Source organism: Halalkalibacterium halodurans, assembly GCF_004376175.1.
Lineage (GTDB): Bacteria > Bacillota > Bacilli > Bacillales > Bacillaceae_D > Halalkalibacterium > Halalkalibacterium halodurans.
In genome coordinates, this window is sequence record NZ_SNUY01000009.1 from 1 (window position 1) to 57,671 (window position 57,671).

The window sequence follows — 57,671 nt, forward strand, 5'->3', positions numbered from 1 at the left end:
CTGTTTTAACCTTATCAGAAATGGATTCTTTTTTCATTTATTTGATGCATGGACCATTTAGCTCAATACCTTGATAGATAAGCATTATTTGGTTATCAAAGATTTTTTATGAATAATTCAGGTTTATCTTCCTGTCATAAACTTCACACGATCATCATTCTCTGTTCATCGTTCATTAAAACTCATTTGATAGATTATCCATGACGGCTTCAATGTTTTCACTTCACTAAAAACGAAGGAGGAATATTGATGGGTAAAGGTGCAATGAATAGACGAGACTTTTTAAAAGTAGGCGGAATGAGTACACTCGCATTAACATTAGGCTCGACAGGACTTTTTTCTTTAGAAGGACAAGCAAAAAACTCTTCCAATCCAACGAGTGGGTTTGGGGGGTTCGGGCCTCTCGTAAAAGACCCGAACGGAATTCTCGATCTACCAAAGGGATTCAAATACAAAATCCTCTCAAGAACAGGAGACCGAATGACCAACGGTGACCTTGTCCCTTCCATGCACGATGGAATGGCGGCGTTCCAAGGGCCGAGAAACACGACGATTCTCGTTCGTAATCATGAAAATGGGACAAACGCCGACTATCCGGTCAACGGAAAAAATCCGTGGAGCAAGGGCGCCGCGGGAGGAACGACAGCACTCGTAGTCGGTCCAAATCGGGAAGTTATTCGTGAATATGTGACGAACTCTGGGAACATTCGAAATTGTGCCGGCGGTCCATCCACTTGGGGAACTTGGTTAACCTGTGAAGAAACACGGGACATGGGTCACGGCTTCGTGTTCGAAGTAAACCCTCATGAACCTGAAAATGAAATGTCGAAAACACCGATTCGGGACATGGGTTACTTTTCCCATGAAGCCTGTAATGTGGACCCCTCGACAGGAATCTGGTACTTAACTGAAGATAACAGCCCGAGCTTCTTTTATCGATTTACCCCTCACGATCGTAGCCAAACACTCGGTTCCTTACAAAAAGGTGGAATCTTAGAAGCGGCAGCAATTGATGAATTGCCCCATAACCAAGCAAGCAACTTTACGAGTGGCCAAAAAATCGGCATCGTTTGGAAAAAAGTGAACCCTGAGCGCGCAAAGGAAGATGCTCGTGATCTAGGCTGCATTCGATTTAGCCGTTTAGAGGGATCTTGGTTCGCAGGCGGTGCCTTCTGGTTCGATGATACTAATGCAGGTGAAAAAAATTTAGGGCGCATTTATCGCTATTTTCCAGCAACGAATACGTTAGAGCTATTCTATGAATCTTCTGATCATAACGATTTAGAAATGCCGGATAATATTACGATTACGCCATGGGGCGATCTTTGGATTGCAGAGGACGGCAACATTGGCCGTGATCGGATGATTGGTTTAACGCCTGAAGGAAATGTGTATACGTTTGCTGAGAACAGGCTGAACAACTCAGAGTTTGCCGGACCTGCATTCTCACCTGATGGAAAAACGTTCTACCTCAACATGCAAACACCTGGCATTACCTTTGCGATTTGGGGGCCGTTCGCACGAAGAAATGCAGCGCGTCAAGTGGCCATGAGCCATGCTGCCCCACCACCTGGATATGGACCACAAGTATCCGATAAGTTGGCGGACTATGCAGAAAGGCATGGAATGTCTCCGTTAGCCGCAGCGGCATTGGAGCGCCACGGCTTCATCGTGTAATCGGTTTTCAATCTGAATTGGAGGGATCTATATTGTTTCAGAACATCGGTATCCCAGGATTAATTCTTATTTTGGTCATCGCTCTCATCATTTTCGGGCCATCCAAACTTCCGGAAATCGGACGAGCGTTCGGAACAACCCTTAAAGAATTTAAGCGGGCCACATCCGACCTCGTGAGCGAAGATAGCTCTTCCCGCGAAGGAACAAAGGAATCAAAAGAGACAAAGCTAGAACCATAACTTTTTGCACACACATTCGATCACGATGGGAAGATGTAGACATCTGTCTGCATCTTTTCCCTTAAGAGGAGCTGATTCGATGGATAAACAAGAACGACCATTTATCGATCATTTAGCCGAACTGCGGAAACGAATCATTGTCACCATGCTAACCTTTATAGTCGCTCTGATTAGCACCCTTATCTTTGTTAAAGACGTTTATCTTTATCTAGTGAAGGATCTAGACGGCAAATTAGCCCTCCTTGGTCCTGGCGACATCTTGTGGGTCTATATGACAATTGCGGCGGTATTGGCTACCGCGGCGACGATTCCCATTGCGGCCTATCAAGTGTGGAAGTTTGTCCAACCTGGATTAACAAAGGGAGAACGGCAAGCGACATTAATCTTCATCCCAGGGCTATTCTTCTTTTTTATTGCCGGCATTGCGTTTGGCTATTTTGTTCTTTTCCCTCTCGTTCTTACGTTTTTATCAAATTTAGCCGGCGACCAATTCGAAACTATGTTTACGGCAGAGAAGTATTTTCAATTCATGCTCCATCTCACGTTGCCATTTGGCTTTTTGTTTGAAATGCCAGCAGTGATTATGTTCCTTACAAAGCTAGGCGTACTCACCCCTGAAAAACTATCGAAAGGAAGAAAGTATGCCTATTTTCTTTTAATCATCCTCTCCGTCGTCATCACACCACCTGACTTTTTATCTGATGTGCTCGTCATCGTTCCTTTGTTTATCCTCTATGAAATTAGTGTCTCTCTTAGTAAATTGATCTACCGAAAAAAAGAGTCGAGCGAATTATCGGTGGCTTGACGATGAAAGATCCCTTATAACAGGGGTCTTTTCTTTCACATGAAGAAGCTCTTAAATTGACCACTTGATTTGCTAGACGATCCGCTATTATGTTAACCTTTAATTAAAAATAGTTAACAATAGAGACTTCCCCACGGATTGGAGGAACATAAGTTGAATACGGATTGGTTACATACGTTAGAGGAAAAGCTCACGAGATTAAAAGAGCGGGGCTCGTTTCGCCAACTTGTGCCAACATCCGAGGCAGCACTCCCTTGGTTAACACGAGAGAACAGCAGGCTCCTTAATTTGGCGTCCAATAATTATTTAGGAATTGCCGGTTCAAACGAATTCATCGAAAGAACCGAACAACTCGCTTCAGCTTGTGCTATCGGCTCGACTGCTTCCCGTTTCATTATCGGCAACCACCCTCTTTATGAGGAAGCCGAATACGAATTGTCAAAGTGGAAAAAAACTGAAGCTGCTCTGATTTTTGGTAGTGGTTATATGGCGAATGTCGGTATTATTTCCTCGATTGTAGGGCGCGGGGATGCCGTATTTAGTGATAAGTTAAACCATGCCTCCATTGTTGATGGCTGTCAGCTGAGCAGGGCCGACCATCTTCGCTTCCGGCATAACGATATGGATCACCTTGAAACCCTGCTACAAAAGTCACCCCATAAACAGAAGCTTATCGTTGTAGACGCCCTCTTTAGCATGGACGGCGACCACGCAAACCTTCATGATCTTGTCACACTAAAAGAGCGATACGGAGCCATTTTAATGGTTGATGAAGCTCACAGTGGCGGTGTGTACGGGGCAACAGGCGGCGGACTTGTGGAGGAGCTGGGCTTAAACGATCGCGTGGACATTCAAATGGGAACGTTTAGTAAGGCTCTAGGTAGCTATGGTGGATACGTTGCTGGGGCTAAACCGTTCATCGAGTATCTTCTCAACCATGCACGCAGCCTTATTTTTACGACGGCCCTCCCCCCTTACATCGTCGCATCCCATCTAGCAGCTTTGCAAATCGTTCAGGAGCAGCCGTGGAGGCGGGAAAAAGTTCAGGTGCTGGGAGAGCGCCTACGCAACGGACTTGAGCAGCTTGGATTCTCGTTATGCGGTAGTGAATCCTATATCGTGCCTGTCCTCATTGGCGACAACCATGACCTCCTCCTTGTGAGTGAATCGTTACAAGCAGCAGGAATAGCAGCGATTCCGGTGCGGCCCCCTACCGTTCCTCGCGGTGAAGGTCGCATTCGCTTAACAGTGACCGCCTCCCACACGGAGGAAGATATTGACTGGGCGATTGAACAGTTTCAGAGATTGCCACTCGTAGGACGAAGGGAGTTAACACCATGAATGTATTATGGATACCGGGTTGGAGCATTCCGTTCGATCGTTGGAAGGAGCTTTGTCGTCCTTTTCAAAAAGCTGAGCTTGAGGAAATGTTCATCGATTTTCGTGCATGCCAGAGGCGCGAAGACTTTCTGCAGCTCGTTCTCGATACAATCGATGGTCACCAAGGAGAGTGGATTTTAGCTGGTTGGTCGATGGGGAGCATGATGGCCGTCGAAGCGGCTACCCTGAGAAAAGCGCGGGTAAAAGGATTGTTTCTCCTTTCAAGTGCATTGCAGTTTTCTCAATCAGATCATCACCCCGGCGGAATCCCGTTAGCGGTTATTCGCCACATGTCGCGTCAACTTAAACGGAATCGGACCGAGACGTTGACGTCCTTTTACGAGCAAATGTTTTCGGATTCGGAAAAATCGCTAGGGCTCGATCAGGCTTTTTTACAAACACTAGAGGCTGGCGACCCTTTCTATCATTGGCAGAATGAAAGTTTAATAGCTGGACTCGACTACTTAGCAAATGTCCAATTGCTTCAGGGTTGGCCTACCGTTTCAGTGCCGATCACATGGATTCATGGGAGTGATGATACGATCTGTCCTTCTCCTGCTTCCGGGTTATTTTCGCCATCGAAGCGGCTCATCATCGTTGAGGGGGCAGGACATGTTCCCTTCTATACTCAAGATTCCGTTGTCATCAGCGCATGGGAGGAGTTGCTAGGTAATGTTTATTGATAAACAAACGGTCGAGCGTCATTTTAGTAAAAGCGCTCACCTCTATGATGGCGTGAATCACGTTCAGCGCAAAATGGCTCATCGGCTCGTACAGCTTTTAGACGAAAAGCGACGCGATGCAAAAGACGAGCCCCGTGCAATTCTTGACATCGGCTGTGGCACCGGCTGGTTAACACGTGAATGCTTAAAATCCTTTCCTCAGGCAACGATCGATGCTGTCGACCTTTCGAAGCAAATGCTCGAGGTAGCAGAGAAAAACGTCTCCTTTCATCCAAACGTCCAGTTCATCCAAGGGGACATTGAGAAGATGGTACGAGAAAAGCCTTCAGCTAAGACGTATGATGTTATCGTCGCTAACGCCGTTTTCCAATGGTTAGATAAACCGACCGAGACGGTGGCGCAACTTCGTTCTTGGCTAAAACCAACTGGCCTCCTCCTATTTTCTACCTTCGGACCTGATACGTTTTATGAACTCCACGATTCGTTCCTGCTTGCAGCTAAACAGCTCGGAATCATCGACGAACGACGGGGGCTCGATTATCTCTCAAAAAGCGAATGGAAACGCACATTGGAGAGACTTTTTGCCGAGTTGACCATCCACGAGGAAAAAGCAATTGAATCCTATTCAACGGTTGAACAATTTTTGCACACGGTTAAGAAAATGGGCGCGACCTATTCCCAATCCTCCCGCCCTTTATCGAAACGGTACTATCAACTCATGAAGGAGATCTACGAACAGCGCTATCGAACAGAGGACAGTATCCCTGCCACGTACGATTGCCTTTATGTGTTGTGCCAAGCCTAAGTGCAAAGGAGTCCTCCTCAGTCAAACGAGGAAGACTCCTTTTTTAATAGTTATCAAGCGGATCGTACGAGACGATGACGGGAAAAAAGCTTGGCGTCACAAGAAAGCCTTGATGACTCCCTTCCCGATCCTTAAGCACGACGGAATAATCCCCAAATCCTTTCGCATATTCTACGGAAACATACGTTAAATCATGATCATGATAGTTCAATGTCGTATAGATTTTAACCGTCGTAATGGCTAACGATTTTGGCGAAATTATGGCCCATCCTGCGCAAACGATGACGAGAGCCACTCCTATCATCAAAACCATTTTTCTCTTCATGCAGCACTTTCCTCTCTCTATTCAACCCGTTAAACATGATTCCTTGTTTAATTATAAGGTGGATTTCAGGAGTCGAACATCATTTTTTCCAAAGTCGCTTCCTATATAGCTAATCCCCATTTTTTACTATACAATGAAAAAAGAATGAGCGCGTAAGTGTGGTGAACGAAAATGTTTAAAATTATGGTAATTGAAGATGACCATACATTGTTTAGTGAAATAAAGGAACGCCTTTCCCAATGGTCTTACGATGTCCATGGAGTGAGTAACTTTGAAAAGGTGATCGAGGAGTTTACGAGCCATAAGCCAGATTTGGTGATCATCGACATTCAGTTGCCGAAGTTTGACGGCTTTCATTGGTGTCGCATAATTCGCCAACACTCCAATGTCCCGATCATCTTTTTATCTTCACGCGATCACCCAACTGATATGGTCATGTCGATGCAGCTTGGCGCCGATGACTTTATTCAAAAACCGTTCCACTTTGATGTCCTCGTTGCAAAAATCCAAGCGATCCTTCGCCGAGTCCATAATTACACGAGCGAACAAACACAGCTAAAAACATGGTGCGGCGCGACCGTTGATTACGAAAGCAATACAGTTAGCAACCATGTCGGATCGATCGAACTATCAAAAAACGAGTTTTTTATTTTAAAGCGGCTCATTGAACGTAAAAACAAAATTGTCACCCGTGATGATTTGATTCGTAGCTTATGGGAGGATGAGCGTTTTATTAGTGATAATACCCTTACCGTTAATGTCAATCGATTGAGAAAGCGATTGGACGAGCTCGGATTAGGTGCTTACATTGAAACAAAGGTCGGTCAAGGATATATGGCAAAGGAAGATGGGAACATCAATGATTAAAACCTTTTTAAAAGAACGAGGAAGCTGGATTCTGATCATTATCTTCCTCCAATGCTTCACTGTTTTTATAGCATATCTCGATTCAGCGATCCCGTTAGCACCTGTCTTCTATAGTGTGTTTTTATCATCGATGATCTTCTTCTTTTTTCTAGCCGTGCGATATAAAAAAGAAACAACATTTTATCGAAAGCTTGAGGAATGGGACAAAGATTTGGACGTAACCAATTTAGTTGCCGCCGAAAGCCCGTTTGAACGTATCATTGAGCAGACGATTGTTAAACAAACCGGCTACTTGCAAGAGAAAGCCCATCGACATGAGACCGCGTTGGAACAGGAAAAGGATGACTTACTCGCATGGATTCATGAAATCAAAACACCGCTCACGGCGATGCATTTAATTATCGACCGTCTCGAAGACAGAACCATTAAAGGCCAGCTCACGTATGAATGGATGCGAATCCACCTACTGCTCGATCAGCAGCTCCATCAAAAACGAATTCCCTTTATGGAAAACGACCTTTACGTGGAAAAGGTAAACCTTGAGAGTGTACTCCATCAAGAAATCAAGACACTGCAATCGTGGTGCATCCAAAAAGGGATCGGCTTCGACTTACAGTTAGAAGTGACAGACGTGTTGACAGACGCTAAATGGCTATCGTTCATTTTACGGCAGCTTCTCTCCAATGCGGTCAAGTATAGTGAAGCGTCTGACATTATCATTAAAAGCGATGTGGTTTCTGGGAAAACCGTCGTTGAAGTGACAGACTTCGGTCGAGGGATCGAGCCGAAAGACCTTCCTCGTATTTTTGAGAAAGGTTTTACTTCAACGAAAACCGATCAAACGAATGGGGCAACGGGGATGGGGCTATACTTAGCCAAAAGAGTCGCCGAACCATTATTGATTGACCTAGCCGTAAGCTCAACAGTAGGTGAAGGCACAACATTCACCTTGACCTTCCCGAAAGAAAATGAGTTTGTCCGGACGCTCGGCATGTGACAAAAGTGTCACATGCTTTTATCTGTTTGTTCGTTTAATCGAAGGAAAAAAACATGGAACCCTTTTACGATAAAGATGGCTTCACCATTTCTAGACATGACAAGGAGTGAAAATACATGGCAATACTTGAAGCGACAAACATTCATAAAAGCTATGGTACTAAGCTAAATAAACAAGAGGTCTTAAAAGGAATCGATATCCGTGTGGAAAAAGGGGAATTCGTCAGCATTATGGGGGCCTCAGGTTCAGGAAAAACAACGCTCCTGAATGTCCTGTCTTCCATCGACAAGCTAAGTAACGGCTCAATAAAAATTGAAGGCAGCGAAATGACACGGTTGAAAGAAAAGGAGCTTGCCCAATTTCGTAAAAAGCACTTAGGCTTTATTTTTCAGGAGTACAACCTGCTCGACACGTTGACCGTAAATGAAAACATTTTGCTTCCGTTATCGATTACAAAAATTCCGAGAAAAGCAGCAGATGAAAAGTTCAAACAGGTTGCAACAGAATTGGGAATTTATGAGATTAAAGATAAATATCCAAACGAGATTTCCGGTGGACAAAAGCAGCGGGCTTCAGCAGCACGAGCGTTCATTCATGAACCGAGTATTATATTTGCCGATGAACCAACAGGTGCGCTTGATTCTAAGTCCGCCTCCGATCTATTAGGTAAGTTACAGCAATTAAACGAGAAGCTGAGAGCGACGATTGTGATGGTCACACATGATCCTGTCGCTGCAAGCTATTGCAGCCGGGTGATCTTTATTAAAGACGGGCAAATTTATACGCAGCTTCATAAAGGGGACGAATCGCGACAAACCTTCTTTAAAGACATCATGAAAACACAAGGTGTGTTAGGTGGGGTGCAAAATGACCATTAATCACCTCATTCTTCAAAACTTGAAGAAAAATTTGAAGAACTATTACCTGTACGTATTTGCCCTTATGTTTAGCGTCGCCCTTTACTTTGCGTTCGTCACCTTGCAATATGACCCAGCGATGGATGACGTTCAGGAAGGCATTAAAGGGGCTGCCGCCATGAAAGCCGCATCCGTACTACTTGTCGTGATCGTGACCACGTTCTTGCTTTATGCAAACAACATTTTTATTAAGCGTCGTAGCAAGGAAATCGGCTTGTTTCAAATGATCGGCATGACGAAAGGGAAAGTATTTCGGATTTTAAGCGTAGAAAACTTGATCCTTTATTTTGCCTCACTGACAGGCGGGGTGTTTATCGGATTTGTCATCTCCAAATTTGTGACGATGATCCTGTTTAAGCTGACCGGATTGGACCGAATCGCAACCCTTTCTTTTTCGGTACCTGCACTTGTTCAGACAGTGATTGTATTTACTTTGATCTATGGGCTCATCTTGCTCGCAAATTATCTTTTTGTAAAACAACAAACGATATTGTCCCTCTTTCACGTCACTTCATCATCAGAGGATCGGGTGAAAAAAGTATCGCTCTTCGACATCATTATCGGTAGCCTCGGAATTGTGTCCATCCTTGTCGGCTACTTTGTATCATCGAAATTGTTCGGGGGTACCTTTACCTCAATGGAGACACTCTTTATAGCAATGATCTTCATTCTCGGATCGGTCATTATTGGGACGTACTTTTTCTATAAAGGCTCCGTTACGTTTCTTTTTAATTTGATCCGAAAAAAGAAAAACGGCCATTTAGCTGTGCGAGATGTCCTATCGTTATCGTCGATTATGTTTCGCATGAAATCGAATGCACTCATACTGACGATCATTACAACCATCTCAGGACTCGCTATTGGCTTATTATCGCTAAGCTACATTTCTTATTATTCAGCGGAAAAAACGGCGGAACATTATGTCCCCTCTGACTTTACTTTAACGGATATGGAAGATGCGGCATATTTTAAGGAGGCACTAGATGCTCATGGCATCGCCTATAACGAAACGGTGATCGATGTTCTTATAGCGGAAGTTTATGTTAAAGACATTTTGGAAGAGCCTCTAGACGGTGTTGATTTTGATTCAGATATTATGATCCTCCCCGTCATACGTGATACTGCGGTCGAAAGTGTGAACGTGGCGCCAGAAGAAGCCGCCTTTACCGGTTATAACGATATGATGCAACAATTTATGTCGTTAAAAGATTCCGGATTCATTGAACTAAGGGGAAAACAAAAGGTTATCCCGCAAAACTATATCGGGTTACACAGTGAATATCTCGTATCTACTTATTTCTCAAGTGGTGGCTTGCCTTTAGCTATTGTGAATGAAACGACGTTTTCCCAATTACAAGATGACATTGACCCTGAGATTCAGCTCAATTCGTCGGTTCATATCGGCATTGATATTAAAGATGCAGGACAGCTAGAAGAAGCGATTACTCTATTTCATGAAACACCTTTTACGAGTGAAACACCTCAATATGCTCAATTTGAAATGAGCCAAAGTCAGAAGCAAATCTTTGGACTGGCCATGTTCATCGTTGGCTTTTTAGGACTCACCTTTCTTATCACGTCAGGATGCATCCTCTATTTTAAACAAATGGATGAAAGTGAAGAGGAAAAAGGGAGCTACACAATATTACGAAAGCTCGGCTTTACCCAAGGAGATTTGCTGAAAGGAATACGAGTAAAGCAAGTATTTAACTTCGGAATCCCGCTTTTGCTCGGTCTCAGTCATAGCTATTTTGCAGTCAAATCAGGTTGGTTTTTCTTTGGCACCGAATTGTGGACACCGATGATCATGGTCATGTTACTCTATACAGCTCTCTATTCCATCTTCGCCATTCTATCGGTTCTCTATTATAAGAAAGTGATTAAAGACGCCCTGTAATCAACGAACCAAAGCTCCCTTCTCTCTGGGGCTTTGGTTTCTTTTACTAGACTTGAAATTTCTGAAATATCTTTTTTGCTATATGTGAAGTTATGTACAATATTCAAACATAGTAAATTTCTTCAAAAATGAATGATTCAATTTTTAAACATTTTAACACCGTCGATATATAGATATAACAATATTATTAGTCCTCCATAGGCTATAAATACTATCTATTTGAAGACACGAGCAACCCCATTAGCTTTTATTACTTGACCTCTTAAAATAAGATAGATTTTTCGCCATAATATTTAAGGTGAATATATCCACAAACTACAAAAATATTCCGTTTTTCTCTGAAATTATTCATGATATGATAGTTTTGCACTCCATATGAACTAGGTAGAAAGGATTGATCAAGTGATTAGCAAGCTCTCATTTTTCAGAAAATCCATCAATTTGAAGTTTATTGTTTATTTTTTACTCGTTGGATTGATCCCTCTCATCATTATGTCCTACATGATGTATCAATCGAGCGCAAACGAGATTGTCGCCAAAGAGCGTGAAGCAACGGAGAGCCAGACCGTTAGTACCGTTGACGGAATGGAACAATGGCTTGAAAAGCGTCTAGACGAAATTAAAATTGTCGCCAGCTCTGAAGCGCTTCAATCTGACCGATTAGAAAGCAAGCTACAATTAATGAATGTAATCAAAAACCAAGACGATAGTTATGAAACTGTCGTTTTTACAAGGGCAGATGGAATTGTTCAAGCCCATACAAATGAGGAGCATATTGGCGTCCTTGATCTATCCGATCGGGAATATTTTCAAAATGGGATGGCCGGACAGGACACCATTTCTAGTGTCCTTATTTCAAATGCAACCGGGAATCGTTGCCACCCCTGTTCTCTCTTCTTCTGGAGAGACACTAGGGGTTATGTCCGCATCGATCAATTTTGAGCAACTGATTGAGCAATATTTACATGGAGACCAATTTAACCAGCATGAAGTGATCTTTATCGATGATCAAAATACCATCCAAGCTCATCCGAACGATGAACTCATCGGGATTACCGTGGAGGAGTCTGGAATTGAAAGTGATTTAGTCTCTTTATTTGCAACAGGAAAAGAAGAGTCCGGTACGTCCATCACTCGTGTGGATGGCGAGGAGATGGTGATTAGTTACGCGCCGATTGAAAAAGCAGGATACGGCATTTATCTCCTTACTCCCCTTTCTTCCGTTTTAGCCGTAACAGACCATATTCAAATGATTACGATCATGATTATGGCTGTTTTTACTGTCATCATTGTTCTCTTTGCCATTTGGATTGCGAGAAGTATGAGCCGGCCCATTCGCCTCATTACAAGTCACGTCCAAACGATCGCCAGTGGAGACTTAACAAGTTCTGATTTACAGATTAAAAGACAGGACGAAATCGGGATTTTGGCTCACAATGTGAATCAAATGGCTACCAATTTAAAGGAAGTGATTCATCAAGTAGGAGATAGTGCTGATCGCGTAGCCGCTTCTTCGCAACAGCTTTCGGCAAGCTCTGAGGAAGTAAGTCGTTCCAGTGAGCAAATTTCTGAATCAATCCAACAAGTAGCCAGTGGCTCAGAGAAACAATCAAGCGGGGTAAATGAAAGCACTCTTTCCCTTGAAGAAGTCTCGTCCAGTGTTCAACAAATTGCTGAAGCGTCGGTACAAATTACTAAATCGGCCAATTCAACGATTGAAAAAGCAAAAGAAGGCGGACAGTCGGTTGAAAACAACGTCGAAACGATGAACAAAATCCATGAGTCTGTCACCGATTCTGTTCAAATTACGAAGATGCTCGCTGAACGCTCTAAAGAGATTAACAACATCTTAGATGTCATCACATCGATTGCTGAGCAAACGAACTTACTCGCTTTAAATGCAGCGATTGAAGCGGCTCGCGCAGGTGAGCACGGAAAAGGCTTTGCCGTCGTGGCAGACGAAGTGAGAAAGCTAGCGGAAAGCTCTCAACATTCATCACAGCAAATTTCTGAAATTGTCGTAGAAATTCAGAAGGAGATGGATCGGACAAGTACGGCAATGAATGGGGTCATGGAAGAAGTGAAAGATGGCCTAACCGTTGCCAACGAGACGAAAACCCATTTCCAAGAAATTATTCAATCAACTAACCAAGTGGCGGAGCAAATTGAGTCAATGGCTGCTACTTCTGAGGAAATTTCCGCAGAGGTCGAGCAAGTTTCTGCTTCCTTCAATGAAATTGCCGTCATCGCGGAAAATACATCTGATAGCGCCCAAGATGTAGCTGCCGCATCTGAAGAACAGCTGGCAACCATGGAAGAGGTAACCTCTTCTGCTCAATATTTAAGCCAAATGGCTACCGATTTGCGTGAACTCCTTAGCAAATTTAAAGTGTAACTAGTGATAAAGCAAGCCCCTCGACGTGCATTTTAGCACAACCGAAGGGGCTTTTTTGTTTAGACTTGCGTATATGGGCAACGACAGCTCTGCTGCCCTTTAAGGATGGGAAACGATCAATTGACATTGGCCTTCAATGTTAAAATCATTAAACCCTACTGGGATTAGGAGGTGGACCCCTTTTTCAAAAGAGTATCTCTCCCCTTGATACGTAAGCCTACCTGTTCCTTCAATGATACTTACTAGTAAATAACGATCGTCACTAGAGAACGAAGCCTGTCCGTGAATGTCCCATTTATGGACGGAAAAGAACTCCGTTTCTACAAACGTCGTCACAACGGCTTGGTCTTTTATCGTCACTTTTGGACAGACGTCTGGATCTTGATGGGGCACTGTCGTTACGTCAATCGCCTTCTCTAAATGAAGCTCCCGTAAATTTCCCGCTTCATCTCGGCGGTCGTAGTCATACACGCGATACGTCGTATCCGAGCTTTGCTGAGTTTCTAAGACGAGCGTTCCCTCGCATAGTGCGTGGATCGTCCCACTCGGCACATAGAAAAAATCTCCCGGCTTGATCTTTACCTTTCGCAATAAATCATCCCATGCCCCATCTTCAATACATTTCTCTAATTCTTCTCTCGTTTTTGCATGGTGACCTAATATCATCTCTGCATCTTTCTTACAATCAAGGATGTACCAGCATTCCGTCTTTCCTAATTCCCCATTTTCATGGCTGTTGGCATATGAGTCATCGGGGTGAACCTGCACGGATAAATCCATATTGGCGTCTAAAATTTTCGTTAATAACGGAAACACGTCTGATGAAGGATTTCCAAATAGTTGCGGCTGTTCCTTCCAAAGCTCTGCTAATGATTTTCCAATAAATTCGCCATTAGCAACAATAGAGGAGCCGTTCGGATGAGCAGAAATGGCCCAGCACTCTCCCGTTTTATCGGATGGAATATTGTAGCCAAACTCCTGCTTAAGCAGAGTCCCTCCCCAAATACGCTCCTTAAACACAGGTGTTAAAAAAATCGGTTGCAACATACAGTCTCCCCCATTCGGTTCATGTTTTTTCTTCCTGTAATGTATGGTTTGCAAATAGTAACGTGCCTGTAATGCCCGTCGAACCCATCAGCTTGAGCTGACAATAGACGATAAAAACTCAGGTAACACACATTATCGTTTAACTTTTCTGACAAATGATTATACACTATGGACCAAAGGGCAGATTCTATGGTGTCAAGTTCATACGCTAAGAATAACCGAATCATTTCGCCAACTGTTTCACGTGGAACAGTGGTAGGAATTTGAATTGCATCCGAAATTTATCCTTTCTCCACCCTATTTGCACTACAAATTTCGTCCACAAGCTTCAATTCTAGCTAACATGTCCACGCCTTCACTAGGACCGTTTCATATTGATGGTCGTCACCTCAAATTTATCGTACCGATGACGAGAAAAGGAATATTCGAACGGCACACCATTATTTAAGAAACCTACATGTTCCACTTCCAAAATCGGATCATCCGCTTCACAATGCAAATGTTCTATCTCTAACGCCTCTGCTTTACAGGCACGAATTTTCCGGTGAGATCCGGCTATCGTTAACCCTAACGTGTCAATCAGATAAGAATAGATCGAGCCGTGCAACACCTCATCATTAATCCCTGGAATGAGTGGGGTCGGCATGTACGTTTTCTCTATCACATAAGGCTCACCGTCGACGAGCCGTAAGCGGATAATATGATAGACTGGCGTTTTTTGGTCAATGGCTAAATGGGCTGCCACTTCTTCCGCTGGAAACTCCACATTAAATTGGATGACTTTACTCGTTACCTGTTTATCCTTTAACAAATTGGACAACCCTTTAACTTCATTGGTCAGTACATTGACACGGCTCGTATGGATGGCCGATTGAACAATAAACGTCCCATGCCCTCGCTTTCGATAAAGAAGCCCTTCCATAACCAAAATGTCCAGCGCTCTTTTCATCGTCATCCGGCTACAGCCAAACTCTTTTGAAAGGGAGATTTCATCTGGTATCGGTTGATCTACAGGATAGTCGTTTTCTTTTATTCTCTTTTTTATTTCCATTGAAATGGCCTCGTACTTTTTCATCGCATCCCCCACCCACCTTTTGCAAAAGACTTTGATTGATCGGTAAAAAAAGATGGTCAGGGTCGACCATCTTTTAAAATCCATTATTCTCCGAAAGGGTCTTATACCATTTTCCGCTCTTTTTAATTGTCCGTTCACCATTCTTGTCTAAATTGACAGACACCAACCCATAGCGGTTTTTATAGGCATTCGCCCAGGACCAGTTATCCATAAACGTCCATAGGTGATACCCCTTAACGTTAGAGCCTTCCTGAATCGCCCGATGCACCCATTTTAAATGATCTTGGATGAATTCGATTCGGTAGTCATCATGGATCACACCATTTTCATCACGAAACTTCTCTTCTCCTTCAACCCCCATTCCATTTTCGGAAATAAAGCATTCAATGTTTCCGTAATGTTCCTTCAGATTGATGAGAATATCATAAATTCCTTTTTCGTAGATTTCCCATCCACGGTGAACGTTCATTTTCCGACCAGGCATCGCGTAGTGATCAAAATAGCGCTCTGGCATAAAAGGTGCATCCGGATTTGGGAGGGCCTCTTTTGCCTTCACACGTCTCGGTTGATAATAATTCACACCTAAAAGATCCACCGTATGTTGGCGAATAATCTCTAAGTCTTCTTCTTCTATAATAGGCATAAAGCCTTCTTCTTTCAAGATTTGAACGAGCTCTTCTGGGAACTCCCCTTTAACCGACGGGTCTAAAAAGGAGCGGTTAAAAAAAGCATCTGCGATCTTTGCTGCTTTTAAGTCCGCAGGGTGATTACTTCGCGGATAGGAAGGAGTCAAATTTAAAATGATCCCGATTTTGCCACCCTGATTCAATTGTTTGTAAGCCCTAATCGCTTTTGCACTTGATAACACCGTATGATAACCTACCTGAATCGCCTTTTGAAAGTCTACTTCGTTCGGGTAATGGAAGTCGTACAAGTATCCTCCCTCTACCGGAACGATCGGCTCGTTATGCGTAAACCATTTTTTTACGCGATCCCCAAATCGTTCAAAGCATGTTTTCGCATAAGCTTCATATGCATCGACAACTTCGCGATTTGCCCAGCCGCCAATCTTTTGAAGTTCCATCGGCATGTCAAAATGAAAGAGGTTAACAAAAGGTTCAATCCCTTGACCTAGCAGTTCGTCAATGACATTGTTATAAAACTCTACTCCTTTAGGGTTCACTTCCCCTCGTCCATCGGGAATAAGCCTTGACCATGAGATGGAAAAACGAAATGAGTTGTGCCCGACCTCTTTCATTAATTGAATATCTTCTTTATACCGCTCGTAAAATTGAGACGTGTCTTGTGGGCCGACACCTTGAAAAAAGCGACTCGGCTCAACTTCGTACCAATGATCCCAAATATTTTTTCCTTTCCCATCACGATGAGCCGCTCCTTCTGTTTGCGTTGCGGAGGTAGCAGACCCCCACCAAAACCCTTCTGGAAAGCGATAAGTAACAGTATCTTTTGTCATACAAGGCATCTCCCCTTTAAGCAGCGTTTTTTTCTTTTTGTTCTTTCTTTAGATTAAATCGGTCCATCGATTTTAAGAACGGATACCAAATCATAAACACAATCATTAGATTAACAAGTTGCAGTAGACCCCCCGCAATCGAATTGGTTGCCATAATCCCATTTATGAAAAACGGGACGGTCCAAGGAACAGCAACACCTGTCGGTGGAGGAACAAGCCCTGAGGCCATTGAAAAGTAAGTAACTAACGTCACGATCATGGGCGACAAAATCCACGGAACGATGATGAGCGGATTCATCACAATCGGGAGTCCGAAAATAATTGGTTCGTTTACGTTAAATAATCCCGGTCCGATCCCAAGCTTTCCGACCTGCTTCAACTGCTGGCTTTTCATGAACAGAAGGATGGCAAACACAACGGCTAGTGTCATCCCTGTTCCACCCATTCCAACCGTAAAAATCTCGATAAATGGCTTGGAAATTATATTCGGGACGGGTTCCCCGTTCGTATACGCTTCCAAATTTTCAATCATGAGTGTGTTCCAGATAGGGTCCATGACCGAGTTTATAATGACCTGGCCATGCAAGCCGAAAAACCAAAGAATCTGAATAAAGAATATGGCGATTAACGTCGGGATAATTCCGCTTCCGAGCCCTACTAACGGCGCTTGTACCGCTTGATAGATCACATCGTGCATGTTCGTATGGAACAGCTGGGAAACGAAAACATTAATCGCTAGAAAAACGGTTAAGGTCAATACAGCAGGGATCAACGCAGCAAAGGACTTCGCAACAGCTGGCGGAACCCCCGGAGGCATTTTAATGGTAATGTTCCGTTGAACGATGCGCCGGTAAATTTCCGCCGAAAGAAAAGCGGTCATCATCGCAAGAAACATCCCCTTAGCTCCCAACCGATCTAACGGAATAACACCTTGAACCACTTCGCCAGCTTCCGTTTCCACCATAAAAGGAGTTAAAATGAAAAACGAGACAAGGGCGATGGCCCCACCGAAGATCGCTTCCACATTGTAACTCTTCGATAAATAATACCCGATTCCGAAAGCCACAAACACAGACATCATTCCCATCGTGGCAGAAGAAGCAATGCTAAAACTTTCTCGAAATGTAGCAAGAGCTCCTTCATTCATGAGCTGGTCAAGGAATGGTAAATTCGTTAAAACGACAAAAATAGAACCAAAAATCGTCAATGGGAATGCTAACATAAATGCGTCTCGCAACACGGTTAAATACCGATTGTTGTTCAATTTACCGGCGAGGGGTACCAAATAACGGCTTAGTTTTTCAAACATGGGACGTTCGCTCCAATTCAAATGATTACTTTTTCATTTTGAAAATCTCTAACAACTCTTTCACTAAATCTTTCATTGTTAACGTAGACATTAGATGATCCTCTGCATGCATGAGCAACAAGGACAGCTCCGTTTTTTCTCCAGTAGCCTCTTGTTGTACGAGCTTAAAGTGAATTTCGTGAGCTACATTCAAATCCTTTTCCGCCTCCACGAGAAGGTCGTTTGCTTCCGCTTCCTTCCCTTCACGATACTCCCGCAATGCTTGCAGTATTTTGCTTCTCCCGTTTCCGCTATGGAGAATAATCATAAACGGAATTTGATCACTCGATAATTGGTCAAAATCAATCGCTTCCATTAACGTCCTCCTATGAGGGACAAGGCTTGCTCATATGCTTTTTTGCCATCTGCCATCCCGTATGCCATCATGTCAATGACATCCACTTGAATGCCATATTGCTCCGCTTCTTTTTGAAATTCCCCTTTTAAAAAGCTCATTTGTGGCCCGATCAGTACTACATCGGCGTTCGCCATTTCCCGCTTCGCCTGATCCTGTCCAACTGCCCAAATCTTAACCTCATCTCCGATGGATGCTGCGTACTCTTCCATTTTTGTCACTAAAAGACTTGTTGACATTCCCGAACTGCAAGCCAATAAAATCTTTTTCATTACAATCAGCTCCTTTTTTATGATAAGCGCTTTCACTCTCCTATAATTATAATCAATTAATTTTAAATGTCTATACTTTTATTTAATAATGTTTGTATCTTTTGCATCTTAACATCATGAGAATAGGAGTTGTTTGACGATATAAAATGAACTAGTTTATCAATCGAAGAGACATCAGCTGATGCCCACTCCAAGGTTTTCAATTCATGTGGAGAACGCCATTTATTTCATCGTGCTCGGTAAGTCTCGGTGTTCCGCTAACTAATTTGCATAAAAAGGTTGTTAAATGCCCCAGCGACCGCCAAAAGCCCAATAGACGTGAATCATGCTAACAATGAATAATACGATGACAAACTATACGCGAAGAGAGCCATAAGCAAAAATCTCCTGCCAAAGTTGTCTTGTTAAACTTGAACCTTAATTTTATGTTGAGGCTCCTGGTGGTTTTACAGTAGAAGTAATGTGTTGATTTTAGAGTAAATACTCAAAATTAAACAAGCGGCCATTTTGAACAAAGTGGCCGCTTGTTTCCTGAACTTTATTGAAAAGAAAGATACGGAGACAAAAGGAAGGAGAGAAGCTTCAGCAATATGGTTTGTCGATACTTTTCTAGCACCTAACTCGTTGAACAGCTCAATTGCTTTATACAATATACGCGTCTTTGTGTTCACAATATCAACCCCTGTTCGACTTCCCTTCCGTCTACAGAGACTCTCTAATTGACTGTCAATGCAGATACATTATATCGTTAAAAAAGACTACACAAGAGAGCCTCCTCTTCTCCGTGTAGTCCTAAAATTTTATTCTCCTAATACTGTTTTGGCGATGTTTTTGTCCAGTGCTTCAAAATCATCATACGAAATCGTTTCATACAGTTCTTTTCTTGTTTGCATATCTTCTATACCGGCTTCCTGAGTTCCTTCATCTTTTATTAACTGAAAGATTCGTTCATAGGCTTTGGCAGCCACTCGCAATGACGTAACTGGATAGATCACCATTTGAAAGCCTGCATTTTGTAATCCTCCTGCGGTCATCAAAGGAGTTTTCCCGAATTCCGTCATATTTGCAAGCAATGGCGCAGATACATTTTCCGCCACGAGGCGAAATTCTTCGGCCGATTGTAATGCTTCTGGGAAAATAGCATCCGCTCCAGCCTCAATATAGGCGTTTGCCCGTTCTATCGCCCCATTTAGCCCTTCATTTGCGCGAGCATCGGTTCTAGCCACAATCACTAATGTGGGTGCCACCTTTTTAATCGCTTGAATTTTTTGCTCCATTTCTTCTTTGGAAACGAGCTGCTTCCCATTTAAATGGCCACATTTCTTCGGTAGCTGTTGATCTTCTATTTGAACAGCGGCCACATTTGCTTCTAACATCTCCTGTGCAGTACGAGCTACGTTTAAAACACCGCCAAATCCAGTATCAATATCTACAAGGACCGGTAAATTGGTTGCCCGCACAAGATCTTTTGCCCGATCAGCAACCTCCGTAGACGTCACAATCCCTAAGTCCGGTAAGCCCCTACTCGCGGTATAGGCGCCACCCGATAAATAGAGGGCCGAGAAGCCAGCCTTTTTAGCAACGAGTGCGGCCATCGCATCATGGGCACCAGGGATTTGTAAAATGGCTTCTTCTTTCATTAGCTGCCTAAACCGGTCAGCTAATTCCTTCTGTGATTTCGGTTGCTCGACGATCCACGCCATTTTCGTGTCCTCCTTATTTACTTCACAAATAACTCTATAAATTCATTGACATTCATTGCTGCTAACCGATCATAATCATAGCTAACCGCTTCAATTTGCTCTAGTTGTTTTTTTGCATAGTGCGTTCCTAAATTCGCTGCATATTTTTCCACTATTTTTGGAACAGCTTCTTCTCTCCGAAAGCGGTGGCCTAACGGATACTGGCGTTCAATGTTAGCTGTTGAAGTTCCATCTTTAAAATGAACTTGGACTGCATTGGCAATAGATCGTTTTTTCGGGTCTAAGTAATCTTTCGTATAGTCTTTGTTTTCTGTAACGACCATTTTATCCCGAAGTCGATCGATCCGAGGATCTGCTGCGGCCTCATCCTCATAATCCTCCGCCACAATTGCTCCTTTTAATAACCCCACTGCTGTTATATATTGCAGACAATGATCCCGATCAGCAGGGTTATATAATGGACCCCTCTTATCAATAATCCGAATGGCAGACTCATGAGTTGAAATCGTAATATGGTCAATCTCATCGAGACGGCCTTTAACTTCAGGATGAAGCTCTATTGCAGCCTCTGCTGCCGTTTGCGCATGAAACTCAGCTGGAAACGACACTTTAAATAACACATTTTCCATCACATAGCTATCAAGCGGCTGATTCAATACGAGTTTTTGTTTATTAAATAACACATCTTGAAAGCCCCAGCCCGGTGCACTTAAAGCTGTTTGATAGCCCATCTCTCCTTTTATCGCCATAATCGCTAAACGAACGGCACGGCTTGTGGCATCACCAGCAGCCCATGATTTACGTGAGCCCGTGTTAGGCGCTTGACGATACGTACGTAAGCTCGAGTTATCGATCCATGCGTTCGATAATGCATTGATGATTTCTTGCCTATCTCCTCCAAGCATTTTCGTTACGACGGCTGTCGTGGCAATTTTTACAAACAATACATGATCCAGCCCTACACGATTTAAACTGTTTTCTAAAGCTAGTACTCCTTGAATCTCGTGGGCCTTAATCATCATTTCCAAGACGTCTTTGACCTTTAATGGTTCCTTGCCTTTTGAAAGGTTCTCTTGACTGATAAAATCGGCAACGGCTAATATCCCGCCCAAATTGTCCGATGGGTGGCCCCACTCAGCAGCAAGCCACGTATCGTTATAATCTAACCAGCGAATCATTGTGCCAATGTTAAACGCTCCTTGGACAGGGTCCAACACGTAAGAAGTCCCTGGCACCCTTGTTCCTCTTGGGACGATCGTTCCTGGAACAATTGGTCCGAGATGCTTCGTGCACTCGGGATAGTTTAATGCTAGAATTCCGCACCCAATCGTGTCGATTAATACGTAATGAGCAGTCGAAAAAGCCTCCTCACTTGTAATCTCATGATGAAGGACGTAATCTGCGATCTGCTCTAACAAAATATCTGTCGTTCTCTCATCTTTTACTTGTACCATGTTGATCCCCCTTTGCTTAGTAGCTTTCCCCGATATAACTTACTCGCGGACGGAAAATACGATTATTCTGATGCTGTTCCATGACATGTGCGGCCAAACCAGCTGTTCGGGCTGTAAAGAATATGGGTGTATATAATTCAATTGGAATCCCTAACATCCAATAGACAGGTGCTGCATAGTAATCTAGGTTCGGATACAATCCTTTTTCCTCAAGCATCGTTTTTTCTCCAGCCTCACATCTATCTAACAGAGAATAATCTCCTTTTTTCTCACACAGCTGCTTTAAGGATTCCTTCATTTCTAGTGCACGCGGGTCCATTTTCTTCATATAAACTCTGTGACCAAAGCCCATTACTTTTTCTTTATTGACTAGCTTCTTCTGGATTAATTGCTGGAACTCAGCAGCTGAATCAACCGACTGTAACATATACATCACGGCTTCATTGGCACCACCATGAAGATTCCCTTTCAATGAAGCGACTCCCCCTGTTAATGCTCCATAAAGATCAGAATGGGTTGAAGCAATGACCCTAGCCGTAAACGTTGAGTTAGGCATTTCATGTTCACTATATAAAAGTAAAGACCGGTCAAAAATCTTCACTTCAAATGGCTTTGGCTCTTTCCCGGTGATCATGTAAAGAAAATTGGCGCTATATGAAAGAGTCGGATCAGGCTGTACCGTTTTTAGACCGTTTATAAGCCGGTAGCTATTTACCGTAATAGCTGGCAATTTCCCTAACAGTTTATAAGCCCGTGCTTTGTTTGCTTCAGTGGAGCGACTCTCGATCTCTTTGTCAACCGAAGAAAGCGCTGACAATCCTGTGCGTAAGCCGTCCATTGGATGTGTTGTCTCCGGTAACAAACTCAATATTTCCATGACATATGAAGGGATGTCGTAATGTTTCTTCAGCGTGTCTTCCAATGCGGATTTTTCTGAGGCATTTGGCAATGTTCCGTCTAATAATAAATGAACGACGTCTAGATAATCGTTGCTTACGGATAAATCAATTAAGTCATGACCTCTAATAATAATCTTTTCTCGTTCTGTATCAAGAAAAGATATCGCGGTCTCTGCTGCAATCACGCGATCTAAACCAGGAACGAACGGCTGTTTTATGCTCATGAACACCCTCCTTATTTCATCCAATCATTTCTATATACCTATTATAAAATTGAAACCAAGATTGGAAAAATATATAATTTTAATGAATAACCATAAATTTTTCCAATAACAAAGGGGTGTGTTCCATGAGAATGCAAGATTGGGAAATGTTATCGACCTTGTATGACACCACAAATATTACGAAAGCGGCTCAGCGCCTTTTCTTATCGCAGCCCACCATAACGTCTCGATTGCAAAAATTAGAAAGCTACTACGGTGTGCAGCTTATTATTCGTAAGCAAAGGGGAGTAACGTTTACACCTGAAGGCGAAAAGTTAGCGTTACACGCAAAAAAAATGCTACTTGAACAACGAAAGATAGAAGAACAATTGCATAATATGAGCGAAGAAGTATCTGGATCGATTCGGGTGGGCGTGTCCAATTTTTTCGCTCTTAATAAAATGCCAAAATTGCTTCGCCTTTTTAAACAAACGTATCCGAATGTCGAATTTCAAGTGGTCACTGGTTGGAGCAGCGAAATGCACCGGCTTATTCTCAACCATGATGTGCACATTGCCTTTATAAAAGGGGATTACCTTTGGAATGAAACGAAGCATTTGCTTTACGAGGAAGAAATCTGCATTGCAGCGCCGTGGGAATTCACTTGGGAAGATCTCCCCACACTCCCTCGGATTGATTATCATACAGATGAAAAAATGAAGAGCATCGTCGATCAGTGGTGGTACAACCAGTATAAACAAAAGCCAAACGTTACGATCCAAGTAAATCAAGTCGAAACGTGCAAAGAAATGGTCATTCATGGCTTGGGCTACGCCATTATCGCTAACCTTGTTGTCCGTCCGTACCCTGAGCTTATCATTAAACCGCTACACCACCCTTCAGGAAAGCCAATTACTCGCAAAACATGGATGTATTATCATAACGACATGTTGCAGTTAAACATCGTGAAAGCATTTGTACAGTTTATTCAATCAATCGATGTAAAAGCACTATAGCGGAATTGAATGGCAATGAATAACCACTTGTGAAGTGATGGCTAAGTTCATGTGACTTATCACAATCGTCCTTATTTATTTCTTTTTTTAGTACCTATAGCCATCATCAGGACACCTCCTTCGTTCAATAATAGGCGTGGTGGTGCCTTTAAATTACAAGAAGCCCGGCCTTAGGCAGAGCTTCTCTATCGGGTATATTATTTATTGATTGATTGGTTTTCCTGCCGATCGTGCCAGCTCCGCCTCTCGGTAAAAGTTCGTAAAATAATCATTCGTCTCGTTTACAATCACTTTCCAGAGAAGCAATAGGCCGATTAAGTTTGGAATCATCATAAGAGCATTTGCCATATCCGCGAATGCCCAAACAGTGCTAAGATTAGCAACCGTTCCAATTCCGCAAGCCGCAATGTACACAAGGCGGTAACTTGCAATCCCTTTTGAGCCCACTAAGTATTCAAAGCACTTTTCTCCGTACACATACCAACCGACAATCGTCGAGAAGCCAAAGAAAATGACAGAGAACGACACAATGTATTCACCGACAATACCGAGAACCGATCCAAAGGCCGCACTCGTAAGGGCTCCGCCTTCCAGTGTGGCATCATGAGCAACCCCGGAAAGTAGCCCGCCCGACGGATCCCAAAAACCTGTGATCAGAAGGGTTAAGCCTGTCATCGTACAAACGATGATCGTCACGATGAACGTACCGGTCATTGCGACAAGCGCCTGTTTCACAGGGTGGTCGGCCCTAGCATTGCCAGCAATTAAAGCCGCAGTTCCTAAACCAGCCTCATTTGAAAAAATGCCGCGCGCCACTCCATTACGGATGGCCTCTGAGACGACGATTCCGAGGAATCCACCGGCTGCGGCAACCGGGTTAAACGCATAGTAAAAAATAAGCCCAAACGCTGGAAGGATCATGTCGTAATTTAAAATTAATATGAGCGTAGCTCCTCCCATGTAAAGAAACGCCATAATCGGAACAAAGAAGCTGGCTACCGTACTAATTCGTTGAATTCCACCGAACACGATTACACTGACTAAGGCCACCAATAGAACCCCTGTCAGCCAATGGGGCATCGAAAAGCTATTTTTCGTTACATCCGCAATCGTATTTGATTGGACGCTGTTCCCAATCCCTAACGCGGCAAATGCACCAAAGAACGCAAAGGCAATTGCCAGCCATTTAAACTTCTGACCGAGCCCTCGTTCAATATAATACATCGGACCACTTGAATACTCACCTTTTGCGTTCTTTACCCGGTACTTGACAGCTAAAAGAGCCTCTGCGTACTTTGTCGCCATTCCGAGTAAGCCGACAATCCACATCCAAAAGATCGCTCCAGGTCCACCGAGTGTAATAGCGGTAGCCACTCCAGCGATGTTCCCGTTTCCGATCGTAGCCGCAAGCGCTGTCATTAATGCTTTAAAATGACTGACATCTCCTTCAGCTGCAGCATCCTTGCTATCTTCTTTACCAAATCCGATCTTAAAAGCATAGAGAAGTCGGCGAAATTGCAATCCTCTTAAGACAATCGTTAAAAATAAGCCTGTCCCAAACAACAATATTAAGCTAGGTGGTCCCCATAACACACCATTGATTTGCTCTAACATCTTCAAAACATCCATCGTTGTTCACTCCCGCTGAAATAACACCTGATCATGAAGTACACGAGTGTTATTTTACCACAATCACGATGTTGTTGATTTGTAGTTAACAACAAAAATGAAAGCGCTTTATTTGTAGGTTGTAAACAAATCACTAGAATGACTCGGACCAATTGGATTAAAAAAATGAAGCGAAAAGAAGGAATCTTCTTGTTTTCTAGCGAATATTAACAAACTCTGCAAACAAACACTCACCACTTTTCGCCGGGTCTCCGTTTTGAAAGCGCTTCGTTTAACGGGATGTCATCTACAATTAGAAATTTGAAGGAGGCTTTTGATTCAATCATGAGAACGATTAAACTAGGAAGCAGTTCATTAGAAGTACCTGTTGTCGCAGTCGGTTGCATGCGGATAAACGCCATCAGCAAAAAAGAGGCTGAACGCTTTGTCCAAACGGCGCTCGAACAAGGAGCAAATTTTTTTGATCATGCCGATATATACGGTGGCGGGGAATGTGAGGAAATTTTCGCAGATGCGATTCAAATGAACGAGGCCGTTAGGGAAAAGATCATTCTTCAATCCAAGTGCGGCATTCGTGAAGGACGATTCGATTTTTCAAAAGATTACATTTTACAATCAGTGGATGGAATCCTTCAACGGTTAAAGACCGATTATTTAGATGTTTTATTGCTACACCGACCAGATGCTTTAGTCGAGCCGGAAGAGGTAGCAGAAGCGTTCGATCTTCTAGAAAGCTCAGGTAAAGTGCGGCACTTCGGGGTCTCGAACCAAAACCCGATGCAAATCGAATTGCTAAAAAAGTTTGTGAGGCAACCGATAGTAGCTAACCAGCTTCAATTAAGTATCACTAACGCGACCATGATCTCTAGCGGAATCAATGTAAACATGGAAAACGAGTCTGCGATTAACCGAGATGGTAGTGTGCTTGATTATTGTCGTCTACACGACGTGACGATACAGCCTTGGTCCCCGTTCCAATACGGCTTTTTTGAAGGAGTCTTCCTCGGGAATGATTCGTTCCCAGAGCTGAACAAAAAGATTGATGAACTAGCAGAAAAGTATGAGGTGAGCAATACAACCATTGCGATTGCCTGGCTGCTTCGTCACCCAGCCAACATGCAGCCAGTGATCGGCACGATGAACCTTAAGCGCTTAAAGGATTGCTGCAAGGCTAGCGAGATCCGACTCACACGCGAAGAATGGTACGAAATTTATCGCGCAGCTGGTAATATTCTTCCATAGGATCAGTTCAGCCGAGCACAGAGCCCCTGAACGAGCAAGCTTCAAACCGATGATAACGGATGCAGAACGCTCTCGGAAAGTCTTCTAATTTCATTCTGATGGGCTTCTATCCTTCGAAAAATGAGAAAAAGATAGTGTACTCACGGATGTCGGTAGACTATCTTTTTCTATGTTTAATTGGGCATAAAGAAAATCAGCGTCATTGGCTCCCCATTTACCGGACCATTTCAGACAATTGATTATGTCTATTACCCGCACAAAGACAATGACGTAGATTCGTCCCCTGTTACAACTCTTCAGGTCCATTCGACCATCCAGCAGCCGCTCCATATGGATATCCTCGATACTGGCACTCACACTATTAGGGGAATTGCATGGACTGGCGCAGGTTCGATCACCTCCGTTAAAGTCAGCACAGATCAAGGTCACACGTGGAGGGAAGCCTCGATGGAAAGCCACGATCCGAAAGGCTATGCTTGGATTCCGTGGTCAATCGAATGGAACGTATCAAGTAAAAGGGGAATACACCATCATGTCGAAGGCGACCGACTCGGCGGGACGCACGCAGCCGGCAGCACCCTTCTGGAACCGAAAAGGCTATGGCTACCACGCAATCGATCAAGTGAAAGGAAAGGTGGAGTAGAAGAACGTCATAAATAAAGGAAGGACAGACGCCCGTTCGTCTGTCCTTTGAGATGAGCTGCTGCTAGCCTTGTTCTTTAAACTTCGTTGGACTTAATTTTTTAAATTCCGTTTTATGAAATAATTCTTCTAACGTTTGTTGAGTTGCCATCCCATTAACAGAGACCAATCCATCTTCAAGTATACGAATTTCAATCTTGTTGCTGATGGACGCTATTTGCTGTTCTAGATGTTTATACTTATCCGTTAAAAAATGATAGCGCTGGTTTGATGATCCAGTCCAAGGCCTGCTTAAATCCAGCTTCTCTTTTACAAAGGGGCCATCAATTAGTAGATCGATAGCTGAAAGGAACAGCTGACAGTCCTCCCTTTGTTTAAGATCCTCATACATGTAACCTGAGAAAGACATAACCGTCAGCCCTAAGCTTTTTACCTTTTGTGCAAGCTCTCCTAGCGCCTCGGGTTGGTCAAAGGGCTCCCCGCCCAGAAAGGTAACGCCCTCAATATCGTGGTTCTCTTTGCTTTCCTTAATCTCATGAAAAAGCTGGTCAATGCTTATGACTTTTCCATTGTCTACTGACCATGTCCATGGGACTGCACACCCTTCACACCGAATCGAGCATCCTTGAACCCAGAGGCAAAAACGTTTCCCTGGGCCCTCCACTGAGGTTAAAGGTAAATACCGATGAATACGTAAATCCATTAGAAATCCAAGACTCTCCCCGCTGGCGCCTTGTTCGGTTCACGAGTTCCTTCTCCTTCGTTGAGCTTTCCGTTACTAGGAAACGACAGATGAGGCCTAATCTTTTCTGCAAGGTGTGGCTTAATCGAAAGAACCTCAACAAAATGATCAAAAGACTTGAAAGAGCCCACATCATTTCGAGCGGAGATGATTCGGCGCGCATACAAGCTGCCAATAGCAGGAATTCTTGCAAGTTCCGCTTCCGACGCGATGTTAATATTTACAGAAGAACGCTCATTCAAACGTTCCTCAACCTCACCTTTCTCTATAGGTGCGTTGGCTTTCATATTTGGTCGAGGTGATTCTACTTGGTTAATCGCGTGATGTGCCGTAAGCTTTTGTTTCGTTTCTGTAGCTACCCTTTTCTTTAAGTGGTCATATTTTGACGACCCCATGGCTTCCAATCGAATTAAGTACTCTGGGCGAATTATGAACGCATGGACAATTGAGACGATCCAAGCAATGATGTGAATAGTTGACACAACGTTATAAATTGGGTGGTCTGAATGGAAAATGTCATAAGAAACCATAGTGATAATAAATAGTGCTGCATAAATTAGTGCGGCAATCGTCCACTTTCTTTGCTTCACTTTATAACCAGCGTAAAAAAATGAAATATAACTTAACATACCTAACGGAAAAGTCCACATGATCCAAATTGAGTTTCTTATTTCCCAACCCTTCCCTTTACTTGTGATATTCGCCACACGTTATTCCTCCTTTATCGTTTGTTTATTTTGCTTGTGTGTTACAATTTCAGATTCATAATATTCATGCGTAAAATTGGAATCGACTGTTTCAGCGTCAAGCAATTCCTCTAATAACTGAATGTATTCAAGGCACTCTTTTCCCTTGATACCTAATGTCTCAGCAAAGATCTCTCCATCTTCTGTTATGCGGATTTGTAGCTTTTTTTTATCCATTTCATCCACCACCTTACGACTGTACTTCAAAGGTTAATAAAATCGAACGGTCTTTTTGAATAGCTTCCGATTCAAGCTCCAACCCATTTTTCTTTGCACGCTCCACTAGCCTTGTGTAAGTTTCTTGCTGAATAAGATATTTGTACTCAGTATGCAAATTCTCGATGAACTCTAATGCATGCTCTTGTTCTACACTTTCATCAAAAATGGCTTCAAAAACCCCTTCTTCATTTTGGTAGAAGCCGATCTTGATATCACCAACTTCGGTTTGATAGTTTGTCTCGTCGCCTTGAACACTACAGCCATATTGTTCGATTGCCTTCTTTAACAGATGCTCCTTTTTCATGACCGTTTGAATCGTGTAAGCTTTATTTTCATTTCTCTTATCAATTAATGTAGCTACTTTTTGACCAACAGCAATGCCAATTGGAATTAAAATTAGTTCTATACTCATATCGTTCTCCCTTCTACTCATTAAAAATCAATCGTTCGACCACCGCGTGAAGAATGAATGTCCTCTGGCTCTGAATCCATTGGGTTCGCAGAGACTTCTATTGTCGGGCTCTCTGCATATTCCTCGCGATCCTTTCTCGGAGTAGCAGCAACCGCTCTAACATTCGCCCAGTCTCTGATCTGTTTAATTTGTTCGGCTTGTGTGACTGATAATGGGATAAACTGATTACAAATTTTTTCAAAGTCTGCTAACGTGACACTTCTCTCTTCATAAAACGCTTCAAACAATCCACTAATGACCACTTGCTCAATTTCAGCACCAACAAAGCCCTCTGTCAGCCTTGCAAGTCTCTCCAAATTGGATTCTGAAATCTGAAAGTCCCCAATGACACCAGGGTCCTTTAATCGTTTGTCTAAATGTACTTTAAAAATATCCATTCGCTCACGAAGTGTAGGTAAATCTACAAAAAAGATTTCATCAAATCGGCCTTTACGCATCATTTCAGGTGGTAGCCCGGAAATATTATTTGCGGTAGCAATGACGAAGACAGGCTTCTCCTTTTCTTGCATCCACGTTAGAAAGTTCGCAAAAATTCTGGAAGATGTTCCACTATCCCCAGCGCCATTAACTCCACCAAACCCTTTTTCTATTTCATCGATCCACAAGATGGAAGGGGCGATAGCTTCTGCTGTTTGAATGGCCGAGCGCATCCGTTCTTCACTGCTCCCGACTATCCCACTATAAATCTTCCCAATATCGAGCCTTAACAATGGAAGCTTCCACATATCACTGATTGCCTTGCTAATTAAACTTTTCCCACAACCTGGAACTCCAGTAATCATCACACCTTTAGGGGAAGGCAAGCAATATTTTTGCGCTGAATCTAACCATGATTTGTTTCGCTTTTCCAGCCAACGCTTTAAATTTTCAAGTCCACCTACATCTTCAATATTGAGGTCACTCGTAACAAATTCTAAAATACCTGTTTTTTTAATAATTTGTTCTTTCTCTTGTAGAATAATCGGTACGTCATTAATCGAGAGGTTGCCATCTTCAACCATTGCTCTAGCAAATGCATTTTCCGCCTCAGCTAACGTTAACCCTAAGCTTGCCTTAACTAATTTTTCTTTTTCTTCTTCCGTAATTTGAAAGTCTAAGCTTGTTTTTTGATTGACTGCTATCATTTCATCTAAACTTTGCTTAATTTCTTCAAAAGTAGGCAATCCAAAATCAAATATCGTAATATCTTTTTCCAAATCATCCGGTAAAACAAGCTTTGGTGAGATGAATACGATGTTTTTCGGGTTTGGGCTTTGCTTGAGACTAGAAACAAGGTCCCTAAGCTTTCGAATAATCTGTTGGTCTGGAACTCGTCCGTCTTCCCCGAAAAACACATGAAAATCAAAAAGGATAAAAATGGCAGGTCCCTGATAATTTTCAATATGTTCTAATGCTTTCATCGCTGACCGTGTATCACCTTTACTGGTTTGGTCCCCGCAAATGCCCGTTGTGATCTTCCAAGTGATAACCTTTCTTGGTGTTTTAATTAACTCTTGATTAGCTGCGACTGATTCGACCAAAGCACGTGCCCGATCCTCTTCCCAAGTAGAAATATAAAGGAATGGAAACCGCGCCCTAAATAGATTTGCCATTAATCTTTGTTTCTTTTGTCTAACATCCACCTACCGCATCCTCCTCATTTAAACATCTGTACGACCATAGACCTATGAACATGAAAAGTGACACACCGACATGATATGAATAGCCCTTTACCAAACGACTACACAGCCCCTTAATTGCCATCATTTAACTACTCCTTATAGTCTATATACTATATTTCTACTATTGTAATGTCCACATTTTCTCATGTTTTTTTGTACCTTAACAAGATTCAATATCTCTAGCCACTTTTCTCCCTTTATCTGAACTGAGTCACTTACAATCCAAATCGTAATTCATGACCGAAAACGCAGGAAAACGGAAATAAAGCCGGACAGCAATAAGAGCTATCCGGCTATCTTCTACTTCACGCTTGCGATATTTTTGGAAATCGAGCGAGCGGAGGAAACCCTTTCGTCGTCGTCCGAACCATCCAGCTACTAGTCGAATCAATTTTCGCTGTTAGCTGCTTCACCGAATGATCAGGGGTGAAATGACAGACGACCGTTTTTGTTGCGCGCGGCGCAATTTGTTCTACCAGTTGTTCCACATTCACTTTTGCTGGTGAGAAAATGTCGTACAAGTGGAGCACGTCCCCTTCTAGTTGAAACATCACATGAACGTCTTTATTGACTTGGTAGATAAAGTCACGAAAGCCTGCCGTATAATAAAACATAAGGATATGCTCGTCCCCTTGGGCAGATAAAACCGTCGATAAAGGGCAAGATCCCTTCTTTACTTCCACCATGGCTTCAGGTGAAACGTCCGCCCGTCTCAACGGTTTATCCAAAAGAGTATAGCCTGCCATATCGATTTCATAACAATTCTCTTCAATCAATTGAAAGCCACATGTTTCGTAGAGAGGAATCGCCTCTTGATTAGCTGCTAAAAAATACAAATCATAGGCTGAATCATAATCGTCCAATGCTTTTTGCAGCAATTGCTTGGCTAATCCTTGACGCCGATACTCCGGAGCGGTCATGACAGTGCCGATTTGAATCGCCTTCTGTTTTGCCCCGTTGATGATCAGCTCCATTTTATTCACAGAAACATTGGCGATTACTTCATGTTTATCCACATAGCTATAGCAAATATAGTTGTCATTCCAAAAACCTTGCTCGTACCACGGTGCAAAGTCAATATTAAAAATCCTTTTTGCTAGCTGGATAAAGGACTTTCGATAAGGATCATGTGCTTTGTAATCTTTTATAAACTGATACGCTTCCATTTTCTCACCTCACCGGTGGATCGGTAGTCTTTTTAAGGGAGTCTCACATCTTCCAAGCTTCCACCTTTTTCGAATAAGCGTCGAATGTTGGCTTCAACCGTTGGGTCTGGAATGAGTGGCGGCGCATGATGTGGTTTCGTTCGCACATCAATGATCATGTTGTCACAGCCCCAATGCTTGTTTTCATAAAAACTATTCACCCCGTACATATCATGGGAAGGATTGCTACGAGTGAACGTTACCCAAACGAAATTGTTGATGTTTTTGCTAATGAATTCACTATCGTCACAGACAACAATCATTGGACATGACGGCAGCTCCCCATTTTGCGTGATCGTTTCACTGAATGCACGAAACTCCTCTTGTGCCCTTTCGTATGAAGTAAATGATGGGCCTTCGAGCGCTACAACCCCAGGCATAACGAGTCGAGGGTTTTGAAATGTCTGTAATCCCTTAAACAGCTCAGGCACCTCTTGGCACAGCTCTCGCTTTTTATCTCCATAAGCGGCAATAACGACCTTGCTCCCTGTATTCAATCCCGTTCCCGAATAATCGAGCGTATCAATCGTCGTATTCGTTTGAAAATGAATATCTCGGTGGAGGTCGATCCGCTCTAATAGATACGTTAAAAACTCTTCTTCTTTGTGTGTGTTTAACGGCTTATCCTGTTCAGCAGTAATGAATAAATATTTAGCAAGACTTAGCTGGCCTGTCCCTAATATGCGATTCGCAATCGTTAACAGTTCCGCTGGCTGTTTTACTTTTTGGTAAGGGGTATAACGCTCACTTCCGATCGCAAACAGGAGTGGATGGACACCGGCTGCGTCGACAGCATGCACTTCCTTCACACCAGGGATCTCTTGCTTCACCGCATCTCCTGTTAACTCGTGAATAAGCGCCCCAAATGACGTATCTTCCTGTGGCGGGCGACCAACGACCGTAAACGGCCAAATCGCTCCTTGCTTTGCATACACTTTATGAACCTTCATAACCGGGAAGTCATGGATTAAGCTGTAGTAACCTAAATGATCACCAAACGGCCCCTCTGGCTTCGTGTCGCCGGGATGAATTTCTCCTGTAATCACAAAGTCAGCGTCATGACTAATGCAATAGCCGTCCACATAGCTGTAGCGGAACCGCCGGCCTGATAGGAGACCAGCAAATGTCATTTCGCTTAACCCTTCAGGAAGGGGCATAACAGCCGAAAGGGTATGGGCAGGTGGACCGCCTACAAAAATGCTAACCTTGAGTGGCTCTCCCTTTTGATTCGCTTTTGTCTGATGGACACCAATGCCGCGATGAATCTGATAGTGGAGCCCAACCTCTTGATCAAGCTCATACTCATTGCCAGTAAGCTGAACGCGATACATGCCTAAATTCGCATTCATGATCCCCGGTTTGTCAGGATCTTCGCTATACACTTGAGGGAGTGTAATAAACGCCCCACCGTCGTCTGGCCAATGCTGAATCAACGGTAAATCGGAAATGGTAATTTCCTCAAAGCCTGCGGGTAGCCGAGATTTTTTAAGCGGCAGCGCTTTGGAAGCAGCTAGGGCGGTTCGTGCATGAGCAAACGGATGTTTCAACGCACTCATCGGATCGTTCCGAAGCGCGACGACATTTTCAGCCGACTGCCACGTTTGGCGAAAAATAAACTTGCTACGCTCCATTGTGCCAAACAAATTGGAGACGGCTTGATAGTTGGAACCTTTTACATTCTCAAATAACAGCGCGGGTCCGCCCGCTTCGTACACTTTTAAATGAATCGCCGCCATCTCAAGGTACGGGTCGACCTCCTCACGAATGCGGATAAGGTGACCGTGCTTCTCTAAATCGTTAATGCATTCTTGTAAATTTTGATACATCGTCAATTCGCTCCTAGTTTTTTAGCATTTTGCCCGATAACGTTTTCTTACTTAAGTGTAACAGGTTCTCGCCCCTGTTCGCTAACGACAAAATGATGAATATGAAAAAGAGGACGTTCTTAATAAGTAAAGGGTATTCGTAAAAAATGGTTCCTGTTCTCACAATAGTGGATATCAATCCCTACTTTAAACATTAAGGACGCAAAAGCCCTCCATCGGATGGAATTTCACTTTACGGACTTTCGACCACGGTTACAACCTTTCCGTTCTGATCGGTAAACTCGAGCGAATAAACAGCGGTCACATCGTTTTCAAGTCGATCTAGCACAATGAACTCATCCTCTAAAAAGAGACTTTCACCTAACTTCTGGTGTTGTTTATCGTAATAGGAGACAGCGGCCACAAGCTGGCGAAACTCCTTACTCACGAGAATCCCCACATATTGACCGTCGTTTCCTTCTAACGTGACAATCGTATAATCACCATCAATACGTGCCTCTGCGCTCGCCTGCGTCTCTTCCCCAAATTCAGCGATACCCATTTGATCATCCGGTGTGACATAGAGCGCTAATAAGGATGGTTCAAGGGGCTGAGGGGTTGTTTGGCGTAGAACGTCCAACTGGTTCTCTTTCACATATTCAGAGAATCGAGCGGACATTTTCTCTGCTGGTGTTTTTTGCGTAGCTCCAATTATCACAATAACGGTTACTAAGAAAAGAGCGAATACAATCTTACCTTTATGCTTCATGATTTTTCTCCTTTTTCCAATCAATAGCTTTACTATAGAAGATCATGGGGGGATGCGCAATGACTAGCAAACTTGGTTTGTCCTCAAGTTTATGGCGAAGCCCTCAGACAGGGGCCAATATCCATCAAAGGCTTCTTCATTTTTGGCTAGTTCACCTAAGGTGGTTGCAAAATAGTATATACCTATTTCACACAAGCGATTTTTGCTTTTATTGGGCAATAGATGCAGGGATCCCTTCGAGAAGAGAGAATAGGAAAAGTAGCTTTTTAGGAAAGGAGAACATTAATGAATGAGCCAACAGCGGAAAGAAAGCGAACCTTCGGACAGGCGATCCAGTTTGATTCGAGTAGTCTAGGTTCAGTTCATGAGATATAATTTTCATTTTTTTCAAATTTAAGTTGATTAAAACTTGAATAGTATATATAACAAAAATAGTACACATTAGGTAATATATTCCTTATATGTGGCGCTGCATTTGCGAGTACAAAGATTCTTTTTCGAAATAGGAGGAGCGTTTATGAGCAAAACTAGAAAACTTTTATTCAGTGGTTTATTATCAGCTACAGTCGCTGTCGCAGTCTTCGGTACTGTTTCAGCACATGTAGACAAACCCGAAGTAGAAAACGAACTTGTAACAAAGACGGAAGCTCCATCTGAAGTGTCAATAAACAACTATGATACTTCCGATTATGTAGTTGAAATAACAGAAGAAGAGTTAAAAAGAGACTCATCTTCCTTACGAACACACGATTTTGAAACTGAAGAACCAGAAGTTGAAGATTTGAGTCAAATTGATGAAAGTGAGATTATCTACCTAGATGAACTCTCAGACGAAGTATCAACAGACGATATTAGTATAGCAGCTGTCATGAATATCAGCCAAAGAATTTCGGGTGGTTCAAGGGTTGTTTTCAATACACAGGTTAGAAAAATCGAGAATAGCTCAGTATCATGGAATCTAGTTTGGGATAGCAGAGGAGATGCTAGAATTGGTGTTGTAGGTGCGGACAAAAAATTCTATTATCTCAATGACAGCAACGGTTCGAGCGTACGTACCATGAGAATTACAAAAACTCAAAGCTATCGCTTTGCTATCAGAAATATGTCTTCATCAAGCGCTACGTTTAGTGGATGGAGAGATATGTAAAAGGCCTGAAAATATAGCATCGTCTTAGGGGCGATGCGCAAAGCCGAAGCAACAGCAAATAAACGATGAGACCAAGACCCTTTAAATAGGATCTTGGTCTCGTTCATTTAACAAGAGCGTTCATTCGTATCAATCTCACAACGTTGTATAAACTAGTGCAAGTAATAATGAGTGCAATGACAATGTAAAGAGCGGCTCTTTCAATGAACTCATACGCGATGATGGAAGAACTGAGGATTCCTAAGGCAATCAATGCAAGAAAGCTGTAATACAACACTTTCAACTTATGACCCATTTTAATTCATCCACGCTCCTCTTTTTTAAAATGACATCTATAGTTTACCACCAATTGTCACGTTTCGGAACCTTCTTCCCCTTTATTTTACACCCTTTATAAACGTATGCACCGCTTGAGCATATAATGCTGGCTGATCTTTATGGACTAGATGACCGGCCATCGGAATGATTGAAAGGTGGATGCTTGGGTTCAACGTTCGATACGTGATGGCTGCTGAAACCTCTAACTCCTGCATGTCTCCGACGATACGTAGTGCTGGAACGTTCAAATCGGATACATCACCAGTTTGATGAAAGGGGTAAAGTGAAACTTCATTCACTGGGGCTTTCTTTCGTCAGTGAATGTTAGTTGAACGAATCGGGTTGTTACTGGCGCTTATCTCCCATTATCTTTTTTTGTTGCCTCCAAACCTTGAGATGGGATGCTAGAGAACGATAACGACTTCACCATTTCAGGAAACTCTTTAGCAAAAAGCAGCCCGACAATCCCTCCAAGTGATACCCCCGCCAAATGACATTGGGTGACGTTCAAGGCCTTTAACGTATCAGCCAAATCTTTCACGCAATGGCCGAAGTAATCTCCATCAATCGTCCCTACTGACTTCCCGTGACCACGCAAATCGGGGCGAATGACCAGAACGTTTTATAAAGAAATCACGTTGTTCTTCATATTCCGTCGCCCCTGTCATTCCCCCTGAATGGAGAAAAACGAACGGATCCCCTTCACCAGTAACATAGGTATGTAAAATCACCCGTGACCCTCCTTTTTAAATCTTGTTCCCACTTCTAGATCACAATCTCACGTTCATTTGTTTCGTTATAGCACCTGTAAAACCCTTTTACAGTTAGGCTTATGAAATTTTTCGGCTTTTTTATTGACGATAAAATCCAACGTATGATATTATATTTAATTTGATTAAAAAACCCACTTATGTTAACCTAAAGAAGGTTACCTTATATGGAGGTGGGTTATTTGTTTCAAATTGGCGATCACGTCGTTTATCCAATGCATGGAGCAGGTATCATTAAAGCCATAGAAGAAAAAGAAATAGCAGGAGAAAGAAAGCAATATTTTGTGATAAAAATGTCGATTAATAATATGGACGTTATGATTCCAGCGGATAAAATTTCGAGTACAAATATCCGTCCTGTAACGGACCTAACGGCATTAAAACAAATTATACACATCTTTCAGCACGGAGAGTCAGAGCAGTTACTTCCGTGGAAGGAAAGGTATAAAATGAACGCAGATAAAATGAAAACGGGCCATATTCAAGAAGGTGCTGAAGTTGTACGCGATTTAATGCGTATAAAAAAAGAAAAAGCACTTAATCCAAGTGAAAAGAAAATGTTGGATGACGCACGTGAATTTTTAAATAGTGAATTAGGGTTAATCGAAGGCATCACTGAAAATCATATTAAAAGCTTTAGTTAGTTGGTCAACTGCTTTTTAGACACTCTCATCCATTTCCCGCTTACGTTCAATAAATGATCCTCTTTTTTCTACACTTTCATCCTTATGATCGTACACATTTCTTCTACGAATTTTAACGTTACATCAACTTTCTCGATTCAAATAGTTACTTAATGTTTACAAATCTGATTCACACTGGCGCGGTCAAGGAGCCGTAAGGATGGAAGAGAGGTAGGGCTTTCATTGTTTCAGGTAATACTAAGTCATTATGTTCAAGAAAATAAGATAACTCACTCTCCATTCATAAAAGAAAAAATATTCACCATTGAAACGATGCCCAAAAAGGATTAGAGCGACAATTGCTCTAATCCTTTTTCCAATTTGTTTTAACGTATCTTTAAAAGAGTAGAGATAAAATATACGTCCATACCGAGACAAACACGAGTAATCCAAAGCTATATTTCAACGTCATTTTTGTTAAGGCTGCTTCATTGCCGGTTTCTCCAACCGCTGCCGTTGCAATAGCGATCGATTGCGGTGACACTAGCTTAGCCATGACGCCACCAGCTGTATTTGCAGCAACTAGTAATGAAGGATTGGTCCCGATAATCGAGCCTGCTGTCGTTTGAATCGGGGCAAATAATGTATTATTGTTCACGACTGAACCTGTCATAAATACGCCAATCCACCCTAAGATTGGTGAAAGGAAGGGGAAGAACGCCCCTGTGGTGGCAACTGCCTCCCCTAAAGCCATCGTTAGACCCCCATAGGTCATTAATTTTGCGATTCCAATAATGGCACAGATCATCATGATCGGAATGGAGAAGTCGACGATCACTTTTTTAAGAAGGCTAATACTCTCCTTCATGCGAATCGTTTTCGTAGTGGTTACGGTTGTAACTGCTGCTAATAGAATCGCGGTTCCTGTTGCTCCGATAAAATCAACCCCTACCTCAATCGATGATCCAGGGACAACAAATGCCCACTTTGAAAACTCAAGTGCTCCCCCTTCAGCAAACAATCCTTTAAAGGCTGGTAAGCTCCAAAGAAAAACAAACATCGTTAACAAGTAAAACGGAGACCATGCCTTGATGACATCCTTTAATGAAGCATGTTCGGACTCACAACCGTTTCCGTTGAGTAAGAAGATGTTCCGCGGCTGCCATCTTTTAAGAAACAACGCCAGTAAGCCCATGGTTAAGAGTGATGGTATAATATCGGCCAACTCTGGACCTATAAAGATTGTAATAAGGGCTTGTGACACAGTGTAAACGGAAGATGTGACGAGAATGGCTGGGAGGATTTCCTTGATCCCTTTCCAACCGTCCATTAACCCAATAAGTAAAAATGGAATGGTAAAATTAATCATCGGCAGCGTCAAAGCTGTCATCATCGACACGTCCATTGACGTGACTTGACCTTCTAATCCAAGCGTATCAATAATACCAACCGGGATTCCAATCGCTCCAAATGCACCGGAAGCACCGTTTGCAATCAAACAAAGCATGGCTGCCTGCAATGGCTTAAAGCCTAATGATACTAAGAGAACCGCACAGATCGCAATCGGTACCCCGAAGCCCGCAGCCCCCTCAAGGAACGCATTAAAACAAAATCCGATGAGTAATAACTGAATTCGCTGATCTCTTGATATACCTATAATGCTTCCTCGTAACACAGCAAATTTTCCAGATGCAACCGCAATTTTATATAACCAAACGGCCATCACAATAATGTAACCGATCGGCCACAGTCCTTGCACAACCCCTTGTACAATACTGCCTATGGACTCGCCGAAAGGTAAATGAAATACGAGCCCAGCAATAAAAAACGTCACGAGTAAAGTCAAAAGAGCTGCTTGAATTCCTTGCATTTTGAAAACAGTCAAGCATAAAAGGAGTAACAGGATCGGAATCGCTGCAACGAATGCTGATACGGCTAAATGTTGAAATGGATCGTATGTTTCAACTAACATAGTAACGGCTCCCTTGCCTTAGATGTTGATCGATTGTCTACGACCAAATGGCTGCTTGAATGTCTTTTAACGTTTCAACAGAGCGAGCAAATTTTTCTTTTTCCTCGTCGTTTAGGGAAAGCTCGACCACTTGTCTAACGCCTTCACGATTAATGATCGCTGGTACGCCAATATAGACATCGTCATGACCATTTTCTCCTTCTAACAACGTACCGACAGGGAGAACAACATTTTCGTTTTTTAAAATCGCTCGCGTAATTCTTGCTAACCCTGTGGCGATACCATAATACGTTGCCCCTTTCGCCTCAATGATTTTGTAGGCGGCATCGCGCACATTTTCAGCCATTTCTTGCTTTTTCTCGTCGGTTAATCTAGGAGCAATTGGCGTTCCCGCAATGGTAGCAGAGCTCCAGACCGGCAGCTGTGAATCCCCATGCTCGCCAATAATGTAGCCATGAACACTTGTGGGCGCAGCGTTCATTTCTTCTCCAAGCAAATAGCGAAATCTCGCCGTATCTAACACGGTTCCTGAGCCAATGACACGCTCCTTCGGCAAGCCTGAGAATTTCCAAGTGGCGTACGCTAAAATATCGACAGGATTTGTCGCAACTAGAAAGATGCCATTAAAGCCGGACTTCATGATGTTCCCTACAATCGAATCGAAAATGCCCACATTTTTATGAACTAAATCTAATCTCGTCTCCCCAGGTTTTTGCGCAGCCCCGGCACAGATGACAACAAGTGCTGCATCCTTGCAATCCTCATATGAACCGAACTTAATTTCCATTGGGCTAGGTGCGTACACAATGCTATGATTTAAGTCCAATACGTCCCCTTTCGCCTTCTCCTCATTTAAGTCAACTAGGATGAGCTCGTCACTGATCCCTTGATTCATTAACGCATACGCATAACTTGAACCAACCGCACCTGTACCAACTAAGACAATTTTGTTTCCTTTAGTAATAGCCATAAGAAATCCCTCCAATGTTTGTGAATATTTTCACATGATTTTTTTAAAGTAAACTCGGCGATTGCCGAGCCTTCTGCTACAGGAGCGCATGCCATAGTTGTACATGCAACTCTAACCTGCCTCCACTTACAGTCTGTCCATTTCCCAAAATGAACATTCTTCTTGATGACCCATACCACTACTGAATTTCATTATGTGAAGTATTTCACATGAAAAGAGATAAAAACAAGTTTGATAGCTCAATTCTTAATTTGTGAACTATTTCACATTTAAATTGTACTACAGCTTTTAGAAAACCGCAATATCATTTGTCGTACTAAATTTGTCTAAAAAATGAAGAAGAACATACGTACTATGACAGGAAACACAATCAATAGTTTCCGTTTCAGTTGTCTTCCCCTTAGTTCGTGATTATTAAAAATTGCCTTCGAGCCAGTTGAATTTTATTTCAAGAGGTCATATTAGAACAAAAAATAAACAATAATTAAAGCTGCTTTCGTTTGTAATAGTACGCATAACATAGAATGAGCGTCATGATAAACGTAGCTGCAACAATATAGACACCGTCCCAATCATTGGAGCTTCCAGTTAGGACCCACACTTCAAAAGGGATGAGAATTAGACATCCCAGCAGTAGAAGGCCCCATGGCATCATATGAAGTGTTTGTTTGATTTCCTTTCCCATCGATGAAGGCTTCTTTTTTTCAATGGAAATGATGTTATTAAGAACAACGATCATTGTAATGACAGCACTGACAAGTAATACAACATTCATGGTTTCCACTCCTTAAGGTACGATTTAAGATTCCCTTACTTTGATGACACGTTCTTTTTTTTAACTTGTCACCGATCTCCTCCGTTTTCTCGGTACGGTAATCCGTGGTGAAAAATGAGCAACCGGCCCCTTCCGAGCATGATCTTTTATAAGTACGAGATAAACAGATCAGAAGATTCAGATGAATAGAATAAAATTCCTATCCTCATATAAAAATCTGCTCATGATAGGGTCATTGATTTTCGTTTGTGTCCTATCATGATCATACTACCTATTCTGGTTTTTTTCACCAATAAATGAGGGAAACTTAATGACAGCTGCTCAAATAATGCAAAAAACCCGCCAATTGGCGAGTTTTGCACTGGTCTTACGTTCCGCAATAAGTGCGGTACGGATTCGCGCAAGGAGCAGGAAGTTTGGCGTACGCCTTTTGTTCAGGGGAATGGGCAAATGGATTGGTCAGCACTTTGAGGAGCCGTTCCATCACTTGATAGTCTCCTTGTTCAACCGCGGCCTCCAAAGCCTCTTCTACCCGATGGTTCCGAGGAATCACCGCTGGATTACTCATTTTCATCAAGTTATGAGAATCATCTTTCGTTTGTTCCTGTCTCCCTAATCGAGCCTGCCATCGCTCATGCCATTCCGTGAATTCGAGTTTGTCGTGCAAGCCCGTCTCTTCCTGTTCATCGAACGTGAGCGCGCGGAACGTATTCGTAAAGTCTGCCTTATGCTTGTGCATTACTTCGAGCAGATCTTTTATGAGGGACAGGTCCTCGGATTCTTCGTTGAACAAACCGAGCTTAGCTCTCATTCCATTCAGCCAATGGTGCTCAAACTGCTCCGCGTAATTGGAAATTTCCGCCTCGGCCAGCTTGATCGCTTCGTCCTGATCATCGGCCAACAGCGGCAAAAGAGCCTCTGCAAAACGGGCAAGGTTCCACGCCCCGATCCGCGGTTGATTGCCATACGCATAACGACCACGCGTATCAATCGAGCTGAAAACCGTTTCCGGATCGTACACATCCATGAAAGCACAAGGGCCATAGTCAATCGTTTCCCCGCTAATCGTCATGTTGTCTGTGTTCATCACACCATGAATAAAGCCGACAAGCTGCCATTTGGCGATCAGTTCAGCCTGACGCTTGATCACTTCCTGTAGCAAGGCGAGATAACGGTTTTCGCAATCGGCTTCAACTTCTGGGAAATGCCGCGCCAACGTGTAGTCAGCCAGTGCTTTAAGCTCTTCCTCCGACCCTGCATTGGCAGCGAATTGGAACGTGCCGACCCGTATATGACTAGCGGCCACCCGGGTAAGAATCGCGCCCGGAAGCACCGTTTCCCGGAAGACAGATTCACCGGTTGTCACAACTGCCAGGCTACGCGTTGTCGGAATCCCAAGGGCGTGCATTGCTTCACTTATGATGTACTCTCGCAGCATCGGTCCAAGAGCCGCTCGGCCATCTCCTTGCCTTGAATAAGGCGTACGCCCCGATCCTTTTAGCTGAATATCAAATCGCTCTCCATTTGGCGTAATCTGTTCCCCGAGAAGGATCGCTCGGCCGTCCCCTAACATCGTAAAATGGCCAAATTGATGGCCAGCGTATGCTTGCGCAAGAGGAGCAGCACCCTTCGGCACCTCGTTGCCAGCAAGCACGGCGATACTGTTTTGATGTTGCAGCGCAACTGGATCCAATCCGAGTGATTGAGCTAGACTATCGTTCAGAATGACCAGCTTCGGCGCCTCCACAGGCTCTGGTTCAACATTTGAAAACATCATGGATGGCAGATCGGTATAGCGAGTATCGAAACTCCAACCTACTTCCAGCGTTCCTTTATTTTCAGTCATCCGTATCTCCTTTCGTTTACATCTTTCCTCAGCGCTTTTTTAGCGTGTACGTCTATAGGGTCATTATACCACTGGGCGAGCATTACTATTGATAAATTGAAAAAGCCAAACTCCTCATTTTGAGGAACTTGGCTTATGACTCCTTAATACATTTCGGAGACGGTTTTTGCTTGCATATGAAGGGCCAAATAATCAGGTCCTCCAGCTTTTGAATCGGTGCCTGACATTTTAAAGCCGCCGAATGGGTGGTAGCCGACAATCGCGCCTGTGCAATTCCGGTTAAAGTATAGATTTCCGACATGGAAGTCTCGCTTCGCTTTTTCGATATGGTGACGGTTCGTTGTAATGACAGCGCCTGTCAGACCGTACTCGGTATTATTGGCGATTTCTAGCGCATGATCAAAATCCCTTGCCTTACTGAAGGCAACGACTGGACCGAAAATCTCTTCCTGCATGATTCGCGCATGGGGATCTACGTCAGCAAAGATCGTCGGTTGAATGAAGAAGCCTTTTGAATCATCTCCTTCACCTCCGACCATCAATCGGCCTTCCTCTTTCCCCACTTCGATATAGCTCATGATTTTCGAAAAAGCCCCTTGATCGACGACAGGTCCCATATAGACGTCAGGTGCCGTCGGTTCGCCTACTGAGAGTTGTTTCGTGAGGGCCACGGCCTTCTCTAACACAACATCATAGACGTCTTGATGGATGACAGCTCTCGAACCTGCAGAACATTTTTGTCCAGAAAAGCCGAAGGCCGAGGTCACGATCGATTGAGCAGCTAAATCGAGATCGGCATCCTTATCGACAACAACGGTATCTTTTCCTCCCATCTCTACAATGACGCGCTTCAAATGCTGTTGACCTGGATGAACAACCGCTGCCCTTTCATAAAGCCGGACTCCCACGTCACGCGAACCGGTAAATGTGATCAAGCTTGTTTTTGGATGATCGATCAAGTAGTCACCGATGTCTGTTCCACTTCCTGGGACGAAGTTGACCACACCCTTTGGCAAACCTGCTTCTTCAAGAACTTCGACGAACTTTGCGGCGACAACAGGGGTCGTGCTAGCTGGTTTCAGTAAGACGGTGTTCCCTGTTACAATTGGCGCTACCGTCGTTCCAGCCATAATCGCCAAGGCGAAATTCCAAGGTGAGATTGTCACACATACCCCGATCGGTGTATAGAAGTAGCGATTATGCTCACCCTCGCGACTATTGACTGGCTTTCCATCCTTTAGCGTAATCATTTGCCGGGCGTAGTACTCTAAAAAGTCGATCGCTTCCGCTGTGTCTGCATCGGCTTCTTTCCAAGGCTTACCCGCTTCTTTCACGAGCCATGCCGAAAACTCATGCTTTCTCCGGCGAATGATCGCGGCCGCTCTGATTAAGATGTTCGCTCGCTCTTCAGGATTGACGTTTTTCCACGTATGAAATGCCGTCTCTGCCGATTTAAATGCATCATCTACTATCTCGCGACTTGCTTTTGAGACGACGCCGATCACTTGCTCTTTCATGGCAGGATTCACGGAAACGATTTTATCATCGGTCGTCACACGTTCCCCATTGATCACTAACGGGTAGTCTTTCCCTAATTCCCCTTCAACGTTCTTTAAGGCAGCCTCAAACGCGCTGCGGTTTTCTTCTACACTAAAATCTGTAAACGGTTCATGCTTATAAGGTGTTAACATTCTCTTGCCTCCATTACTGATAATTGATCAATCACAAGGAGCAGGTTTCCGATCTTCTTCGACGATGGCGAGTGTCATATCTGAGATCACTTGATCTCCAGGTGCCACCTTGACGGTAGAAATGAAGCCTCTAACCCCTAGTTCGACCTTTTTCATCGCACCACCATTTGTCTCTATGAGAAATAGTGGCTCCCATTCGTGTACATAATCGCCTTCACGGACTAAGACTTTCTGAACGACACCGGTAGAATCACTTGCAATCGCACGATAACTTGTCATGACCTGCGCCTCCTAAATCCAGCCCCGGAATCTTGAAGCTTCTGCTGTTTTTCGTACGCCAACCATATAGGCCGCCAAACGAGGGTCAACGTTGTAACGCGTCGCTGTTTCCACTACTTGATGAAACGCCTCAACGATTTTACTTCTAAGTTTCTCGGACACTTCTTCTTCCGACCAATAATAACCTAAATTGTTCTGTACCCATTCAAAATACGAAACGGTGACACCACCAGAGCTTGCAAGCACGTCAGGCACAATTAAGACACCGCGCTCGGTTAAAATATTTGATGCTTCAGTCGTTGTTGGGCCATTCGCCGCCTCTACAATGATTGAAGCTTTGATTTCGCGAGCATTTGCCTCTGTAATTTGGTTAGCAATCGCTGCTGGAACGAGAATGTCGCACTTTTTTTCTAATAGCTCTTCGTTTGTTATGGTGTTTTTAAATAACGTCGTCACGGTGCCAAATGAATCGCGGCGATCAAGCAAATACTCAATATCTAAGCCTGTTTCATCATAGAGCGCCCCATACGCATCGGAAATGCCAATGATTTTCGCCCCGCGATCGCTCAAGGTTTTGGCTAAGTAGCCTCCTGCATTACCAAAGCCTTGGATAATAACGGTGGCCTCCCGTAAATCCAGCTGTTTCAGCTTGGCTGCCTCTTCAATGCAAATTGTGACCCCCATGGCTGTTGCTGTTTCCCGTCCGTGGGAGCCGCCGAGCACGATCGGCTTACCTGTAATGAACCCAGGTGAATCAAACTCTCGAATCCGGCTATACTCATCCACCATCCACGCCATAATTTGCGAGTTCGTAAATACGTCAGGTGCCGGAATGTCCTTAGATGGCCCGACGATTTGACTGATCGCTCTTACGTACCCTCTGCTTAACCGCTCGATTTCGGGAAATGACATCGTTCGCGGATCACATACGATCCCGCCTTTCCCACCACCGTACGGAATGTTAACGATTCCGCATTTTAACGTCATCCATAACGAGAGCGCCTTCACTTCATCGGCTGTCACTTCCGGATGGAAGCGAACGCCCCCTTTTGTCGGCCCAACCGCATCATTGTGTTGCGCGCGATAGCCAGTAAACACTTTGACGGTCCCGTCGTCCATCCGCACAGGGATTCGAACCGTTAGCATTCGCACCGGCTCCTTGAGCAACTCGAACATTCCCTCTTCATAGCCTAGCTTCCCTAACGCTTGTTGAATCACATCTTGCGTTGACGATAGAATGCTAGACTCTTTTCCTTTTTCTGCAATGGCCCCCATTTGTCTGTTCACCTCATGGTTTTAACACGTGATAAATTTTTTCAATCGCCCAATCTAGATCTTCTTTACTGATCACTAATGGTGGAGCGAAGCGAATGACAGTTTCATGTGTCTCTTTACATAAAAGTCCTTCTTCTTTCAACTGTTCACAATATTTACGCGCAGGCTCGTGTAACTCGACACCGATAAATAAACCTCTCCCACGGACGTCTTTAATGATCGGGTTATCAATCTCTTTTAATTTCGTTAACAAGTAATTTCCATACTCATAGGAACGCTCGACTAGCTTTTCCTCTTCAAGAACCTCTAGAGCAGCAATTGACACAGCACAAGCGAGCGGATTCCCACCAAACGTGGAACCGTGAGATCCAGGCTCAAAGACACCGAGAATGTCGCGATCGGCACATACGACGGAAATTGGGAATACCCCGCCACCGAGTGCTTTCCCTAAAATATACATGTCTGGCTTCACATCTTCCCAGTCACACGCGAACCATTTCCCAGAACGTCCAAGCCCTGATTGAATTTCGTCCGCAATAAACAAGACGTTTTCTCGCTTACATAATGCATACGCCTCCTTTAAGAAGCCTTCCTGAGGAATTCGAATGCCCGCTTCCCCTTGAATCGGCTCGACTAAAAACGCAGCCGTGTGACTAGTGATCGCCGCTTTTAGCGCTTCTAAATCGCCGTAAGGGATCACTTTAATCCCAGGAAGCATTGGGCCGAATCCTCGCTTGTACTCGTCATTTGAAGAAAGGGAGACGGCCGTCATCGTCCGTCCATGAAAATTGTCTTCACAAACGATGATTTCGGCTTGATTATCAGGCACACCCTTCACATCGTAAGCCCAACGACGCGCTGCTTTTACAGCTGTTTCGACAGCCTCCGCACCTGTATTCATCGGCAAAAGCATGTTTTTCCCCGTTAGCTTAGATACCTTCTCATAAAAAGGTGCAAGTTGATCGTTATGAAATGCTCTCGAGGTTAATGTAATTTTATCGGCTTGATCTTTTAATGCTTGGATAATTTTCGGGTGACAATGCCCTTGATTCACAGCAGAATACGCACTTAACATATCAAGGTATTTTCTCCCTTCAGGGTCTTTCACCCAAACTCCTTTTGCTTCTGAAATGACAATTGGAAGCGGGTGATAATTTTTTGCCCCGTACTTTTCCGTCTTCTCAATGACAGCAGATGTTGACGATTGCATTTTCATGTTCAATCTCCCCCTTAAATCAGATGACTTCTACTAATAATCAATGCAAATCCTGTGCCAACTTTATAAACCACGATGTTTCACGTGGAACGAAAAAGAAATGTTCTTTTGCTCATTATTTTGGCGATATGAGCGAAAAACTTTTTGGCAGTCTTCGAAAAATTATTTTTCTTTATTTCTTAATCATAACCTATAAAACGAAAAAATAATTTGCACCTTTTCCCTCCCTCGTTTAAAATGAGGGCAAAATCGTTTACTTGGAGGACAAACAATGGAACGAATCGGAAACCTCCCTCTGTCGCAGCAACGAATTATCTACGAAACGATCATGAATGAAATCGACGTTGGCATTCATGTGATTGATACGTTCGGACAGACGATCATTTATAACAAAAAGATGATGGAAATTGAATCGCTGACAAAAGAGGATGTAGAGAACAAAGATTTTTTAGACATCTTCATGTTTGAGGAAGGACAAGGTAGCACCTTATTAGAAGCACTCTACAAAAAGAAGCACTCTAAAGATGTAAAGCAAACGTATTTTAATAATAAAGGGAAAGAGATTACGACCATTAATAACACCTTCCCTCTCTATGAAAATGGCCAGGTGATCGGGGCGATCGAAATTTCGAAGGACGTTACGAAATTAGAGCGGCTCATTCGAAAAAACATGGAGAGTAAAGGCAATACCCGCTATACCTTTGACAGCATTATTGGAGAAAGCACGGCTATCCGTGAAGTAATTGAAAATACAAAGCGAGCGACACGGACTGCTTCTTCCGTCCTCATCGTCGGCGAAACAGGGACGGGAAAAGAATTATTTGCCCAAAGCATTCACAATGGAAGCGATCGTTCCAAAGGGCCATTCATTTCACAAAACTGTGCCGCCATGCCGGAAACGTTAATAGAAAGCTTGTTATTCGGGACGAAAAAAGGCGCCTATACTGGGGCAATTGAACGTCCCGGCTTATTTGAGGAAGCTGAGGGGGGCACATTGTTGCTTGATGAAATTAACTCTCTTAGCCCACCCCTACAAGCAAAGCTGTTACGGGCGATCAAGAAAAGCAAATTCGTCGTGTTGGGGACACGGTTGATCGCAAAGTGAACGTTCGGATTCTTTCCACGATTAACGAAGATCCAATTGAAGCAATCGCAAGCGGGCGTCTGCGAAAAGACTTGTATTACCGGCTAGGCGTGGTCACCCTCTTCATTCCTCCTTTGCGGGAACGGAAAGAGGACATTCTCCCTCTCGTTGACCATTTTATCGCAAAATACAATGAGCGGTTTCAAATGGAAGTGAAGGGGCTTAGCGATGAAGTCACACAATTACTCCTACAGTACGATTGGCCTGGAAACGTTCGCGAACTGGAGCACATCATTGAGGGCGCGATGAACCTGATGATCGGTGAGGACCTAATTGATGTGCGACATTTACCGTTCCACTTTCGCCAAAAATCACTTTCGGCTCCCCTCTCCTCGCAAATCACAAGCGTCTACGAAACAGCTACCTCTGACGCCATAGAGCACTCAGTTGAGGAACAACAGCCGTTACGAGACTTGAAAGATTATTTACTTGAAGCCGAAAAAATGTATATTAAAAAAGCGCTCGAACGAAACAAATACCATGTGACGAAGACCGCCGAAAAGCTAGGCTTAAGCCGGCAAAGCTTACAATATCGGATGAAGCGGTTAGGCATTAGCGCAAAGTAAAAGGGACTGTCTCAAAAGTATATCTTTTTAAGGCAGCTTCTTTTCTCATTCTTTATAAATGGCGACTTGGCGGACGCTTTCACCACAGGCACAAGTGCAACATCAACTCACGCACACTTTGTTTGCATTCGTCGTGTTTTCTTTGCCGCGGTCAACCTGCGTATCACCCGAAAATGATGACGAAAACCCTATTGTACGGGTGGTTTTCTCGTCGTACGATCGCCAAGGCTTTTGACCAAACACCTTCCAAGCTTGAGACGAACTCAAGCTTTTTTACATGGCCTTTGCTTTTTCCTTCCATTGTTCCACCTCTTGATCGGTTAGTTTCACGATGGAAAATCCAGTCCAAGCAAACAAAAGTGAAATAAACGGAACAATTAAATTAAATATCGCATAAGGACCGTATTCAAACGGGTGAACAGATAGGGTAGCAAAGATAAATATGGCGCACGTATTCCAAGGAACAAAAACCGATGTGAGCGTCCCCCCATCCTCTACCGCACGCGATAAATTTTTCGGATGAAGTCTCTTTTCTCTAAAACTTTCCACATACATTCTTCCCGGAATAACAATGGAAATATATTGCTCGGCTGCTGTAATGTTCGTGAAAAACGCAGAACTGATAGCCGTCGTCAGCAATCCTTTTGCCGTCTTTGCGAGCATGAGAATTTTTGCTACGATCACCTTTAACATTCCTGTATTCTCTAGAACGCCCCCAAAGGTCATGGCCACTATCGTGAGGGAGACGGTATACATCATCGCCTCAATTCCACCACGATTAAAAAGCGTATCAATCATCTCATTCCCTGTTAGAATCACAAACCCGTCACTTAACGTATTTACCGCATCTCCAACCGTTCCACCTTGAACGAAGATTTGCGATAAAAACCCGACCAGGACGCCCGCTGTTAAGGCTGGCAAAGCAGGAACCTTTTTAATGACGAGAAAAATGACACATGCAGGGATCAATAGCAACCATGGGGAAATGACAAAGCTTTCTTGCAACAGATTCATCACCTCTAAAATGCCTTGTTGCTCGACTGAATCTGCGCGAAAGCTTCTCCCTAGCACGGCATAGAAGACGAGCGCAATGACAAACCCAGGAATCGTCGTATAAAGCATATGTTTAATATGCTCAAATAAATCAACACCTGTAATCCCAGCAGCAAGGTTGGTCGAGTCAGACAGGGGCGACATTTTATCGCCGAAGTAAGCGCCTGAGATGATGGCACCTGCGACCATCGGAGCAGGGATTCCCATACTGATACCAATCCCCATTCCCGCCACACCAATCGTTCCCATCGTCGACCATGAACTTCCGATAGCAAGGGAGACAATCGCTGTAATGACCGTAATTGATACTAAGAACAATGGTGGTGAGATCAGCTTAAGACCGTAATAGACCATTGTCGCAATGATCCCACCCCCGATCCACGCGCCAATAATGACACCGACCATGATAATGATCACGATCGCCGGGAGCGCTAGACGGATCCCTTTGTAAAGTCCAGCCTCAATTTCCTTCCACGTAAAGCCCGCGCGCCAAGCAATAAAAGCTGCGACAACCGTCCCGACAATGAGCGGAATATGGGGGCTGCCTTCAAATACAATAATCGTAAAACCCATGGAGACAAACATGACGAGCAATGGAATGACAGATAGTCCGAATGAAATGTGTTTTTGATCAGTCTTCATTTGCTTTCCCCTTTTACATGTTTTCGATCATGATCGACCCCGAACGGAAAAGAGCTTGAGTCCTCCTCAAGCTCAGAACGTTAAAAAATCAGGTGGGCCATTCCTACAATAATTGGTAACGTGATGATTGTTCGCAATAAGAAAATCAGGACAAGATCAATAAATTTAACGGGTAATTTTGAGGCGATAATCAGTCCGCCGACCTCAGACATATAAATCAATTGCGTAACTGACACGCAGGCAATGACAAATCTCGTCAAATCACTTTCAATACCGCTCCCAATAATAGCTGGCAGGAACATGTCAGCAAAGCCGACGACCATTGTTTGCGCAGCTGCATGGGCTTCAGGTACTTGAAGCAGCTGTAGAATCGGTACAAACGGAGCACCCACGATTTTAAACAGGGACGTATACTCTGCGAAAATGACGGCCACCGTTCCGATCGCCATAATGACTGGGATGACGGCAAACCACATATCAAATACATTTTTCATTCCGCCTTGAAGCAAGTTCTTCACACTACGATTTTGCCTAGCTCTCTCTAACGCTTTTGTCATTCCATAGGCAAACATCCCCCGCCCCTTTGAAGCGCTTTCATCAAATCGATCAGGATTTTCTACCAAATACGTATCCCGCTTTCGTGACAAAGGCGGTATTCTCGGGAGAATGATCGCCGCTGCAAGGCCTGCAAGCACAATCGTCAAATAGTACGGAAGAAAGAGATGCTCTAAGTCCATATACGCTAAGACGACAATGCTGAACGTAATCGAGACAACAGAAAATGTCGTACTAATAACAGCTGCTTCTCGTTGTGTGTAAAAGCCTTCTTCGTATTGTTTGTTCGTCAGCAAGACACCAATCGTCCCGTCCCCCATCCACGAAGCCAAACAATCAATCGAAGAACGCCCTGGCAGCGTAAAGACCGGACGCATGAATTTATTTAATAACACGCCGAACAGCTCGAGTAATCCGAAGTTTAATAGGAACGGAAGAAAGAGTCCAGCAAATAAAAAGATCGTGAACAACAGCGGCAAAAGATCGTACAACAACAATGCACCCGTTCCTTCAGACCATACCGCTTCCGGTCCGAGTTGGAGCAACGTCATGAACGCAAAAATGAAACCGAGCACCCGGACAACTAACCACATCGGATGGATGACGAATAAACTTTTCAAAAGTCCATTTTTCATAAACAAATTTGGCTTGAATAGTGTGGCCACACAGGACAACACGACGACGATGGCAAGCATGATCGTAAGGATAGCCGGCAAATGATCGTCCAGTGCTCCTTGCAGCTGTTTCGCTAAAAACGCGACAGGAATCGTAATTGCGTTGTCTTTTTGGATTGGTACCATAAATAGACCTACACCAATGATCGACGGAATGAGAAACCATAAATAGTCCTTCAAACCTTTGCCTCGATTTTCTACAGTTTCTTTCCGTTGTACTTCTTCAACCCCCATAAAATCTCCCCCTTTTTTCCCGCTAATCGAACGTTAGAGTAGCTTCTTTCCTAAAAGCGAGGTCACTAACGCAACCGCCACGTTTGCCGTTTGGTTTTTGTTATCGAGAATTGGATTAATCTCCACGAATTCAGCTGACGTAATCAATTCCGATTCCGCGAGCATTTCCAGGGCTAAATGACTCTCCCGATACGAAATCCCCCCTAATACCGGTGTGCCTACCCCTGGTGCATCGACTGGATCAATCCCATCCAAATCAAAGCTTAAATGGACGCCATCGGTGCGGGCAGAAAGATAGTCAATCGTCTCTTCAATCACTCTCGTCATGCCCATTCGATCAACTTCGTGCATCGTATAAACTTTAATGCCTTGTTCCCTAATGAGTTGCCGTTCTCCCTCATCGATCGAGCGAGCCCCGATAATGACAATATGTTCAGGTTTCACTTTCGGAGTAATGCCCCCTATGTTCATTAACCGCTCATGCCCGATGCCAAGATTAACCGCCAACGGCATCCCATGAATATTTCCAGATGGTGATGTCTCTTCTGTATTTAAATCCGGATGGGCATCATACCAAATGACCCCAAGGTTATTGTAGCTTTTTCTGATACCTGCAATCGAACCGATGCTAATGCTATGGTCGCCGCCTAAAATGAGAGGGAAGCTATGCTCTGCTTCGATTGCCGCAACCCCTTTGCACAACTCCTCACTCACCTTTACAACTTCATCCAGATTTCTGAGCGGCCCCTCCTGAGTCTCACTCGTTGCTGGGCGATTGATCGGAATATCCCCATAATCTTTTACTTCAAACCCAAGGGCCTCAATCTCTTCAATTAACCCGGCATATCGCATCGCGCTCGGTCCCATATCAACCCCTCGACGCTTCTGTCCTAAATCCATTGGCACTCCAATAATCGAAACTTTTTGAAATTTGTTCATCCTATGACTCCTCTCTAGATCGCAAACATGTATGTCTATCTCCTTCATTTGCAAAAACTGTGCCAATTAATAATAGACAAAACAGATAGAAAAATAGATTAAACCCACGATACAATCTTTTCGTTTAGCCAAATTTTCTGTCACTTCCAACGAAAAAATTTTTTGCGTTGTTATGAAAGAAGTCCTTTATTAATAAAATATTCGAGAAAGAAGGGCCCTTATGATGGTACGCGCTCTAGTAAACGGTAAATCAACTTATATGCCTTACCATCTGCTCTAGTCTACATTGACAACATTATCCATCTATGACACTATGATAATGAAAGCGCTTCAATTAATGCAATAAATTTCTTTAAAGGGGGTCCTTTATTTGCAGGCTTTAAGATGGCATGGAGTAAAAGACGTAAGAGTTGACGACATCGCAGAACCTGCAACGCTTAAAGGGAAAGTAAAGATTAAAGTGAAATGGTGTGGCATTTGTGGAAGTGATCTTCATGAGTATGCGGCCGGTCCAATCTTTATTCCACAAAATAGCCCTCATTCTCTAACGGAAGAAAAAGCTCCGATTGTGATGGGCCATGAGTTTTCTGGACAAGTGGTGGAAGTAGGCGATGGTGTGACCAAATGTGAAGAGGGCGACCGTGTAGTGGTCGAGCCGATTTTTGCTTGTGGTACTTGTACCGCCTGCAAGCAAGGAAAGTATAATCTTTGCGAGCAATTAGGGTTCCTCGGTTTAGCTGGAGGTGGAGGTGGTTTCTCGGAATATGTGACAGTAGACGAGCACATGGTTCACAAAATTCCGGACACTGTATCCTTCGAGCAAGGGGCCTTAGTCGAGCCCGCCGCCGTTGCCTTATATGCGGTCCGCCAGAGCCAGTTTAATGTCGGTGACCAAGCGGTTGTATTCGGTACAGGCCCAATCGGATTATTGGTTATTGAAGCGCTTAAAGCTTCGGGGGCCTCAAAGATTTACGCAGTAGAACTCTCAACCGAACGGAGACAGAGAGCAGAACAATTAGGTGCCATTGCCCTGAACCCAGCGGAAGTAAATGTAGTGGAAAAAATTCAGCGTCTAACCGATGGCGGTGCTGATGTGTCCTTTGAAGTAACCGGTGTCCCTATTGTCTTAACACAGGCGATCGAGTCCACCAAGCTAAACGGGCAAACGATGATTGTGAGCATCTTTGAAAAAGAAGCCTCTTTTCAACCAAACCTAGTTGTCATGCGAGAACGAAACATTGCAGGGATTATTGGCTACCGCGACATTTTCCCAGCGGTCATCAGCTTGATGAATCAAGGCTACTTTTCCGCTGAGACGTTAGTCACCAAGCGGATCGGCCTACATGACATTGTAGAGCAAGGCTTCGAGGCTTTAATGAAAGAAAAAAGTCAGGTGAAAATATTGGTTTCCCCTGATCGCTAATCCAAAACATGATGAAAGAGCCTGTCACCCTAGCAGGCTCTTTCATCGTTTAAACCACCGCTCTACCTCTTCTCGAAAACGCCCCTCTTTCCAAGCAGTAATCGCATTCCGCTCACCTTTTGTTTTGATGAAATGCTGAAATAACAAATCCCCGACCAAATAGCCTAGCCGATTATATCCAAACCGATTTCCGCCATTAATCGAAAACCATTCGTGAAACATGGATTGGCTCGTTTCCTGTACATAATCATGAGCAAATGCGCTTTTGACCGCATGGGTATTTTCCTTAAAAAAACGTAACCACTCCTCCCCTTCAGCATCAAAGGAAAAGTACATTGCAGGTGGAAGTTGAGGCACTATTTGCCGTGAAAAGTGTATCGCAGCTCCTTCTTGATATAGCCAAATTAGCGGGCTATCCCACTGCACTTTTCCCCAGTCCATACCGGCTTCAGACGAAAGGATGTTATGCGCAACATGACCAAATTCATGGGCGACGATCGCCTGCAAATGCTCAACCTTCGGAGACAGCCTTTCTAAAGCAAACGTAACGTCAGGGATAATTTGCCGATGTGTATACGCATTCGAGCCATAGCCACCAACGATCAGATTTACTTCAGTCGGAAACGTCACCTGATAGAGTCGACCGTATTCCTCCACTACCTCCTCAATTATCGGGATGATCGCTCTGCGCACCTGCTGAATAGCTAACAACGACTCGGGATATTTTGCAAGTGATTGGTCATGCCTCTCCTCCGTATCTTTGCAGTGGTAGGCAAAATATTCGTTAAAAATTTTAGGGTATTGACTGTAATAGTGTTTTAAAAAAGCTAGCGAAGACTCGTAGTATTTAAGGAAGAATGGAACCGTATCGATAATCTTCAAAAGAACACCTCCGCTCATTTTTTTAATGATTGCTTTAATGAAACTCATACCGTATAATATATCTAAATGATATATATCCAAAAGATATGGTGAGGACAGTTGAAAAAATATAATCATACCACCTACGCGATTCTTGGCATTTTAACGACCGATTGTAAGTCAGGCTATGCCATTAAACAACTGATTGATCAAAGCTTAAATCACTTCTGGAAAATAAGTTATGGGCAAATCTATCCGACTTTAAAAAAAATCGTTGAAGATGGATTAGCGGAAGTGCGAACGTCGGCAACCGAAGGAAAACCAGATCGAAATGAGTATTTCCTCACACCTAAAGGAATCGAAACATTGAAACGCTGGCTCGAACAACCTGTAGAGCAACTTCCTGTAGAGCGAAATGAAGTTTTACTTAAATTGTTTTTTGGCCGTTATCAATCAAAGCAAAGTACAACAAGAGTGTTAGAGGATTACAAACAAAAGCTAGAAGAACGTTACCAAACATATGTAAACGTCGAACAAGCGATTAAAAGCCATGACGCAAATCAAGAAGACGCCTGGTATTGGCTCTGCACATTAGACTATGGGAAACGTGCCACACTGGCAGCCATCGATTGGTGCACAGCTTCTCTTGAAACGTTCAAGCGAAAGGAGAACTAAGGTTATGAGCAAATCGATTTTCACCGGCCGATATACAACGGAAAATGACAACGATGTTGTTGTTTTCATCATCGGGATGAGGGTAAACAAGCGGTGGGCACTGGGTAAATGGCTGCCTGTGTTCATGGCCATGCCCGGAATGCTTAAAGAGCTCCATGAAAATAAGGAAGAATTAGGATTTTTATCAATGGAAAGCTACTTTGGTTTGCGGACGGTAGCCTTGATACAATACTGGCGATCAACGGATGATTTGACAGCCTATGCAAGAAACGAGAAACATTTAACCGCATGGAAAAACTTTAATCAAAAGGTTGGGGACAATGACGCTGTCGGCATCTATCATGAAACGTACCGGCTAAAAGCGGGGCAGTATGAATCGGTTTATGGCAACATGCCCTTATATGGTTTAGGAAAAGCGTTGCCTCATATTCCTATTACGCCCGACATTAATTCGGCGCAAAAGCGACTAAGAGGGTAGATTCGAAGCTTACGAAGTTTTTTCTACGCCTCTTTTTCGTTTCTGTGAATAGACACATCGGTGTTATTCCTTGCTCTTCCCAATCAATGGAACAATATGTAAGAACTCTTCAATGCTTTTCAAAAGGAAATGAGGTGCAACTGAAAACTCTAAGGTTTGGTATTCTGGTAACCATTGCACACCTACAGTACGGACGTTAGCTTGCATGCCAGCATGAATATCGGCACCACTGTTTACCAAATACTTTTTCAAAGTAGTCAGGCCCTCCCTTTAAAACAAAAAACACGGGTTAACCTCCTTCTACAGTCCCTACATTTCACTAAGAACTTTTTTTACAAACATAGATCATTTGGTCGCTATCTCTTGTTAAAGGGGTTTCCTGCCAATCCTGATACACATCAATTATTTCAAAGCCATTGGCGCTTAGAAGTCTTTCCATCTCCTTTGGAAATACGTACCGTAAACGAATGTTCGTTCTTTTTTCATTTACAGCTAGACCCTCCGCATTTACAGATTTCCTGATCATGGTGTAGTGCTGTATTTGCGTTAGAGGGTCATACTGGCTGATTGTGTAAACGTC

General features: G+C 43.5%; 57 protein-coding genes and 1 pseudogene (1 of these 58 running past the window's edge). 21 read left to right on the forward strand and 37 right to left on the reverse strand.

Annotation, left to right across the window (positions count from 1 at the left end; genetic code table 11):
- Positions 1-249 precede the first annotated feature (249 nt).
- The 6 genes from E2L07_RS04485 (at position 250) to bioC (ending at position 5,589) form a co-directional block, all read left to right on the forward strand.
- Entirely contained in the window at positions 250-1,677 is a 1,428-nt protein-coding gene (locus E2L07_RS04485; protein ID WP_010900029.1) for an alkaline phosphatase PhoX, read from the forward strand.
- A gap of 32 nt (positions 1,678-1,709) precedes the next feature.
- The gene (locus E2L07_RS04490) at positions 1,710-1,916 is read left to right on the forward strand and encodes a twin-arginine translocase TatA/TatE family subunit (protein WP_134228948.1); all 207 of its coding nucleotides are present in this window, start codon (positions 1,710-1,712) and stop codon (positions 1,914-1,916) included.
- Between the two features lie 79 nt (positions 1,917-1,995).
- Positions 1,996-2,721 (forward strand): twin-arginine translocase subunit TatC, encoded by a 726-nt coding sequence (tatC, locus tag E2L07_RS04495; protein ID WP_053430042.1) that lies wholly within the window; start codon positions 1,996-1,998, stop codon positions 2,719-2,721.
- 153 nt (positions 2,722-2,874) lie between these two features.
- The gene (gene bioF, locus E2L07_RS04500; protein WP_053430043.1) at positions 2,875-4,062 is read left to right on the forward strand and encodes an 8-amino-7-oxononanoate synthase; all 1,188 of its coding nucleotides are present in this window, start codon (positions 2,875-2,877) and stop codon (positions 4,060-4,062) included.
- The gene (locus E2L07_RS04505) at positions 4,059-4,784 is read left to right on the forward strand and encodes an alpha/beta fold hydrolase (protein ID WP_053430044.1); all 726 of its coding nucleotides are present in this window, start codon (positions 4,059-4,061) and stop codon (positions 4,782-4,784) included. Before bioF ends, E2L07_RS04505 begins: the two co-directional genes overlap by 4 nt.
- Positions 4,774-5,589: a malonyl-ACP O-methyltransferase BioC gene (gene bioC, locus E2L07_RS04510; RefSeq protein WP_053430045.1), complete on the forward strand. Its 816-nt coding sequence runs from the start codon at positions 4,774-4,776 to the stop codon at positions 5,587-5,589. The genes E2L07_RS04505 and bioC overlap by 11 nt, the downstream gene beginning before the upstream one ends.
- 43 nt (positions 5,590-5,632) lie before the next feature.
- On the opposite strand, the gene E2L07_RS04515 is transcribed toward bioC, so the two are convergent.
- Positions 5,633-5,914 (reverse strand): hypothetical protein, encoded by a 282-nt coding sequence (locus tag E2L07_RS04515; protein WP_134228949.1) that lies wholly within the window; start codon positions 5,912-5,914, stop codon positions 5,633-5,635.
- A 171-nt stretch (positions 5,915-6,085) separates the two neighbouring features.
- Here E2L07_RS04515 and E2L07_RS04520 point away from each other — a divergent pair, with 171 nt between their 5' ends.
- The 6 genes from E2L07_RS04520 (at position 6,086) to E2L07_RS04540 (ending at position 12,987) form a co-directional block, all read left to right on the forward strand.
- Positions 6,086-6,781, forward strand: a complete 696-nt coding sequence (locus E2L07_RS04520; RefSeq protein ID WP_134228950.1) for a response regulator transcription factor — start codon at positions 6,086-6,088, stop codon at positions 6,779-6,781.
- Entirely contained in the window at positions 6,774-7,778 is a 1,005-nt protein-coding gene (locus tag E2L07_RS04525) for a sensor histidine kinase (protein ID WP_134228951.1), read from the forward strand. The genes E2L07_RS04520 and E2L07_RS04525 overlap by 8 nt, the downstream gene beginning before the upstream one ends.
- Positions 7,779-7,894: 116 nt before the next feature.
- Entirely contained in the window at positions 7,895-8,656 is a 762-nt protein-coding gene (locus E2L07_RS04530; RefSeq protein WP_134228952.1) for an ABC transporter ATP-binding protein, read from the forward strand.
- Positions 8,646-10,592, forward strand: a complete 1,947-nt coding sequence (locus E2L07_RS04535) for an FtsX-like permease family protein (protein ID WP_134228953.1) — start codon at positions 8,646-8,648, stop codon at positions 10,590-10,592. Before E2L07_RS04530 ends, E2L07_RS04535 begins: the two co-directional genes overlap by 11 nt.
- Before the next feature lie 402 nt (positions 10,593-10,994).
- Complete coding sequence (locus E2L07_RS21135) at positions 10,995-11,534, forward strand: PDC sensor domain-containing protein (RefSeq protein WP_243854903.1); 540 nt, start codon at positions 10,995-10,997, stop codon at positions 11,532-11,534.
- Positions 11,437-12,987, forward strand: a complete 1,551-nt coding sequence (locus E2L07_RS04540) for a methyl-accepting chemotaxis protein (protein ID WP_243854904.1) — start codon at positions 11,437-11,439, stop codon at positions 12,985-12,987. The genes E2L07_RS21135 and E2L07_RS04540 overlap by 98 nt, the downstream gene beginning before the upstream one ends.
- 99 nt (positions 12,988-13,086) lie before the next feature.
- Here the strand turns inward: E2L07_RS04540 and manA are convergent, their stop codons facing one another.
- From manA to mmgD, 9 genes are all read right to left on the reverse strand, one after another.
- Entirely contained in the window at positions 13,087-14,034 is a 948-nt protein-coding gene (gene manA, locus E2L07_RS04545; protein WP_134228954.1) for a mannose-6-phosphate isomerase, class I, read from the reverse strand.
- Between the two features lie 358 nt (positions 14,035-14,392).
- Positions 14,393-15,109: a GntR family transcriptional regulator gene (locus tag E2L07_RS04550; RefSeq protein WP_134228955.1), complete on the reverse strand. Its 717-nt coding sequence runs from the start codon at positions 15,107-15,109 to the stop codon at positions 14,393-14,395.
- A gap of 73 nt (positions 15,110-15,182) precedes the next feature.
- Complete coding sequence (locus tag E2L07_RS04555) at positions 15,183-16,583, reverse strand: glycoside hydrolase family 1 protein (protein WP_134228956.1); 1,401 nt, start codon at positions 16,581-16,583, stop codon at positions 15,183-15,185.
- A gap of 16 nt (positions 16,584-16,599) precedes the next feature.
- Positions 16,600-17,892, reverse strand: coding sequence for a PTS cellobiose transporter subunit IIC (gene celB, locus E2L07_RS04560; RefSeq protein WP_134228957.1), 1,293 nt, complete (start codon positions 17,890-17,892; stop codon positions 16,600-16,602).
- 25 nt (positions 17,893-17,917) lie between these two features.
- Entirely contained in the window at positions 17,918-18,247 is a 330-nt protein-coding gene (locus tag E2L07_RS04565; protein ID WP_010900045.1) for a PTS sugar transporter subunit IIA, read from the reverse strand.
- Positions 18,247-18,558: a PTS sugar transporter subunit IIB gene (locus tag E2L07_RS04570; protein WP_010900046.1), complete on the reverse strand. Its 312-nt coding sequence runs from the start codon at positions 18,556-18,558 to the stop codon at positions 18,247-18,249. The genes E2L07_RS04565 and E2L07_RS04570 overlap by 1 nt, the downstream gene beginning before the upstream one ends.
- A gap of 800 nt (positions 18,559-19,358) precedes the next feature.
- Positions 19,359-20,261, reverse strand: a complete 903-nt coding sequence (prpB, locus tag E2L07_RS04580; RefSeq protein WP_134228958.1) for a methylisocitrate lyase — start codon at positions 20,259-20,261, stop codon at positions 19,359-19,361.
- 17 nt (positions 20,262-20,278) lie between these two features.
- Positions 20,279-21,715: a bifunctional 2-methylcitrate dehydratase/aconitate hydratase gene (locus E2L07_RS04585; RefSeq protein WP_134228959.1), complete on the reverse strand. Its 1,437-nt coding sequence runs from the start codon at positions 21,713-21,715 to the stop codon at positions 20,279-20,281.
- Positions 21,716-21,731: 16 nt separating this feature from the next.
- Complete coding sequence (gene mmgD / locus E2L07_RS04590; RefSeq protein ID WP_053430054.1) at positions 21,732-22,838, reverse strand: citrate synthase; 1,107 nt, start codon at positions 22,836-22,838, stop codon at positions 21,732-21,734.
- Between the two features lie 125 nt (positions 22,839-22,963).
- On the opposite strand from mmgD, the gene E2L07_RS04595 reads away from it, so the two are divergent.
- A complete protein-coding gene (locus E2L07_RS04595) occupies positions 22,964-23,833 on the forward strand; it encodes a LysR family transcriptional regulator (protein ID WP_053430055.1) in 870 nt (289 codons plus the stop codon).
- A gap of 201 nt (positions 23,834-24,034) precedes the next feature.
- Here E2L07_RS04595 and E2L07_RS04600 read toward each other — a convergent pair whose 3' ends face one another.
- Complete coding sequence (locus E2L07_RS04600; protein ID WP_053430056.1) at positions 24,035-25,462, reverse strand: alanine/glycine:cation symporter family protein; 1,428 nt, start codon at positions 25,460-25,462, stop codon at positions 24,035-24,037.
- A gap of 324 nt (positions 25,463-25,786) precedes the next feature.
- Between E2L07_RS04600 and E2L07_RS04605 the strand changes: the two genes are divergently transcribed.
- Both E2L07_RS04605 and E2L07_RS04610 read left to right on the forward strand, forming a co-directional pair.
- A complete protein-coding gene (locus E2L07_RS04605; RefSeq protein ID WP_053430057.1) occupies positions 25,787-26,704 on the forward strand; it encodes an aldo/keto reductase in 918 nt (305 codons plus the stop codon).
- A 330-nt stretch (positions 26,705-27,034) separates the two neighbouring features.
- Complete coding sequence (locus E2L07_RS04610) at positions 27,035-27,364, forward strand: hypothetical protein (protein ID WP_233443859.1); 330 nt, start codon at positions 27,035-27,037, stop codon at positions 27,362-27,364.
- 46 nt (positions 27,365-27,410) lie between these two features.
- Here E2L07_RS04610 and E2L07_RS04615 read toward each other — a convergent pair whose 3' ends face one another.
- From E2L07_RS04615 to E2L07_RS04650, 8 genes are all read right to left on the reverse strand, one after another.
- The gene (locus E2L07_RS04615) at positions 27,411-28,049 is read right to left on the reverse strand and encodes a 4Fe-4S single cluster domain-containing protein (RefSeq protein WP_053430059.1); all 639 of its coding nucleotides are present in this window, start codon (positions 28,047-28,049) and stop codon (positions 27,411-27,413) included.
- Positions 28,049-28,795 (reverse strand): ComEA family DNA-binding protein, encoded by a 747-nt coding sequence (locus E2L07_RS04620; protein ID WP_053430060.1) that lies wholly within the window; start codon positions 28,793-28,795, stop codon positions 28,049-28,051. Before E2L07_RS04620 ends, E2L07_RS04615 begins: the two co-directional genes overlap by 1 nt.
- A 3-nt stretch (positions 28,796-28,798) precedes the next feature.
- Positions 28,799-29,011: a DUF2997 domain-containing protein gene (locus E2L07_RS04625; RefSeq protein WP_053430061.1), complete on the reverse strand. Its 213-nt coding sequence runs from the start codon at positions 29,009-29,011 to the stop codon at positions 28,799-28,801.
- Between the two features lie 13 nt (positions 29,012-29,024).
- Positions 29,025-29,465, reverse strand: coding sequence for a DUF1257 domain-containing protein (locus E2L07_RS04630; protein WP_053430062.1), 441 nt, complete (start codon positions 29,463-29,465; stop codon positions 29,025-29,027).
- Between the two features lie 20 nt (positions 29,466-29,485).
- Positions 29,486-31,147 carry an AAA family ATPase gene (locus E2L07_RS04635; RefSeq protein ID WP_233443860.1) on the reverse strand — a complete coding sequence of 554 codons (1,662 nt, stop codon included), beginning with the start codon at positions 31,145-31,147 and terminating at the stop codon, positions 29,486-29,488.
- 344 nt (positions 31,148-31,491) lie between these two features.
- Positions 31,492-32,352, reverse strand: coding sequence for a GNAT family N-acetyltransferase (locus E2L07_RS04640; RefSeq protein WP_053430063.1), 861 nt, complete (start codon positions 32,350-32,352; stop codon positions 31,492-31,494).
- A 32-nt stretch (positions 32,353-32,384) separates the two neighbouring features.
- On the reverse strand, positions 32,385-34,217 hold the full coding sequence (locus tag E2L07_RS04645) for a UbiD family decarboxylase (protein WP_053430064.1): 1,833 nt from the start codon (positions 34,215-34,217) through the stop codon (positions 32,385-32,387).
- Positions 34,218-34,449: 232 nt separating this feature from the next.
- Positions 34,450-34,965: a hypothetical protein gene (locus E2L07_RS04650; protein ID WP_053430065.1), complete on the reverse strand. Its 516-nt coding sequence runs from the start codon at positions 34,963-34,965 to the stop codon at positions 34,450-34,452.
- 517 nt (positions 34,966-35,482) lie between these two features.
- On the opposite strand from E2L07_RS04650, the gene E2L07_RS04655 reads away from it, so the two are divergent.
- Positions 35,483-36,112, forward strand: a complete 630-nt coding sequence (locus E2L07_RS04655; RefSeq protein ID WP_053430067.1) for a hypothetical protein — start codon at positions 35,483-35,485, stop codon at positions 36,110-36,112.
- Positions 36,113-36,215: 103 nt separating this feature from the next.
- Here E2L07_RS04655 and E2L07_RS04660 read toward each other — a convergent pair whose 3' ends face one another.
- From E2L07_RS04660 to E2L07_RS21710, 4 genes are all read right to left on the reverse strand, one after another.
- A complete protein-coding gene (locus E2L07_RS04660; protein ID WP_041821002.1) occupies positions 36,216-36,407 on the reverse strand; it encodes a hypothetical protein in 192 nt (63 codons plus the stop codon).
- A gap of 82 nt (positions 36,408-36,489) precedes the next feature.
- Positions 36,490-36,729, reverse strand: coding sequence for an alpha/beta fold hydrolase (locus tag E2L07_RS04665; protein WP_010900058.1), 240 nt, complete (start codon positions 36,727-36,729; stop codon positions 36,490-36,492).
- Between the two features lie 56 nt (positions 36,730-36,785).
- The gene (locus tag E2L07_RS21705) at positions 36,786-37,028 is read right to left on the reverse strand and encodes an alpha/beta fold hydrolase (RefSeq protein WP_243854905.1); all 243 of its coding nucleotides are present in this window, start codon (positions 37,026-37,028) and stop codon (positions 36,786-36,788) included.
- Positions 36,994-37,161: a hypothetical protein gene (locus E2L07_RS21710; protein WP_175414342.1), complete on the reverse strand. Its 168-nt coding sequence runs from the start codon at positions 37,159-37,161 to the stop codon at positions 36,994-36,996. Before E2L07_RS21710 ends, E2L07_RS21705 begins: the two co-directional genes overlap by 35 nt.
- A gap of 206 nt (positions 37,162-37,367) precedes the next feature.
- Here E2L07_RS21710 and E2L07_RS04675 point away from each other — a divergent pair, with 206 nt between their 5' ends.
- Positions 37,368-37,844 carry a CarD family transcriptional regulator gene (locus E2L07_RS04675; RefSeq protein ID WP_041821004.1) on the forward strand — a complete coding sequence of 159 codons (477 nt, stop codon included), beginning with the start codon at positions 37,368-37,370 and terminating at the stop codon, positions 37,842-37,844.
- A gap of 376 nt (positions 37,845-38,220) precedes the next feature.
- Here the strand turns inward: E2L07_RS04675 and E2L07_RS04680 are convergent, their stop codons facing one another.
- The 8 genes from E2L07_RS04680 to E2L07_RS04715 form a co-directional block, all read right to left on the reverse strand.
- On the reverse strand, positions 38,221-39,795 hold the full coding sequence (locus E2L07_RS04680) for an L-lactate permease (protein WP_053430069.1): 1,575 nt from the start codon (positions 39,793-39,795) through the stop codon (positions 38,221-38,223).
- A 37-nt stretch (positions 39,796-39,832) separates the two neighbouring features.
- Positions 39,833-40,765, reverse strand: coding sequence for an L-lactate dehydrogenase (locus E2L07_RS04685; RefSeq protein ID WP_053430070.1), 933 nt, complete (start codon positions 40,763-40,765; stop codon positions 39,833-39,835).
- Positions 40,766-41,249: 484 nt separating this feature from the next.
- Complete coding sequence (locus tag E2L07_RS04690) at positions 41,250-41,540, reverse strand: hypothetical protein (protein WP_010900063.1); 291 nt, start codon at positions 41,538-41,540, stop codon at positions 41,250-41,252.
- 367 nt (positions 41,541-41,907) lie between these two features.
- Entirely contained in the window at positions 41,908-43,386 is a 1,479-nt protein-coding gene (locus E2L07_RS04695; protein ID WP_134228961.1) for a protein adenylyltransferase SelO, read from the reverse strand.
- A 143-nt stretch (positions 43,387-43,529) separates the two neighbouring features.
- Entirely contained in the window at positions 43,530-45,077 is a 1,548-nt protein-coding gene (gene pruA / locus E2L07_RS04700) for an L-glutamate gamma-semialdehyde dehydrogenase (RefSeq protein WP_010900065.1), read from the reverse strand.
- A 27-nt stretch (positions 45,078-45,104) separates the two neighbouring features.
- Positions 45,105-45,356, reverse strand: coding sequence for a biotin/lipoyl attachment domain-containing protein (locus E2L07_RS04705; RefSeq protein WP_053430072.1), 252 nt, complete (start codon positions 45,354-45,356; stop codon positions 45,105-45,107).
- A 12-nt stretch (positions 45,357-45,368) separates the two neighbouring features.
- Entirely contained in the window at positions 45,369-46,631 is a 1,263-nt protein-coding gene (locus E2L07_RS04710; protein ID WP_134228962.1) for a Glu/Leu/Phe/Val family dehydrogenase, read from the reverse strand.
- A 13-nt stretch (positions 46,632-46,644) separates the two neighbouring features.
- Positions 46,645-47,847: an ornithine--oxo-acid transaminase gene (locus E2L07_RS04715; protein WP_053430073.1), complete on the reverse strand. Its 1,203-nt coding sequence runs from the start codon at positions 47,845-47,847 to the stop codon at positions 46,645-46,647.
- A 271-nt stretch (positions 47,848-48,118) separates the two neighbouring features.
- Between E2L07_RS04715 and E2L07_RS04720 the strand changes: the two are divergent.
- Positions 48,119-49,557 (forward strand): annotated as a pseudogene (locus E2L07_RS04720) (sigma-54 interaction domain-containing protein).
- A gap of 273 nt (positions 49,558-49,830) precedes the next feature.
- Here the strand turns inward: E2L07_RS04720 and nhaC are convergent.
- From nhaC to rocF, 3 genes are all read right to left on the reverse strand, one after another.
- Positions 49,831-51,252, reverse strand: a complete 1,422-nt coding sequence (nhaC, locus tag E2L07_RS04725; protein ID WP_134228963.1) for a Na+/H+ antiporter NhaC — start codon at positions 51,250-51,252, stop codon at positions 49,831-49,833.
- A gap of 80 nt (positions 51,253-51,332) precedes the next feature.
- Positions 51,333-52,715, reverse strand: coding sequence for a YjiH family protein (locus tag E2L07_RS04730; protein ID WP_053430076.1), 1,383 nt, complete (start codon positions 52,713-52,715; stop codon positions 51,333-51,335).
- A 33-nt stretch (positions 52,716-52,748) separates the two neighbouring features.
- On the reverse strand, positions 52,749-53,654 hold the full coding sequence (gene rocF / locus E2L07_RS04735) for an arginase (RefSeq protein WP_010900073.1): 906 nt from the start codon (positions 53,652-53,654) through the stop codon (positions 52,749-52,751).
- 370 nt (positions 53,655-54,024) lie between these two features.
- On the opposite strand from rocF, the gene E2L07_RS04740 reads away from it, so the two are divergent.
- Entirely contained in the window at positions 54,025-55,077 is a 1,053-nt protein-coding gene (locus E2L07_RS04740) for a 2,3-butanediol dehydrogenase (RefSeq protein WP_134228964.1), read from the forward strand.
- Between the two features lie 42 nt (positions 55,078-55,119).
- On the opposite strand, the gene E2L07_RS04745 is transcribed toward E2L07_RS04740, so the two are convergent.
- The gene (locus tag E2L07_RS04745) at positions 55,120-55,959 is read right to left on the reverse strand and encodes a hypothetical protein (protein ID WP_243854906.1); all 840 of its coding nucleotides are present in this window, start codon (positions 55,957-55,959) and stop codon (positions 55,120-55,122) included.
- A 99-nt stretch (positions 55,960-56,058) separates the two neighbouring features.
- Here E2L07_RS04745 and E2L07_RS04750 point away from each other — a divergent pair, with 99 nt between their 5' ends.
- Entirely contained in the window at positions 56,059-56,613 is a 555-nt protein-coding gene (locus E2L07_RS04750; RefSeq protein WP_053430078.1) for a PadR family transcriptional regulator, read from the forward strand.
- Between the two features lie 4 nt (positions 56,614-56,617).
- Positions 56,618-57,091: a DUF4188 domain-containing protein gene (locus E2L07_RS04755; RefSeq protein WP_134228966.1), complete on the forward strand. Its 474-nt coding sequence runs from the start codon at positions 56,618-56,620 to the stop codon at positions 57,089-57,091.
- A gap of 63 nt (positions 57,092-57,154) precedes the next feature.
- Here the strand turns inward: E2L07_RS04755 and E2L07_RS04760 are convergent, their stop codons facing one another.
- Both E2L07_RS04760 and E2L07_RS04765 read right to left on the reverse strand, forming a co-directional pair.
- Complete coding sequence (locus E2L07_RS04760; protein WP_134228967.1) at positions 57,155-57,343, reverse strand: hypothetical protein; 189 nt, start codon at positions 57,341-57,343, stop codon at positions 57,155-57,157.
- Between the two features lie 67 nt (positions 57,344-57,410).
- Positions 57,411-57,671: the 3' portion of a class I SAM-dependent methyltransferase gene (locus tag E2L07_RS04765; RefSeq protein ID WP_208401979.1), read on the reverse strand. 507 nt of this gene lie beyond the right edge of the window; 261 of the gene's 768 nt are visible here — the last part of the coding sequence; its start codon lies beyond the right edge, outside the window; the stop codon is at positions 57,411-57,413.

What these genes read in the sequence shown, in the direction of transcription:
- E2L07_RS04485 (WP_010900029.1), top strand. Translation starts at nt 250, where the DNA reads ATGGGTAAAGGTGCAATGAATAGACGAGACTTTTTAAAAGTAGGCGGA.
- tatC (WP_053430042.1), top strand. Translation starts at nt 1,996, where the DNA reads ATGGATAAACAAGAACGACCATTTATCGATCATTTAGCCGAACTGCGG.
- E2L07_RS04505 (WP_053430044.1), top strand. Translation starts at nt 4,059, where the DNA reads ATGAATGTATTATGGATACCGGGTTGGAGCATTCCGTTCGATCGTTGG.
- bioC (WP_053430045.1), top strand. Translation starts at nt 4,774, where the DNA reads ATGTTTATTGATAAACAAACGGTCGAGCGTCATTTTAGTAAAAGCGCT.
- E2L07_RS04515 (WP_134228949.1), bottom strand. Translation starts at nt 5,914, where the DNA reads ATGAAGAGAAAAATGGTTTTGATGATAGGAGTGGCTCTCGTCATCGTT.
- E2L07_RS04520 (WP_134228950.1), top strand. Translation starts at nt 6,086, where the DNA reads ATGTTTAAAATTATGGTAATTGAAGATGACCATACATTGTTTAGTGAA.
- E2L07_RS04525 (WP_134228951.1), top strand. Translation starts at nt 6,774, where the DNA reads ATGATTAAAACCTTTTTAAAAGAACGAGGAAGCTGGATTCTGATCATT.
- E2L07_RS04530 (WP_134228952.1), top strand. Translation starts at nt 7,895, where the DNA reads ATGGCAATACTTGAAGCGACAAACATTCATAAAAGCTATGGTACTAAG.
- E2L07_RS04535 (WP_134228953.1), top strand. Translation starts at nt 8,646, where the DNA reads ATGACCATTAATCACCTCATTCTTCAAAACTTGAAGAAAAATTTGAAG.
- manA (WP_134228954.1), bottom strand. Translation starts at nt 14,034, where the DNA reads ATGTTGCAACCGATTTTTTTAACACCTGTGTTTAAGGAGCGTATTTGG.
- E2L07_RS04550 (WP_134228955.1), bottom strand. Translation starts at nt 15,109, where the DNA reads ATGAAAAAGTACGAGGCCATTTCAATGGAAATAAAAAAGAGAATAAAA.
- E2L07_RS04555 (WP_134228956.1), bottom strand. Translation starts at nt 16,583, where the DNA reads ATGACAAAAGATACTGTTACTTATCGCTTTCCAGAAGGGTTTTGGTGG.
- celB (WP_134228957.1), bottom strand. Translation starts at nt 17,892, where the DNA reads ATGTTTGAAAAACTAAGCCGTTATTTGGTACCCCTCGCCGGTAAATTG.
- E2L07_RS04565 (WP_010900045.1), bottom strand. Translation starts at nt 18,247, where the DNA reads ATGGAAGCGATTGATTTTGACCAATTATCGAGTGATCAAATTCCGTTT.
- E2L07_RS04570 (WP_010900046.1), bottom strand. Translation starts at nt 18,558, where the DNA reads ATGAAAAAGATTTTATTGGCTTGCAGTTCGGGAATGTCAACAAGTCTT.
- prpB (WP_134228958.1), bottom strand. Translation starts at nt 20,261, where the DNA reads ATGGCGTGGATCGTCGAGCAACCGAAATCACAGAAGGAATTAGCTGAC.
- E2L07_RS04585 (WP_134228959.1), bottom strand. Translation starts at nt 21,715, where the DNA reads ATGGTACAAGTAAAAGATGAGAGAACGACAGATATTTTGTTAGAGCAG.
- mmgD (WP_053430054.1), bottom strand. Translation starts at nt 22,838, where the DNA reads ATGAGCATAAAACAGCCGTTCGTTCCTGGTTTAGATCGCGTGATTGCA.
- E2L07_RS04595 (WP_053430055.1), top strand. Translation starts at nt 22,964, where the DNA reads ATGAGAATGCAAGATTGGGAAATGTTATCGACCTTGTATGACACCACA.
- E2L07_RS04600 (WP_053430056.1), bottom strand. Translation starts at nt 25,462, where the DNA reads ATGGATGTTTTGAAGATGTTAGAGCAAATCAATGGTGTGTTATGGGGA.
- E2L07_RS04605 (WP_053430057.1), top strand. Translation starts at nt 25,787, where the DNA reads ATGAGAACGATTAAACTAGGAAGCAGTTCATTAGAAGTACCTGTTGTC.
- E2L07_RS04610 (WP_233443859.1), top strand. Translation starts at nt 27,035, where the DNA reads ATGGATATCCTCGATACTGGCACTCACACTATTAGGGGAATTGCATGG.
- E2L07_RS04615 (WP_053430059.1), bottom strand. Translation starts at nt 28,049, where the DNA reads ATGGATTTACGTATTCATCGGTATTTACCTTTAACCTCAGTGGAGGGC.
- E2L07_RS04625 (WP_053430061.1), bottom strand. Translation starts at nt 29,011, where the DNA reads ATGGATAAAAAAAAGCTACAAATCCGCATAACAGAAGATGGAGAGATC.
- E2L07_RS04630 (WP_053430062.1), bottom strand. Translation starts at nt 29,465, where the DNA reads ATGAGTATAGAACTAATTTTAATTCCAATTGGCATTGCTGTTGGTCAA.
- E2L07_RS04640 (WP_053430063.1), bottom strand. Translation starts at nt 32,352, where the DNA reads ATGGAAGCGTATCAGTTTATAAAAGATTACAAAGCACATGATCCTTAT.
- E2L07_RS04645 (WP_053430064.1), bottom strand. Translation starts at nt 34,217, where the DNA reads ATGTATCAAAATTTACAAGAATGCATTAACGATTTAGAGAAGCACGGT.
- E2L07_RS04650 (WP_053430065.1), bottom strand. Translation starts at nt 34,965, where the DNA reads ATGAAGCATAAAGGTAAGATTGTATTCGCTCTTTTCTTAGTAACCGTT.
- E2L07_RS04655 (WP_053430067.1), top strand. Translation starts at nt 35,483, where the DNA reads ATGAGCAAAACTAGAAAACTTTTATTCAGTGGTTTATTATCAGCTACA.
- E2L07_RS04660 (WP_041821002.1), bottom strand. Translation starts at nt 36,407, where the DNA reads ATGGGTCATAAGTTGAAAGTGTTGTATTACAGCTTTCTTGCATTGATT.
- E2L07_RS04675 (WP_041821004.1), top strand. Translation starts at nt 37,368, where the DNA reads ATGGAGGTGGGTTATTTGTTTCAAATTGGCGATCACGTCGTTTATCCA.
- E2L07_RS04680 (WP_053430069.1), bottom strand. Translation starts at nt 39,795, where the DNA reads ATGTTAGTTGAAACATACGATCCATTTCAACATTTAGCCGTATCAGCA.
- E2L07_RS04685 (WP_053430070.1), bottom strand. Translation starts at nt 40,765, where the DNA reads ATGGCTATTACTAAAGGAAACAAAATTGTCTTAGTTGGTACAGGTGCG.
- E2L07_RS04690 (WP_010900063.1), bottom strand. Translation starts at nt 41,540, where the DNA reads ATGAATGTTGTATTACTTGTCAGTGCTGTCATTACAATGATCGTTGTT.
- E2L07_RS04695 (WP_134228961.1), bottom strand. Translation starts at nt 43,386, where the DNA reads ATGACTGAAAATAAAGGAACGCTGGAAGTAGGTTGGAGTTTCGATACT.
- pruA (WP_010900065.1), bottom strand. Translation starts at nt 45,077, where the DNA reads ATGTTAACACCTTATAAGCATGAACCGTTTACAGATTTTAGTGTAGAA.
- E2L07_RS04705 (WP_053430072.1), bottom strand. Translation starts at nt 45,356, where the DNA reads ATGACAAGTTATCGTGCGATTGCAAGTGATTCTACCGGTGTCGTTCAG.
- E2L07_RS04710 (WP_134228962.1), bottom strand. Translation starts at nt 46,631, where the DNA reads ATGGGGGCCATTGCAGAAAAAGGAAAAGAGTCTAGCATTCTATCGTCA.
- E2L07_RS04715 (WP_053430073.1), bottom strand. Translation starts at nt 47,847, where the DNA reads ATGAAAATGCAATCGTCAACATCTGCTGTCATTGAGAAGACGGAAAAG.
- nhaC (WP_134228963.1), bottom strand. Translation starts at nt 51,252, where the DNA reads ATGAAGACTGATCAAAAACACATTTCATTCGGACTATCTGTCATTCCA.
- E2L07_RS04730 (WP_053430076.1), bottom strand. Translation starts at nt 52,715, where the DNA reads ATGGGGGTTGAAGAAGTACAACGGAAAGAAACTGTAGAAAATCGAGGC.
- rocF (WP_010900073.1), bottom strand. Translation starts at nt 53,654, where the DNA reads ATGAACAAATTTCAAAAAGTTTCGATTATTGGAGTGCCAATGGATTTA.
- E2L07_RS04755 (WP_134228966.1), top strand. Translation starts at nt 56,618, where the DNA reads ATGAGCAAATCGATTTTCACCGGCCGATATACAACGGAAAATGACAAC.